Annotated in this window: 53 protein-coding genes (1 of these 53 only partly in view); 25 read left to right on the top strand and 28 right to left on the bottom strand. The window is 68.2% G+C overall.

The features are described 5' to 3' along the window. On the top strand, positions 1–201 hold the 3' end of the coding sequence (locus tag ABY44_RS02175) for an Lrp/AsnC family transcriptional regulator (RefSeq protein ID WP_021159174.1). It extends 273 nt beyond the left edge of the window; only the last 201 of its 474 coding nucleotides appear in the window; the start codon falls outside the window, past its left edge; it ends in the stop codon at positions 199–201. A gap of 26 nt (positions 202–227) precedes the next feature. Here the strand turns inward: ABY44_RS02175 and ABY44_RS02170 are convergent, their stop codons facing one another. After that, on the bottom strand, positions 228–1,139 hold the full coding sequence (locus tag ABY44_RS02170) for an EamA family transporter (RefSeq protein WP_060170956.1): 912 nt from the start codon (positions 1,137–1,139) through the stop codon (positions 228–230). Between the two features lie 359 nt (positions 1,140–1,498). Here ABY44_RS02170 and ABY44_RS02165 point away from each other — a divergent pair, with 359 nt between their 5' ends. Further along, positions 1,499–3,172, top strand: coding sequence for a phospholipase C (locus ABY44_RS02165; RefSeq protein ID WP_060170958.1), 1,674 nt, complete (start codon positions 1,499–1,501; stop codon positions 3,170–3,172). Between the two features lie 103 nt (positions 3,173–3,275). Then, on the top strand, positions 3,276–4,694 hold the full coding sequence (locus tag ABY44_RS02160; RefSeq protein ID WP_060170960.1) for a cytochrome-c peroxidase: 1,419 nt from the start codon (positions 3,276–3,278) through the stop codon (positions 4,692–4,694). A 36-nt stretch (positions 4,695–4,730) separates the two neighbouring features. Here ABY44_RS02160 and ABY44_RS02155 read toward each other — a convergent pair whose 3' ends face one another. The 5 genes from ABY44_RS02155 to ABY44_RS02135 form a co-directional block, all read right to left on the bottom strand. Beyond that, complete coding sequence (locus ABY44_RS02155; RefSeq protein WP_060170961.1) at positions 4,731–5,462, bottom strand: class I SAM-dependent methyltransferase; 732 nt, start codon at positions 5,460–5,462, stop codon at positions 4,731–4,733. Between the two features lie 79 nt (positions 5,463–5,541). After that, a complete protein-coding gene (locus tag ABY44_RS02150) occupies positions 5,542–6,852 on the bottom strand; it encodes an NAD(P)/FAD-dependent oxidoreductase (protein ID WP_060170963.1) in 1,311 nt (436 codons plus the stop codon). Then, positions 6,849–7,604, bottom strand: a complete 756-nt coding sequence (locus tag ABY44_RS02145) for an amino acid ABC transporter ATP-binding protein (protein ID WP_059694906.1) — start codon at positions 7,602–7,604, stop codon at positions 6,849–6,851. The genes ABY44_RS02150 and ABY44_RS02145 overlap by 4 nt, the downstream gene beginning before the upstream one ends. After that, positions 7,601–8,257 carry an amino acid ABC transporter permease gene (locus tag ABY44_RS02140; RefSeq protein WP_006482843.1) on the bottom strand — a complete coding sequence of 219 codons (657 nt, stop codon included), beginning with the start codon at positions 8,255–8,257 and terminating at the stop codon, positions 7,601–7,603. The genes ABY44_RS02145 and ABY44_RS02140 overlap by 4 nt, the downstream gene beginning before the upstream one ends. Positions 8,258–8,345: 88 nt before the next feature. Next, a complete protein-coding gene (locus ABY44_RS02135) occupies positions 8,346–9,122 on the bottom strand; it encodes an ABC transporter substrate-binding protein (protein ID WP_027791537.1) in 777 nt (258 codons plus the stop codon). Positions 9,123–9,281: 159 nt separating this feature from the next. On the opposite strand from ABY44_RS02135, the gene ABY44_RS02130 reads away from it, so the two are divergent. Then, positions 9,282–10,073, top strand: a complete 792-nt coding sequence (locus ABY44_RS02130; RefSeq protein WP_060170966.1) for an IclR family transcriptional regulator — start codon at positions 9,282–9,284, stop codon at positions 10,071–10,073. 54 nt (positions 10,074–10,127) lie between these two features. Here the strand turns inward: ABY44_RS02130 and ABY44_RS02125 are convergent, their stop codons facing one another. After that, positions 10,128–10,580 carry a type VI secretion system amidase immunity protein Tai4 gene (locus ABY44_RS02125; RefSeq protein ID WP_060170968.1) on the bottom strand — a complete coding sequence of 151 codons (453 nt, stop codon included), beginning with the start codon at positions 10,578–10,580 and terminating at the stop codon, positions 10,128–10,130. Then, on the bottom strand, positions 10,577–11,077 hold the full coding sequence (locus ABY44_RS02120; RefSeq protein ID WP_080982028.1) for a type VI secretion system amidase effector protein Tae4: 501 nt from the start codon (positions 11,075–11,077) through the stop codon (positions 10,577–10,579). The genes ABY44_RS02125 and ABY44_RS02120 overlap by 4 nt, the downstream gene beginning before the upstream one ends. A gap of 289 nt (positions 11,078–11,366) precedes the next feature. Between ABY44_RS02120 and ABY44_RS02115 the strand changes: the two genes are divergently transcribed. The 4 genes from ABY44_RS02115 (at position 11,367) to ABY44_RS02100 (ending at position 15,485) form a co-directional block, all read left to right on the top strand. After that, complete coding sequence (locus tag ABY44_RS02115) at positions 11,367–12,077, top strand: GntR family transcriptional regulator (RefSeq protein ID WP_059694915.1); 711 nt, start codon at positions 11,367–11,369, stop codon at positions 12,075–12,077. A gap of 73 nt (positions 12,078–12,150) precedes the next feature. Continuing rightward, positions 12,151–12,966, top strand: coding sequence for an SDR family oxidoreductase (locus ABY44_RS02110; RefSeq protein ID WP_060170970.1), 816 nt, complete (start codon positions 12,151–12,153; stop codon positions 12,964–12,966). A 35-nt stretch (positions 12,967–13,001) separates the two neighbouring features. Further along, on the top strand, positions 13,002–13,934 hold the full coding sequence (locus ABY44_RS02105; RefSeq protein WP_021159186.1) for a 3-keto-5-aminohexanoate cleavage protein: 933 nt from the start codon (positions 13,002–13,004) through the stop codon (positions 13,932–13,934). Positions 13,935–14,156: 222 nt separating this feature from the next. Continuing rightward, a complete protein-coding gene (locus ABY44_RS02100; RefSeq protein WP_027791532.1) occupies positions 14,157–15,485 on the top strand; it encodes an MFS transporter in 1,329 nt (442 codons plus the stop codon). A 58-nt stretch (positions 15,486–15,543) separates the two neighbouring features. On the opposite strand, the gene ABY44_RS02095 is transcribed toward ABY44_RS02100, so the two are convergent. Further along, entirely contained in the window at positions 15,544–16,866 is a 1,323-nt protein-coding gene (locus tag ABY44_RS02095) for a TIGR00366 family protein (RefSeq protein WP_027791531.1), read from the bottom strand. 349 nt (positions 16,867–17,215) lie between these two features. Next, positions 17,216–18,550: a chloride channel protein gene (locus ABY44_RS02090; protein ID WP_060170972.1), complete on the bottom strand. Its 1,335-nt coding sequence runs from the start codon at positions 18,548–18,550 to the stop codon at positions 17,216–17,218. A gap of 654 nt (positions 18,551–19,204) precedes the next feature. On the opposite strand from ABY44_RS02090, the gene ABY44_RS02085 reads away from it, so the two are divergent. Together ABY44_RS02085 and ABY44_RS02080 are read left to right on the top strand one after the other, a co-directional pair. Next, a complete protein-coding gene (locus ABY44_RS02085; protein ID WP_027791527.1) occupies positions 19,205–20,347 on the top strand; it encodes a porin in 1,143 nt (380 codons plus the stop codon). A gap of 214 nt (positions 20,348–20,561) precedes the next feature. Further along, positions 20,562–20,864 (top strand): DUF4148 domain-containing protein, encoded by a 303-nt coding sequence (locus tag ABY44_RS02080; RefSeq protein ID WP_059694929.1) that lies wholly within the window; start codon positions 20,562–20,564, stop codon positions 20,862–20,864. 142 nt (positions 20,865–21,006) lie between these two features. On the opposite strand, the gene ABY44_RS02075 is transcribed toward ABY44_RS02080, so the two are convergent. Next, entirely contained in the window at positions 21,007–21,954 is a 948-nt protein-coding gene (locus ABY44_RS02075) for a LysR family transcriptional regulator (protein ID WP_027791525.1), read from the bottom strand. Positions 21,955–22,155: 201 nt separating this feature from the next. On the opposite strand from ABY44_RS02075, the gene ABY44_RS02070 reads away from it, so the two are divergent. Continuing rightward, the gene (locus tag ABY44_RS02070) at positions 22,156–24,339 is read left to right on the top strand and encodes an FUSC family protein (RefSeq protein ID WP_060170974.1); all 2,184 of its coding nucleotides are present in this window, start codon (positions 22,156–22,158) and stop codon (positions 24,337–24,339) included. Positions 24,340–24,512: 173 nt separating this feature from the next. Then, positions 24,513–24,725, top strand: coding sequence for a hypothetical protein (locus tag ABY44_RS02065; protein ID WP_059694933.1), 213 nt, complete (start codon positions 24,513–24,515; stop codon positions 24,723–24,725). Positions 24,726–24,869: 144 nt separating this feature from the next. Here the strand turns inward: ABY44_RS02065 and ABY44_RS02060 are convergent, their stop codons facing one another. Next, positions 24,870–25,979, bottom strand: coding sequence for a P1 family peptidase (locus tag ABY44_RS02060; RefSeq protein ID WP_060170976.1), 1,110 nt, complete (start codon positions 25,977–25,979; stop codon positions 24,870–24,872). A gap of 64 nt (positions 25,980–26,043) precedes the next feature. After that, a complete protein-coding gene (locus tag ABY44_RS02055) occupies positions 26,044–27,450 on the bottom strand; it encodes an APC family permease (protein ID WP_027791521.1) in 1,407 nt (468 codons plus the stop codon). Positions 27,451–27,574: 124 nt separating this feature from the next. Here ABY44_RS02055 and ABY44_RS02050 point away from each other — a divergent pair, with 124 nt between their 5' ends. Continuing rightward, positions 27,575–28,375, top strand: a complete 801-nt coding sequence (locus ABY44_RS02050; protein ID WP_027791520.1) for a helix-turn-helix transcriptional regulator — start codon at positions 27,575–27,577, stop codon at positions 28,373–28,375. A gap of 103 nt (positions 28,376–28,478) precedes the next feature. Here the strand turns inward: ABY44_RS02050 and ABY44_RS02045 are convergent, their stop codons facing one another. From ABY44_RS02045 to ABY44_RS02035, 3 genes are all read right to left on the bottom strand, one after another. Beyond that, entirely contained in the window at positions 28,479–28,661 is a 183-nt protein-coding gene (locus tag ABY44_RS02045; protein ID WP_060170978.1) for a hypothetical protein, read from the bottom strand. 13 nt (positions 28,662–28,674) lie between these two features. Then, on the bottom strand, positions 28,675–28,980 hold the full coding sequence (locus ABY44_RS02040) for a Panthothenate synthetase (RefSeq protein ID WP_021159202.1): 306 nt from the start codon (positions 28,978–28,980) through the stop codon (positions 28,675–28,677). 188 nt (positions 28,981–29,168) lie between these two features. Next, positions 29,169–30,608, bottom strand: a complete 1,440-nt coding sequence (locus ABY44_RS02035; RefSeq protein WP_060171251.1) for a cytochrome P450 — start codon at positions 30,606–30,608, stop codon at positions 29,169–29,171. 87 nt (positions 30,609–30,695) lie between these two features. On the opposite strand from ABY44_RS02035, the gene ABY44_RS02030 reads away from it, so the two are divergent. Both ABY44_RS02030 and ABY44_RS02025 read left to right on the top strand, forming a co-directional pair. Beyond that, positions 30,696–31,631 (top strand): helix-turn-helix transcriptional regulator, encoded by a 936-nt coding sequence (locus ABY44_RS02030; protein ID WP_060170980.1) that lies wholly within the window; start codon positions 30,696–30,698, stop codon positions 31,629–31,631. A 133-nt stretch (positions 31,632–31,764) separates the two neighbouring features. Then, on the top strand, positions 31,765–32,595 hold the full coding sequence (locus tag ABY44_RS02025) for a GntR family transcriptional regulator (protein ID WP_060170982.1): 831 nt from the start codon (positions 31,765–31,767) through the stop codon (positions 32,593–32,595). Between the two features lie 21 nt (positions 32,596–32,616). Here ABY44_RS02025 and ABY44_RS02020 read toward each other — a convergent pair whose 3' ends face one another. Next, positions 32,617–33,861: a serine hydrolase domain-containing protein gene (locus tag ABY44_RS02020; RefSeq protein ID WP_060170984.1), complete on the bottom strand. Its 1,245-nt coding sequence runs from the start codon at positions 33,859–33,861 to the stop codon at positions 32,617–32,619. 311 nt (positions 33,862–34,172) lie between these two features. Between ABY44_RS02020 and ABY44_RS02015 the strand changes: the two genes are divergently transcribed. The 4 genes from ABY44_RS02015 (at position 34,173) to ABY44_RS02000 (ending at position 37,929) form a co-directional block, all read left to right on the top strand. Beyond that, positions 34,173–35,057, top strand: coding sequence for a LysR substrate-binding domain-containing protein (locus ABY44_RS02015; RefSeq protein ID WP_060170986.1), 885 nt, complete (start codon positions 34,173–34,175; stop codon positions 35,055–35,057). Between the two features lie 191 nt (positions 35,058–35,248). Continuing rightward, the gene (locus ABY44_RS02010) at positions 35,249–36,181 is read left to right on the top strand and encodes an AEC family transporter (protein ID WP_059694949.1); all 933 of its coding nucleotides are present in this window, start codon (positions 35,249–35,251) and stop codon (positions 36,179–36,181) included. A 126-nt stretch (positions 36,182–36,307) separates the two neighbouring features. Next, the gene (locus ABY44_RS02005; protein ID WP_027791514.1) at positions 36,308–37,243 is read left to right on the top strand and encodes a DMT family transporter; all 936 of its coding nucleotides are present in this window, start codon (positions 36,308–36,310) and stop codon (positions 37,241–37,243) included. Positions 37,244–37,554: 311 nt separating this feature from the next. After that, complete coding sequence (locus tag ABY44_RS02000; protein ID WP_021159211.1) at positions 37,555–37,929, top strand: COG4315 family predicted lipoprotein; 375 nt, start codon at positions 37,555–37,557, stop codon at positions 37,927–37,929. A gap of 146 nt (positions 37,930–38,075) precedes the next feature. Here the strand turns inward: ABY44_RS02000 and ABY44_RS01995 are convergent, their stop codons facing one another. Both ABY44_RS01995 and ABY44_RS01990 read right to left on the bottom strand, forming a co-directional pair. Continuing rightward, a complete protein-coding gene (locus ABY44_RS01995) occupies positions 38,076–39,593 on the bottom strand; it encodes a CoA-acylating methylmalonate-semialdehyde dehydrogenase (protein WP_060170989.1) in 1,518 nt (505 codons plus the stop codon). Positions 39,594–39,642: 49 nt separating this feature from the next. Further along, entirely contained in the window at positions 39,643–41,001 is a 1,359-nt protein-coding gene (locus ABY44_RS01990; protein WP_027791512.1) for an aspartate aminotransferase family protein, read from the bottom strand. 105 nt (positions 41,002–41,106) lie between these two features. On the opposite strand from ABY44_RS01990, the gene ABY44_RS01985 reads away from it, so the two are divergent. After that, complete coding sequence (locus ABY44_RS01985) at positions 41,107–42,060, top strand: LysR family transcriptional regulator (RefSeq protein WP_021159214.1); 954 nt, start codon at positions 41,107–41,109, stop codon at positions 42,058–42,060. 112 nt (positions 42,061–42,172) lie between these two features. On the opposite strand, the gene ABY44_RS01980 is transcribed toward ABY44_RS01985, so the two are convergent. The 3 genes from ABY44_RS01980 to ABY44_RS01970 are packed head-to-tail and all read right to left on the bottom strand — an operon-like array spanning position 42,173 to position 44,269. Next, positions 42,173–43,429: an MFS transporter gene (locus ABY44_RS01980; RefSeq protein ID WP_021159215.1), complete on the bottom strand. Its 1,257-nt coding sequence runs from the start codon at positions 43,427–43,429 to the stop codon at positions 42,173–42,175. After that, a complete protein-coding gene (locus tag ABY44_RS01975) occupies positions 43,426–43,761 on the bottom strand; it encodes a hypothetical protein (protein ID WP_060170991.1) in 336 nt (111 codons plus the stop codon). The genes ABY44_RS01980 and ABY44_RS01975 overlap by 4 nt, the downstream gene beginning before the upstream one ends. A 37-nt stretch (positions 43,762–43,798) precedes the next feature. Then, positions 43,799–44,269, bottom strand: a complete 471-nt coding sequence (locus tag ABY44_RS01970) for a MarR family winged helix-turn-helix transcriptional regulator (protein ID WP_027791509.1) — start codon at positions 44,267–44,269, stop codon at positions 43,799–43,801. A 168-nt stretch (positions 44,270–44,437) separates the two neighbouring features. On the opposite strand from ABY44_RS01970, the gene ABY44_RS01965 reads away from it, so the two are divergent. Next, positions 44,438–44,929, top strand: coding sequence for a 2,4'-dihydroxyacetophenone dioxygenase family protein (locus ABY44_RS01965; RefSeq protein WP_060170993.1), 492 nt, complete (start codon positions 44,438–44,440; stop codon positions 44,927–44,929). Between the two features lie 102 nt (positions 44,930–45,031). Here the strand turns inward: ABY44_RS01965 and ABY44_RS01960 are convergent, their stop codons facing one another. Both ABY44_RS01960 and ABY44_RS01955 read right to left on the bottom strand, forming a co-directional pair. Beyond that, entirely contained in the window at positions 45,032–46,180 is a 1,149-nt protein-coding gene (locus ABY44_RS01960) for an epoxide hydrolase family protein (protein WP_060170996.1), read from the bottom strand. Positions 46,181–46,257: 77 nt separating this feature from the next. After that, a complete protein-coding gene (locus ABY44_RS01955) occupies positions 46,258–47,229 on the bottom strand; it encodes a GlxA family transcriptional regulator (protein WP_059694954.1) in 972 nt (323 codons plus the stop codon). Positions 47,230–47,365: 136 nt separating this feature from the next. Here ABY44_RS01955 and ABY44_RS01950 point away from each other — a divergent pair, with 136 nt between their 5' ends. Next, the gene (locus ABY44_RS01950) at positions 47,366–48,166 is read left to right on the top strand and encodes an SDR family NAD(P)-dependent oxidoreductase (RefSeq protein ID WP_027791505.1); all 801 of its coding nucleotides are present in this window, start codon (positions 47,366–47,368) and stop codon (positions 48,164–48,166) included. 294 nt (positions 48,167–48,460) lie between these two features. Here the strand turns inward: ABY44_RS01950 and ABY44_RS01945 are convergent, their stop codons facing one another. Then, positions 48,461–48,802, bottom strand: coding sequence for a hypothetical protein (locus ABY44_RS01945; RefSeq protein WP_404824981.1), 342 nt, complete (start codon positions 48,800–48,802; stop codon positions 48,461–48,463). 78 nt (positions 48,803–48,880) lie between these two features. On the opposite strand from ABY44_RS01945, the gene ABY44_RS01940 reads away from it, so the two are divergent. Then, positions 48,881–50,308 carry a sensor domain-containing diguanylate cyclase gene (locus tag ABY44_RS01940; RefSeq protein WP_414143077.1) on the top strand — a complete coding sequence of 476 codons (1,428 nt, stop codon included), beginning with the start codon at positions 48,881–48,883 and terminating at the stop codon, positions 50,306–50,308. Between the two features lie 137 nt (positions 50,309–50,445). Next, positions 50,446–50,742: a hypothetical protein gene (locus ABY44_RS01935; protein ID WP_060171001.1), complete on the top strand. Its 297-nt coding sequence runs from the start codon at positions 50,446–50,448 to the stop codon at positions 50,740–50,742. Between the two features lie 21 nt (positions 50,743–50,763). Here ABY44_RS01935 and ABY44_RS01930 read toward each other — a convergent pair whose 3' ends face one another. The 3 genes from ABY44_RS01930 to ABY44_RS01920 form a co-directional block, all read right to left on the bottom strand. Further along, on the bottom strand, positions 50,764–52,116 hold the full coding sequence (locus tag ABY44_RS01930; protein ID WP_060171004.1) for an MFS transporter: 1,353 nt from the start codon (positions 52,114–52,116) through the stop codon (positions 50,764–50,766). 87 nt (positions 52,117–52,203) lie between these two features. Continuing rightward, positions 52,204–53,553 carry an MFS transporter gene (locus ABY44_RS01925; RefSeq protein WP_059694963.1) on the bottom strand — a complete coding sequence of 450 codons (1,350 nt, stop codon included), beginning with the start codon at positions 53,551–53,553 and terminating at the stop codon, positions 52,204–52,206. A 180-nt stretch (positions 53,554–53,733) separates the two neighbouring features. Beyond that, the gene (locus tag ABY44_RS01920; RefSeq protein WP_059683417.1) at positions 53,734–54,693 is read right to left on the bottom strand and encodes an MBL fold metallo-hydrolase; all 960 of its coding nucleotides are present in this window, start codon (positions 54,691–54,693) and stop codon (positions 53,734–53,736) included. Between the two features lie 177 nt (positions 54,694–54,870). On the opposite strand from ABY44_RS01920, the gene ABY44_RS01915 reads away from it, so the two are divergent. After that, positions 54,871–55,611 (top strand): IclR family transcriptional regulator (locus ABY44_RS01915; RefSeq protein WP_431640792.1); only part of this gene is annotated, 741 nt, incomplete at its 3' end.

The raw sequence follows: 55,611 nt of genomic DNA, 5'->3' as shown, positions 1-55,611 counted from the left end.
TCGGATCTCGCGCAGATCCAGGAGTGTTTTTCAGTGACGGGCGATATCGACTACGTGCTGAAAGTCGTCGCGCGTGACCTGAAGGGGCTGTCCACGTTCCTGCTCGAAACGCTGATGCGCATTCCCGGCGTGAGCGGCGTGCATTCGAGCGTGTGCCTCGACGAGATCAAGTGCACGAGCGCGATGCCGGTGGAAGGCTGAAGCACCGGGCCGCACGCGCGGCCCGCTTACCTCACCGCCTCGAACGCACTGATCAGCAACGCCCCCGCCGCGATCACCAGGCAACCGGCCGCCCGGCGCGGCGTCAGCCGTTCGCCGAGATACACGCGTGCGATCAGCGCCGCGAACACCACGCTCGTTTCCCGCAGCGCCGATACCGGCCCCATCGGCGCGCGATCCATCGCCCAGATCACGATGCCGTACGCGAGCGCCGCGAACACGCCGCCGCACGCAGCCTTCGCCGTCTCGCCGACATCCTGCGTCAGCCGTAACGGCCCCGCCCGCAGCCGGTAGTACGCGGCCATCATCGCGCCCGTCAGCACGAACATCCACGCGGTATAGCCGACCGTGTTGCCGCTTTCCCGCACGCCGATTCCGTCGACCACGCTGTAGGCCGCGATCGATACGCCGGTCGCGAACGCGGTCGGCAGGACCTGCATCATCCGGTGCTTCGCGTCGCGCCCGCGCTCCAGGCCGATCGCCAGGATGCCCGCGCAGATCAGCACGAGCCCGCATTGCGCGCCGGCATTCAGGTGCTCGCCCGCAAACACCGCCGCGCCGAGCGTGACGAGCAGCGGCGCGGTGCCGCGCGCGACCGGATACGCGACGGTCAGGTCGCCGTGCTCGTACGCACGCACCAGCAGCAGCGTATAGACGACGTGGATCACGGCCGATGCGACGACGCAGAGCCAGCTCGCGGGCGTGATCGGCGCGGCGGCCGGCAGGAACAGCAGCGCGAACAACCCGATCGCGATCTGCAGCACGGTGGCCGACCGCAACCGGTCGCCGCTGCTGCGCACGAGCGCATTCCATGACGCATGCAGGAACGCGGCACACAGAACGGCAAACAGAACGGGGATCGGCACGATGCGTACTCGCTGACGGTCGGCCACGCGAAATCGTCGCCGCAGGGCGTTCATCGTATGAATACGTCATCCGGTTGTCAAAAAACCTGCTCCGCGCAGCGTCCTGCGCCCCCCGGCGCCGCCACGCCGTTTCGCCTGTCCCGCCCGCCCCGTGCGGCATCCGCGGCAATCGCTCCACCCGCCGCGGAATGTGACGCGAAGGTGGCAGGCGGTCTGCCCCTTTCCGTTCTCTTTCGCCTTGCGTCCCGGCGTAATGAAATCGATACCGCAGCGCAATCGGCGCGAAACCACTCCGTCCCCATATCTTCATACGGGACTGTTTCAATGCGCGTGCTCTCTCACGAGCTCCGCGCCGAACCGACACGGCGACGGGGCCGCTCTCCACCATCGAAGACCTTACCTGGAGTTTCCCGATGTTCCGTCAAGCCTTGCTCGTCACCGCCTGCGCAGCCGCGGCGCTGGCGCTGTTCGCCTGCGGCGGCAGCGACGATCCCACGTCGACGCCTGCCGTGTCGTCACAGGATGCGCTGCAGACCGCCACGCCGATCAAGCATGTCGTCGTGATCTATGGCGAAAACATCTCGTTCGACCACTACTTCGGCACCTACCCGAACGCGACGAACCCGTCGGGCGAACCGGCGTTCACCGCTAAAGCCGGCACGCCGACGCCGAACGGGCTGACGGGCACGCTGCTCACCGCGAACCCGAACTTCACGAACACGGCCAACGGCACCGACGCGGCGAACCCGTTCCGCCTCGACCGCACGCAGGCCGCGACCGCCGACCAGAACCACGCGTACACGGCCGAACAGCAGGCCGAGGACAACGGCCTCGCCGACCTGTTCCCGAAATACACCGGCAAGGGCTCGTCCGGCGGCGCCGGCGCATTCGGCACGAAGGGCCAGGTGATGGGCTACTTCGACGGCAACACCGTAACCGCGCTGTGGAACTACGCGCAGCGCTTCGCGATGAGCGACAACACGTTCACGACGGTCTATGGGCCGTCGACGCCCGGCGCGCTGAACGTGGTGTCCGGCCAGACCAACGGGATGCAGATCGTCAAGACGTCGAAGCAGCCGTCGACGCTCGCGTCCAGCTCGTACTACATCAATGACGGCGCGGGCGGCCTCACGATGATCAACGACGTCGATCCGGGCTTCGACGTGTGCTCGAGCACGACCGACCAGGCGATGATGACGGGCAAGAACATCGGCGACCTGCTGAACGGCGCGAAGATCACGTGGGGCGGCTTCATGGGCGGCTTCAACCTGTCGACGACGAACGGCAACGGCACGACGGGCTGCGCGCGCAGCACGGTCGCGACCGCCGTGAACGCCGCGACGGCCGACTACATCCCGCACCACAACTGGTTCCAGTACTACGCGTCGACCGCGAACCCGCAGCACACGCGCCCGAGCTCGGTCGCGGCGATCGGCTCGAGCTTCCAGACCGACGGCAAGACCGCAGAACCCGCGAACCACCAGTACGACACGGACGACTTCTTCGCCGCCGTGAAGGCCGGCAACTTCCCGTCGGTCAGCTACCTGAAGGCCCCGGCCGCACAGGATGCGCACGCCGGCTATTCGGATCCGCTCGACGAGCAGGCGTTCGTGACGAAGGTCGTCAACTTCCTGCAGCAGCAGCCGGACTGGCAGAACACGGCCGTGATCGTCACCTATGACGACTCGGACGGCTGGTACGACCACGTGTACACGGCGCCGACCCACGCGTCGTCCGACCCGGTCGACCAGGTCAACGGCAACGGCAAGTGCGGCACGGGCGGCACCACCGGCGTGAACGGCGCGACCGTGAACGGCCGCTGCGGCCCGGGCGTGCGCATTCCGCTGATCGTGATCTCGCCGTACGCGAAGCAGAACTACGTCGACCACACGATGCTCGACCAGTCGTCCGTGGTGCGCTTCATCGAGGACAACTGGCTGGGCGGCCAGCGCATCGGCGGCGGTTCGTTCGATGCGACGGCGGGCGACCTGCGCGCGCTGTTCGACTTCTCGTCGAAGCCGAACACGACGCCGCTGTACCTCGACCCGACGCTCGGCACCGCATTGAGCGCGGCACCGGCGATCTGACCGGTATTGCATGACCGCATGGCCGGCGCTTCACGCGCCGGCCGTTTCCGTTTGTTCCGTTCAACGCGCCGCTTCGTGCGGCGCCCGATTCCCGACCGACAGCATGACAGCTCGCCCCGCGTTCCCGTCTCCCGACGCCTCCGGCACCGCCGCGCCGCGCGCCCCTTCCCGCCTTCTGCGCCGCGCGGCATTCGCGATCGGCGCCGCCGTGCTCGGCTACGGCGCGTTCGCGATCGCGTTTCCCGCGCAGGTACCGGCGGCGATCGGCACCGTCGTCGCCGACTGGACGGGTGCGAACCCGCATCCGGTCGTGCTGCAGCGGCCCGCCGCGCAGCCGCTGTCGGCAGTCGCGCAGCTCGGGCGCGCGCTGTTCGCCGACCCATCGCTGTCCGCGTCGGGCAAGCAGTCGTGCGCGTCGTGCCACAGCCCCGATCACGCGTACGGCCCGCCGAACGCGCTCGACGTGCAGCCGGGCGGCCTCGCGATGACGCAGCAGGGTTATCGCCCGCCGCCTTCGTTGATGTACCTGTACCGCCAGCCGAACTTCAGCATCGGCCCCGACGCCGGTGAAAACGACGCCGCTCCGAGCGTCGCGCAACAGGCCGCTTCGGCCGCCGGCGTGGTGAAGGCGCAGAAGGTGGCCGGCACGTCGGCCGCGCCGCAACTCGTGCCGCAGGGCGGGATGTTCTGGGATGGCCGCGCCGATACGCTGCAGCAGCAGGCGTTCGGCCCGCTGCTGAATCCGGTCGAGATGGCGAACGCGAGCGTCGACGACGTCGCGCGCAAGCTCGCGCAGTCGTCGCACCGCGCGCAGTTCGAGAAACTGTTCGGCGCGCGCGTGTTCGACAGCCCGCAGCTCGCGGTGTCGGAAGCGATGTTCGCGATCGCGCGCTACCAGGTGGAGGATCCGTCGTTCCACCCGTACAGCAGCAAGTACGATCGCTGGCTCGAAGGCCGCGCGCGTCTCTCGCAGGCCGAACTGCGGGGGCTACGCCTGTTCAACAACCCGGACAAGGCGAATTGCGCGGGCTGCCACCTGTCGAAGCCCGGCAAGGACGGATTGCCGCCGATGTTTACCGACTACCAGTACGAGGCGCTCGGTGTGCCGCGCAACCAGCAGCTCGCGCAGAACCGCAACCCGGCGTTCCACGATCTCGGCGTGTGCGGGCCGTTCCGCGACGACCTGAAGGACCAGACGCAGTATTGCGGGATGTTCCTCACGCCGACGCTGCGCAACTCGGCGACGCGCCATGTGTTCTTCCACAACGGCGTGTTCCACACGCTCGACCAGGTGATGGCGTTCTACAACGAGCGCAGCATCTCGCCGCAGAAGTTCTATTCGCGCGGCGCGGACGGCAAGGTCGACGAGTACGACGACATTCCGCCGAAATACCGCGCGAACGTCGACGTGACCGATGCGCCGTTCGATCGCAAGCCGGGCGACAAGCCTGCGATGACGGCGCAGGACATCAGGGATATCGAAGCGTTTCTGGGAACGTTGAACGACGCGCCGGCGCGCTGAGAGGCCGGCGGTCGGTTGCCGTGCGCGCCGTGTTCGTCAGCGGCGCGCACGGATGCACAGGAAGGCCGGCGCCAGCGACAGCTCCGCGTGGAGCCGCTCCGATACGGCCTTCATCTCGGGTAGCGGTGTCGGTTCGACGAAACGGTCGAGGCGCCAGCCGGCGTCGGCGAGCGCATTCAGGATGTCGGCGAGCGGCCGGCGCCAGGCCTCGACATAGGGTTTCGGTTCGCCGAAGCCCGACCAATGGAAGCCGAAACGGCTCGTATCGAAGTACGTGCCGTCCCCACGCGTGCGTTCGTCCATCCAGTCGCGCATCGGATGCGCCATCGAGAACACCAGCGTCGCGCCCGGCCGCGCGACGCGTCTGAATTCGCGCAGCGTCGGCGTCAGGTCGCGCACGTAGTCGAACGCGAGCGAGCACAGGATCTTGTCGAAAGCGTGATCGGGCAGCCAGTCGAGCGGCGCCCCGAGATCGCCTTCCGCGACGTCGACCGCGAGCCCCGCGCAACGCGCCTTCGCGAGCGCGACCATCTCGGGCGTGATGTCGAACGCGTGGACGGTCGCACCGTGGCGCGCGAGGTGCTCGCTGCAGATGCCGGGCCCGCAGCCGGCGTCGAGCACCGTCAGGCCGTCGACGTCGCCGAGCAGCGCCATCGTAGCCGGCCGCTCGTAAAGCGCGTTGTGTGCCTTGGTCGGCGCGATGTCCGCGTAGCGTTGCGCGAAGCTCGCGTAAACGCGGCGGGCGGACGGTTCGTTCGGGTCGGTCATGCGGCATCCGTCGGTGGAGACTGGGCAGGCCGATTCTGCCCGATCCGACGGCGGCCGGCGACCTGCCCTCGCGCCGGCGTCAGGACAGGCTGTCGAGCAACCGATACCACGCGACCCCGGCCGCGATATAGAAGCGCTGCAACCCGTGCAACGGGATCGGGCGGATCGGCGTGACCCGGAACGGCAGCGGCAGTTGCGCATCGCCCGACAGATGCGCGGCCAGGTGCTTGCCGAGCGTCGTCGCCATCGCGATGCCCCGGCCGTTGTAGCCGAGCGCGATCGTCACGCCCGGCGCGGGCTCGTGCACGTGCGGCAGGAAATCCGCGGTGATCGCGACGCGCCCCGCCCAGCGGTATTCGAACCGGACGCCCTTCAGTTGCGGATACAGCAGCGTCGTCGCGCGTTCGAGGTGGCGCCAGTCGCTCGGCGCGCGCGGGTCGGCGAACGGGCCGCGGCCGCCCATCAGCAGGCGCCCGGCCGCGTCACGGCGGAAGTACAGCAGCAGACGCCGCGCATCCGATGCAACCTCGCCGCCGACGAGGATGTCGCGGCCAAGCGCCGGCGCGAGCGGTTCCGTCGCGACGATGAAACTGTTCGCGGCGATCACCGACTGGCGCAAGCCGGGCCACAGCCCGTCCGTGTAGCCGTTGGTCGCGATCACGACGCGTTCGGCCGACAGCGTCGCGCCGCCGGACGTCGCGATCCGCCAGCGGCCGTCGGCGCGCGTCAGCCCGACGGCGCGGGTCGACCCATGCACGACCGCCCCGCTCGCCTGCGCGGCGCGCACGAGGCCGCGCGTATAACCGAGCGGCTGCACGCTGCCGGCGCGGCGATCGATCCAGCCGCCCGCATACGCCGGCGTGCCGAGCCGACGCGCGATTTCGTCGCGGCCAAGCACGTCGACCGGCGCGCCGCGCGCGGCCCATTGCTGCGCCCGACGTGCGACCGTGTCGAGCATCGCGGCGGTCGGCGCCGGCTGGATCCAGCCGGCGCGACGCGCATCGCAGTCGATTCCGTACCGCGCGATCAGGTCGAACACCGTGTCGGCCGCGCCGCCGACGATGCCGACAAGCTGTTCGCCGGCCTCGTCGCCGAACCGGCGTACCAGTTCGTCGGGGTCGTATTTCAGCCCGGGAATCACCTGCCCGCCGTTGCGGCCCGATGCGCCCCAGCCCGGCTGCGCGCCGTCGATCACGCGGACGTCGACACCGCGTTCGGCCAGATGAAGTGCGGTCGACAGGCCCGTGAAGCCCGCGCCGACGATCGCCACGTCGCACGACACGGACGCGTCGAGCGCGGGCGTATCGGGCGCCGGCGCGGCGGTTGCCGCCCACAGCGAATCCGGCCACTGCGCGTCGGGCCGTCCGGGTGCCGCGTTCGTTGCGCTCATGTTCGATCCGGGTGGTCGGCGCCGTCCGACGCCAGCAGGCGGCGCAGGAATTCCTGCGTGCGGGGATGGGTCGGCTGCGTGAGCACGTCGCGCGCCGGTCCGCTTTCGCAGATCGTGCCGTCGTGCAGGAAGCACACGCGATCGGCCACCTCGCGTGCGAATGCCATTTCGTGCGTGACGACCACCATGGTCATCCCGTCGCGGGCGAGCCCACGCATCACGCCGAGCACTTCGCCGACGAGCTCGGGGTCGAGCGCCGACGTCGGCTCGTCGAACAGGATCGCCTGCGGCGCCATCGCGAGCGCGCGTGCGATCGCGACGCGCTGCTGCTGGCCGCCCGACAGTTCCGACGGATACGCGTTCATCCGGTGCGAAAGCCCGACCTTGTCGAGCAGCGCACGCGCCTGCTCGCGTGCCTGCGCGGCCGGCATGCGCCGCACGTGCACGGGCCCTTCCATCACGTTCTCGAGCGCCGTGCGGTGCGCGAACAGGTTGAAGCGCTGGAACACCATGCCGACGCGCATCCGCAGTTCGTGGATCCGCTTCGAATGCGCGTCGACCTTCACGCCGTCGATCGTGATCGACCCTTCGTCGTAGGTCTCGAAGCCGTTGATACAGCGCAGCACGGTCGACTTGCCGGAACCGGACGGCCCGATCAGGCACACGACTTCACCCGCCTGCACGTCGAGGCTCACGCCCTTCAGCACCGCGTGCTGATGAAACCGTTTATGGATGGCATCGATCCGGATCATGCGCCTCTCCTCAGTGCGAGCCGCTTGCCGAGCCGGTTCACGCCGAACATCAGCGGCAGGCCGAGCGCGAGATACAGCAGCGCGACGAGCGTGTAGACGCTCATGTTCTGGAACGTCGACGACGCGATCAGCTGGCCGGCGCGCGTGATCTCGGCGACCGTGATCGTCGACGCGACCGACGAATCCTTCAGCAACATCACCAGCGTGTTGCCGTACGGCGGCAGCGCGATGCGGAACGCCTGCGGCAGCACCACGCGCCGCATGATCATCGGCCCGCGCATGCCGATCGCGTGCGCGGCCTCGATCTGGCCGCGGTCGATCGCCTCGATGCCCGCGCGGAAGTTCTCGGCCTGATACGCCGAATACGCGATGCCGAGACCGAGCACGCCAGCCTGGAATGCCGACAGTTGCACGCCGAGATCAGGCAGCACGAAGTACATGTAAAACAGCTGCACGATGATCGGCAGCCCGCGGATCACGTTGACGATCGTGCTGCCGGCCGTCGAGACGGCACGATTGCGCGACACCTTCAGCAGCGCAAGGATCAGCCCGAGCACCGAGCTGAGCACGAACGCGCATGCGGTGATCTCGATCGTGACCACCGCGCCCTTCAGCAGGATCGGCAGGAAATCGATCGCATTCTGGAAAAACATGAGGCCTCCTATGCGACGGCCGGACGGCCCGCCGCCGGGAATACCCGCGACGCGCGGGCGATGCCGGTCGGGAATCGAATGCCGACGCTCAGCTCATGTGCCACTTCTGCAGGATCTGCTGCAGCGTGCCGTCGCTCTTCATCTTGCGGATCGCGCCGTTGAGCTGTTCGAGTGTCGCAGTGTCACCCTTGCGCACGATGAAGCACACCTGCCCCTTCACGACGCTCTGGTATTCCGGCACGAGCCGCACCTGGCGATTGACGCCGTGCTCGATCTGGTACGCGACGATCGGCTGGTCGGCGAAGCCGGCCTTGATGCGCCCGAGCGCGACGTCGCGCATGATGTCGGCGATCGAATCGTAGGTCCGGACTTCCTTGAAGATGCCCTTCTTGTTGAGCGCATCGACGAACGCCGTGCCGACCTGCGCGCCGACCACCTGGTCCTTGAAATCGTCCATCGACGTATAGCGGCCCGGGTCGTCGGCCTTCACGATCAGGCCTTCGCCGAATGAGTAGACGGTGTCGGAGAAATCGACGACCTGCTGGCGCGCCGGCGTCTTCAGCATCGCGGCCGAGATGATGTCGATCTTCTGCGTGGTGAGCGACGGGATCAGCGCCGAGAACACGGTCTGCTGCACGTCGACGCGAAACCCGGCCGACTTCCCGGCTGCCGTGATCGCATCGACCATCATCCCCTGGATCGAATTGCTCTTGACGTCGAGAAACGTGAACGGCACGCCGGTGGCCGTCGCGCCGACCTTCAGCGTCGGCTCGGCCGCAACGGCACCCGCCGATGCCGTGGAGAGGGCGATACAGGTGGCGAAACCGGCGGCCAGTGCGCCGAACCGCTTGATGAACGGAACCATGGTGACTCCTTCTCGAATAATCCGGGCGCCGGCCGGTCGCTGATCGACACTGCGACGATGGCCCGATCTTAAAACGAATCAAAAACATCGCAAATAGATTTTTGCGTATCGATATTCGATACGCTATGATGCGATATCGAATCGATTCCGCTCCTCGCCATGGAAACGTCGCCCGACCAAGCAAACGATCTGCTGTTCAACCAGTCGCTGGAAAAAGGGCTGAACGTGCTGCGCGCGTTCAGCGCGAAACGGCGCACGATGACGCTGGCGGAAGTGGCCGACGCGGCGGGGATGACGAAAAGCTCCGCGCAGCGGATGGTCTATACGCTCGAGAAGCTCGGCTACATCCGCAAGCATCCGGTCACGCGGCGTTACCAGCTCACGCCGCACGTGATGCGGATCGGCTTCAACTATCTCGCCGCCGACACGTTGATCGACGTCGCGAATCCGTTCCTGTCCGAGCTCACGAACCTGACCGGCGAAACCACCAACCTCACCGAGCCGGACGAGGACGAAATGGTGTACGTCGCGCGTTTCGTGTCGACCAAGTTCGTGCCGATTCACATGCCGATCGGCAGCCGCATCCCGATGTACTGCACCGGTTCCGGGCGCGCATTCCTGAGCGCGTTGGCGCCGGAAGAAGCACGCGCGCGGCTCGACGACATGGTGCGCACGCCGCATACGCCGCGCACCGTCACGGCGCTCGACGAGCTCGTCGCATTGCTCGACAACGCGCGGCGCGAAGGCTATGCGACCAACCAGGAAGAACTGTTCATCGGCGACATGTCGATTGCCGCGCCCGTACTCGGCAGCCAGGGGCAGCCGGTCGCGGCCGTGCACGTGGTCGCGCCGACGAGCCGCTGGACGTTCGACGACGCGCGCCGCAAGCTCGCGCCGGCGGTGATCGACTGCGCGCGCGGGATCAGCAATTCGATCCGGACGCTTGAATAGCGTCGGCGAAATGGCACACCGCGTGCCGTTGCATTGCGCAACGGCGTTCGATCGCTACCGCGGCTTGGGCGAATGCTCGGTCCGGTAGGTACGGTTCGGGCGCGATACGAGTTGCTTCGCTGCAACGTCCAGTTCCTTGCCGTGATACAGATCGATGCATTTCAGGAAGTCGAACTTCACGTCCCCGACTTCCGATTCGACAACCGGATTCCGATAGTCTCGAGCCAGATACTTCGCGACCAGCGCGTGGATCACGTCCGGCGCACGTTCCATGTCGTAGTAGGTCCAGTCACGCAACGCGCTGGTGCTGCTGCCGATGTCCTTGCTCGCGCCGGGCGCCTGCTTGTATGCGGTAGCCAGACATTCCGCGAGCACCATGTCCTTGAAGTTCTGGAGATAAGTTCGTGAGCCTGCCTCAGGCGCCGCTTGTGCGGCGTCCTTCGCCACGACCATCGCCGGTTGAAACGCGATGCACACTAACGCGGCAGCGATCCGGACTCCCCTCATGACAGGCTCCAAAAATTTGCGCGATCGGTACGATACCGCGCGCCCGGTTCGTTGAAGTAACAATGGTCGTAACACGTCCGCCCATTGAACAGGGTGGCGTGGCCCTGTGCATCGCTCCACCCCGACACCTCGAACAGGATGACGCCCTGCCGACCCGCAAGCGGCCCTCCGTTCGACGGCGGGTATTTGACGCCCTCAGCCTTCCCCCAGCGTTGCTCGAGAAAACGAATCAAGTCCCGGACACGAAAAAAGTATTGCCGATTGTCTCTGCCCGATACCGTTTGCTCGGGGATTCTCGGTATCACCATACCGGCTTCACCCAGGATATAACTCATCCTCACCGCGCAAGTATTGCTCCATCGCTCTGTCGGATTCGGATTGTTGACGTTCCTCTCGACATATCCACCTATCACTTTCGCAACGCGCTCACCGGAATTTGCCGGGTCGTAGATTCGCTGAGATGCCGCCCATGCAACGGCAAATGATGGTCGTTTCACTTTGGCTCCTTGTTGTTGAAATGAATTCGACTCGAGGGCAAACGCATCGAAGACTCGCTACGGCTCATGTGCTCCGAGAACCTTCGAATCCATCGAATCAGGGCGTTATGATGCGCGATTTGAAAGTTTTTTGTAATAATTCCAGTTTGCCGGACGCCGATCCTTCTTCTGCTTCACCCCCTCGTTTTCCCCGATCCCGTTCGCCTTGACTCGGTTCCTCCGATCGTCAAAACTTCGCACATCGCAAGTGTGATCACAGATCGCGGATCAATCCCAGGAGACCCCCGCCTTGCCGCCTCGTATCGTCCCGCCCGCACTGAAAGCCATCGAACAGGAAACGATGGCCGACAAGGTCTACCAGCAACTGCGCGAAGCGCTGATGAGCGGCCGTTTCGCGCCCGGCCAGGCGCTGAGCCTGCGCAGCGTCGCCGAGGCAGTCGGCTCGTCGACGATGCCGGTGCGTGCCGCGCTCACGCGGTTGCGCGCCGAGCGCGCGCTGGTCGACGGCCCGAACCGGGCGCTCGTCGTTCCGCCGATGACGCTCGACATGCTCGACGAACTGCGCGACGTGCGGATCGCCCTCGAAGGCTGCATCGCCGAGCGCGCGTGCGAGCGGATGACCGACGCGCAGATCGCGGTCGTGCGCAAGACCTGCGAAACGATGCAGGCACACGTCGAGGCCGGCCGCTCGCGCGCCTACCTGCAAAGCAATTTCGCGTTCCACAGCGCGATCTACGCGCACGGCGCCAGCGAAAACACGCTCGCGATCGTCGAGAACCTGTGGATGCGCGTCGGCCCGTTCCTCAACATGGTCGCGCTCGACATTCCGCACATGCGGCGCTCGATGGATGCGCACCGTGCCATCGTCGATGCACTCGAGCGACGCGACGGCGCGGGCGTGCGGGCCGGCATCGCGCTCGACATCGGCGGCGCCGCGCACGATCTCGCCGAGACGCTGCGGGCCGAACAGACACCGCGGACCGTGAACGCGAAACCGTAGCCGCCGCCCGCCTCGACCCGCCGAATCGCGAGCGGCCGCAATCCGACTACACCAACGATGGAGACAACCCGGCATGACAGCTTCCGACCTGCTGAAACCCTATGACGGCCTGCGCGTCCTCGTGACGGGCGGCGCGTCGGGCATCGGTCTCGAAATCGCCGACGCGTTCGCCGAATGCGGCGCGCGCGTGCACGTGTGCGACGCCTCGCAAGCCGCGATCGCGGCGCTCGCCGACCGGCCGCCGCGCGCCGCGGCCGGCGCGATCAGCGCGATCAGCGCGACGCTGGCCGATGTATCCGACCCGGCCGCCGTCGAGCGCGTGTTCGCCGACGTGTCGACCGGGCTCGGCGGCCTCGACGTGCTGGTCAACAACGCGGGTATCGCCGGCCCGACCGGCGGCATCGACGAAATCGACCCCGTGCAGTGGGAACAAACCGTCGCGATCAACCTGAACGCGCAATTCCAGTTCGCGCGCCGCGCGGTGCCGCTGCTGCGCGAGTCGAAACACGGCGGCGCGATCATTGCACTGTCGTCGGTCGCCGGCCGGCTCGGCTATGCGTTCCGCACGCCGTATGCGGCCACCAAATGGGCGGTGGTCGGCCTCGTGAAGAGCCTCGCGATCGAACTCGGGCCGCTCGGCATCCGCGTGAACGCGATCCAGCCCGGCATCGTGCGCGGCCCGCGGATGCGCCGCGTGATCGAGGCGCGCGCGCAGCAGCTCGGCATCGGCTACGACGACATGGAGAAGCGCTATCTCGAGAAGATCTCGCTGCGGCGCATGACCGATCCGGCCGAGATCGCCGCGACCGCGCTGTTCCTGTGCTCGCCGGGCGGGCATGGCATCACCGGCCAGGCGATCTCCGTCTGCGGCAACGTCGAAGTGCTCTGACGCGTCCTGCATCGTTCATCGAAAGGAATCCATCCGTGGCAAACGCTCGCAAAGTCATCATCACCTGTGCGCCGACCGGCGCGATCCATACGCCGTCGATGTCGCCGTACCTGCCTGTCACGCCGCACGAAATCGAAACGGCCGCGGTCGCGGCCGCACGGGCCGGCGCGGCGATCCTGCACCTGCACGCACGCAACCCGTCCGACGGCAAACCGACACAGGATCCAGCCGTGTTCGCCGAATTCCTGCCGCGCATCAAGGCGCAGACCGACGCGGTGATCAACCTCACGTCGGGCGGCAGCCCGCACATGACGGTCGACGAACGGCTGCAGCCCGCGCTGCATTTCCAGCCCGAGGTCGCGTCGTTGAACATGGGCTCGATGAACTTCGGGCTGTACCCGATGCTCGAGCGCTTCCGCGAGCTGAAGCATCCGTGGGAGCGCGAACATCTCGAGAAAAGCCGCGATCTCGTGTTCAAGAATACGTTCGCGGACATCGAGACGATCCTCACGCGCTGCGGCGCGAACGGCACGCGGTTCGAATTCGAGTGCTACGACATCTCGCATCTGTACAACCTCGCGCACTTCGTCGATCGCGGGCTCGCGAAACCGCCGTTCTTCGTGCAAAGCGTGTTCGGCCTGCTCGGCGGGATCGGCGCGCACCCGGAAGACCTGATGCACATGCGCCGGACGGCCGACCGCCTGTTCGGCAGCGATTACGTGTGGTCGATCCTCGGCGCGGGCCGCAACCAGATTCCGCTCGCGACGATCGGCGCCGCGCAAGGCGCGAACGTGCGCGTCGGGCTCGAGGATTCCCTGTGGATCGCGCCCGGCAAGCTCGCGGAATCGAGCGCCGCGCAAGTCCTGAAAATGCGTCAGGTGCTCGAGGGCCTGTCGCTCGAGATCGCAACGCCGGCCGAGGCGCGCGCGATGCTCGCGCTCAAGGGCGGCGACGCCGTGAATTTCTGATCGCCGGGTCGCCCCCCGACACCCGCATCCGCAAGCGCAGTGACAAGGCGCCGGCCCGAACCGGCCGGCGCCAGGACGCCCTTCATCGCCCCGCTCCGTTCGAGCGCCGCCGGCGCGGCTCCGTCGACTGCCCATCCGCTGCCTGCCGCGCAGCGGCATTTGCCGAACGCGGCGCGCCGTGCTTGCCGTGCGCGCCGGTTCGCCCTTACCGGAGTCGTCCGCATGTCCACTCATCACGCTCAGGCCCTGTCGTCCACCGCGACCGACGCGAATGCGTCGCTGAACCGGCTGCTGTTCCGCAAACTCATGCCGCTGCTGATCGCCGCGTATGTGATCAGCTTTCTCGACCGCACCAACATCGCGTTCGCCAAACATTCGATGGGCGTCGATCTCGGCATCTCATCGGCCGCGTACGGGCTCGGCGCGGGGCTGTTCTTTCTCACCTACGCGCTCTTCGAGATCCCGAGCAACCTGATCATGCATCGCGTCGGCGCGCGCTTCTGGATCACGCGGATCATGATCACGTGGGGCGCGCTGTCGATCGCGATGGCGTTCGTCCGCGGCGAGACATCGTTCTACGTGATGCGCCTGCTGCTCGGCGTGGCCGAAGCCGGCCTGTTTCCCGGCGTGATGCTGTATCTGACGTACTGGTTCGGCCGGGAGGAGCGTGCGCGCGCCACCGGCTATTTCCTGCTCGGCGTGTGCATTGCGAATATCGTCGGCGGGCCGCTGGCCGGTGCGCTGATCGAACTCGACGGCACGCTCGGTTTCCACGGCTGGCAATGGTTGTTCGTCGTCGAAGGCATTCCGGCGATCCTGCTCGCGTTCGTCGTGTGGACACGCTTGCCGGACCGTCCGAGCGCCGCGCCGTGGCTCGCCCCGGAAACCGGCCGCGCGCTCGAGCGCAAGCTGGCCGCCGAACAGGATGCGGGCGTCGCCGCGCACGGCGGCCACGCGTTCGGCGCCGCATTGCGCGACCCGCAGATCTGGCTCGCGATCTTCGTGTACTTCTGCCACCAGTTGACCATCTACACGGTGATCTTCTTCCTGCCGGGGATCATCGGCGCGTCGGGACGTCTGTCGCCGGTCGCGGTCGGGTTGCTGACGTCGCTGCCCTGGCTCGCCGCCGCGCTCGGGGCCGGGACGCTGCCGCGCTTCGCACGCGAGTCGCGTCATTCGCGGCGGATGCTGTGCGCAGGGCTCGCAATCATGGCGGCCGGGATGGTCGGCGCCGCGCATGCGTCACCGTTGGCGGGCCTGCTTTGCGTGTGCGTGTCCGCGTCGATGTTCTTCGTCGTGCAGTCGATCGTGTTCACGTTTCCGGCGTCGCGGCTCGCCGGCAGTGCGCTGGCCGGCGGGCTCGGGCTCGTGAATACGTGCGGGTTGCTCGGCGGCTTCGTCGGGCCCACCGTCGTCGGCGCGATCGAACAGGCGACCGGCAATGCAAAGAACGGGCTGACGCTGCTGGCGGCCGCGCTCGTGGTCGCGGCATTCGCGAGCCTCGCGTTGCGTCACGGGCACGAGCGCGCCGACGTGCGGTCGCGCGGCTGAAAGGCAGGCTGGAACCAGACCGGCGTGAGACGGGCTCCGCCCCGCCCGCCTCACGCCGTCAGAACAGATACATCCCCGCGACGAATACGACGCCCGAGAACAGCAGCGTCGTCACGCAGTACCCCATGATGTCGCGCACCCCGAGCCCGGCAATCGCCAGCGCGGGCAGCGCCCAGAACGGCTGCGCCATGTTGGTCCAGGCCTCGCCGTACGCGATCGCCATCGCCGCCTTGCCGAGATCGGCACCGAGCGCCTGAGCCGCCGGCATCACGAACGGGCCCTGCACGACCCAGTGGCCGCCGCCCGACGGCACCGCGAAATTGATCACGGCCGAACTCAGGAACGCAAGCAGCGGGAACGTATGCACGTTCGCGATATCGACGAACCACTTCGTGATCACGCCCGCGAGCCCCGAATGATCCATCAACGCCTGGATGCCCGCGTAGAACGGGAACTGGATCATGATCCCCGACGCGCCGCGCGCCGCACCGGCCACCGCCCGCGCATAGGCCATCGGCGTACGGTGCAGCAGGATGCCGGCCGCGAGGAACGCGAGGTTCACGGTGTCGATGTCGAGTGCGAAGCCCTTCTGCACGAACTTCAGCACGAGGAACGCCGCACACAGCGCCGCGACGAACACCGACAACGCACGGCTCTCCTCCATCCGCTCCGCGAACGTCGCGTCGGGCCCGAGCTGGCGCTCGACGCTCGGCGGTTCGGCCAGCAACGCCGGATCGACGCTGACCACGTCGCCCGGCTTCGGCATCATCAGGCGCGCGAGGAACGGCAGCATCACGATCAGGCCGATCGTGATGAACGCGTTGTAGCCGGTGAAGATCGTCTGCGACACGGGAATCAGCCCGATGGTCTTCTCCATCGGATTGCCCTTCGTGGCCGCGACGAGCGGGACCGAACCCGACAATCCGCCGTGCCAGCTCAGGAAGCCCATGTAGGCGGACGCGACGAGCAGCCGGTAATCGCTGCCGGCCACGCGACGCGCCACTTCGCGCGCGAGCATCGCGCCGAGCACGAGGCCGAAGCCCCAGTTGATCGCGCACGCGAGCGCGCCGACGAACGCGACGAGCATCACGCCCTGCCCCGGCGTGCGCGCGGTGCTCGCGAGCGCGACGAGCATGCGCTTCACGGGCGGCGAACTCGCGAGTGCGTGACCGGTGACGAGAATCATCACCATCTGCATCGAGAACGCGAGCAGGTTCCAGAAACCCGAACCCCACATCGTCGTGAGTTGGGCGGGCGTATTCGGTGTGAGGCCGAACGCGAGCGCGAACGTGACGATCGTCAGCAGGATCGCGAAAATCAACGGGTCGGGCAACACGCGGTGAACCACCTGCGTGAAAAAGCGGGAAATGCGCTGGATCAACTTGAGCTCCTCGTTTCCTGATAGGGACGTCCGCGCGTGTCGTTGTGGGTGGATGCGCGGAAACGCGCGGATTCTTGCATAGAACCGGCGGGCGCGCTTTGGAATGCGGGGGGCCGCGATCGCGCGGCGGTACCGACAGGGAAACAGGAACAAATGGCGGGACGAGCTTGAGCCGCTTCGCAGCCGCGATCAGTGCACCGCGTTCGTCACGCCGCCCAACGCCCGCGCTCCATCGCCTCTACCATCATGCCGAGTGTGAGCGACCGGCACGGATACAACTCGTCAATTTTCAGTGACCCGTTGGCGACAAAAGAGCAAACGTCGTTCGCTTCCTGGCTGCATGTGCGCATTAACGCGTCGCCACCGCACGCTCCTTGACCACCTCCATCGCCTTCGCCCGCCCCTCACTCCACCGCTGCGCCACCCGATACGCGACAAGCGACCCGGCCACGGCAAGCAGCATCGGCACGAGACTGTCGTGATCCGCGCGCGTGAACTCGAGCAGCAGCACGACCGCCGTGATCGGCATCTGCATCGACGCGGCGAGAAACGCGGTCGCGCCGACGAGCGCGCAAGCGCCGATCGACGCACCCGGCCACACGAGGCTCCACAGCCCGCCGAGCACGACGCCGAGCAGCACACCGTTCGCGAGGCCCGGTGTCAGCAGGCCACCTTCCGCGCCGGCCCGCAGGCTGCCGGCCTCGATCAGCACCTTCAGCACGAGCAGCGCGGCGGCGAGGCCGATCGTCAGCGTGCCGTCGAAACCCAGCGACGCCGGGCCCTTGCCGTTGCCGAGCAGTTGCGGAAACCGCATCGCGAGCATGCCGATCACCGCGAAGTTGATCAGCGCGAGCACGGGCAGCCGCCCGTCTTTCGGCGCGTTCGCCCGGGCGCGCGTCGTGAGCCGCACGAAGCCGTATGCGGCGAAGCCGAACAGCGGCCCGCAGACGATCGACCATGCCACCAGCGGCGTGCTCAGCACGAACGGCGGCACCGTGTACTGGTGTTCGTTGCCGAGGCCGATCCACGCGACGGCCGCCGCGATCGCCGACGTCGCGACCGCCACGACCAGCGCACGCAGTTCGAACGTGCCGAGCAGCACTTCGAGCACGAAGATCGCGCCGCCGAGCGGCACGTTATAGACGGCCGCGAGGCCCGCGCCCGCACCGCACGCGACCATCAGCCGGCAATCGTCGGGGGTGAGCCCCGCACGATGCGCAAGCTGCCCCGCCAGCAGCGATCCGATCTCGCGCGGGGCGACTTCGCGGCCGAGCGGCGAGCCGAGCGCGACGGTGACGATCTGCAGCAGCGCGTGAATCGTCGTGCTGACGACCGGCATCCGCGGATCGGCCGCGCGCACCGCGCGGCGGATGCTGACGAGCGGCCGCCCAAACCGGTACAGCGCCCACCAGCCGCCGCCGGCGACGATCCCGCAGACGATCAGCACCGCGAGCCGGCGCAGCGGATCGGCGCCGGTCACGCCGGTGAGGAAACTCTCGGTGCCGATCACGTGCGCGACGCTGTAGCCGAACGCGACGTGCTGGATCGCATGCAGCAGCAGCGCGAGCAGCATGCCGCCGAGGCCCGCGCCGACGCCGGTCAGGATCGTGACGACGGCCATGCGCGCGAACGGGCTGGCGGCCGGCGAAGGGGATGCGGGAGCGGACGGGAGATCGGGGCGCATGGGGTTCGCGAATGGGATCGAAAAAGACGGCGCGCCACTCGCGCCGTCGTCAGGACCGCATCGTAGGCCGGCGACAATCATGAGACAAACGTATTTTTCGAATCGACTCATGCATTCTATGAATACCCGAAGAGCGGCGGGTCAAGGCAGCCCGAAGTTCACCGTCCGCTTCAATCCGGATACCGGATACGTGATGCGTTCCGGTTCACGCCGCAGGATCGCCTTCCCGTTGCGGCGTATTCGTGAGAACGGCCGAGTGCTTCGAGTCGGCAGGTCGCGCGATCCGGTTGACGAGCCTGGAATGCGTGCACGCGCCCGCCTTTGAACGCGAGTGATGCCGGTCGCGGGCGCAGACGCAGACGCAGACGCAGGCGAGCCATTCTCCGCGCGCCAGTCGCACCGATCCACCGCCGTGCCGCGCCCCGCCCATGTTGCACCGACGCTACAGCACGCCCGCGACGGAGACATACCGCCCGCGTGCGACCGTGCAAAAACCACCACCGTCACGCGCGCACCGCGCGTCGTGTCAGTTTTGTGAACGACTCTTGCCTGATCCGGAAAGGTGCGCTCGCGGCCCCCGGCGGCCTTGCGCGCGGGTTGCGTTCCTATACTTGCGCCGAACTTTCGTTCCCCTTCCACACGCAGGAGCCTCACTTGAAAAAAACCCTCGTCGCCGGCGCATGCACCGCCACGCTGTTCGCCCCGCTCGCTCACGCACAGAGCTCGGTCACGCTGTACGGCCTGATCGATGCCGGCATCGTCTACACCAACAACGCCAACGGCGCGTCGCTGTGGCGCCTGAACAGCGGCACCGTCAACGGCAGCCGCGTCGGGTTTCGCGGCACCGAGGATCTCGGCGGCGGCCTGAAGGCGCTGTTCGTGCTCGAGAACGGCTTCAACGTGAACAACGGCGGGCTCGGGCAGGACGGCAAGCTGTTCGGCCGCCACGCGTACGTCGGCCTGAGCCAGAGCGGCTATGGCACGCTGACGCTCGGCCGCCAGTACGACACGATGGTCGATTTCGTCGCGCCGCTGTCCGCCACGGCCGGCGACCTCGGCGACACGAGCTTCGCGCACCCGTTCGACAACGACAACCTGAACCACTCGCTGCGCATCAACAACGCGGTCAAGTACACGAGCGAGACGTATGCGGGCTTCAAGGTCGGCGCGATGTACGCATTCTCGAACGCGACCAGCTTCGGCGCGAACCGCGCATACAGCGTCGCGGCGAGCTACACGAACGGCCCGCTGAAGCTGGCCGGCGCGTACCTGCAGATGAACGGCACGAAGGGCTCGACGAGCGCGAGCCCGGGCGCGACCGACGCGGCCGAAGCGAAGAGCCTGAACCAGGGCGGCTGGTCGATCGGCTCGGACCGCATGCGTTCGTACGGCGGCGGCATCAGCTACGGGTTCGGCCCGGCCACCGTCGGCTTCGTCTATACGCGCTCGCAGTACGACAACACGGGCTCGTTCGGCTCGACCGGCCAGGTCGCGTTCAACAACTACGACGTGAACGTGCGCTATGCGGTGACGCCGGCCGTCAGCCTCGGCGCGGCCTACGTGTATACGGACGCCAGCGTGTCGAACCCCGACAGCAGGCACGGCACCGATCCGAAGTGGCACCAGGTCGACCTGCAGGCCGTCTACAAGCTGTCGCGGCGCACGGACGTCTACGCGGAAGCGATGTATCAGCACGCATCGGGCCGCGGCTACCGGGCGTTCATCGACGGCTCGGGCGGCGCATCGAGCACCGCGAACCAGATCGTCGGCACGATCGGCATGCGCACGCGCTTCTGATCGACGCGATGCATCGCCGCCCGACGGTCACGCACCTGCGTTCGCATGCGGGTTCGTTCGCGGCGGGCGGCGCATCAATGTTGTTCCATCTGGAAGGCAGCCTGCCTGGAATCGGGGTTTTTACGCGCGCGGGCGCTGCGTAGACTGCCAGCGAAGGTCGGGGGCGCGCATCGCGCGTCGCCCCGGCCACCCACCCCGTACCCAGGAGAACCTCGTGAAATCGCTCGTCGTTACCGCCGCCGCTGCCGTCCTGCTCGCTGCACCGGCCCTGTCGTTCGCCCAGTCGGCAAAGTCGCCCGTCACGCGCGCGCAAGTGCTGCAGGAGCTGAGCGACCTCGAATCGGTCGGCTACAACCCGGCGCGCGGCGAATCCATCAACTATCCGGACGACATCCTGGCGGCACAGGAGCGGCTCCACGAAAAGCGCCTCGCGCAACAGAAGGCCGCGCACGCCGCATACGGCCCGGCCGGCGAGCCGGCAACGGAATCGGGCACGGCGGCAAAGCCCGCGCTGTAACGTCATGACGATGCGCCGCGCCCACGGAGACGATGTACCGTGGGCGCGGCGAGTCGCGTTGGCGTGGTTGGCGAAATTCGCTTGAAGAGAAGAAGCCGGCTGAAGAGAAGAAGCCGGCGATACGCCGATACGCGTCGGCCGCTCAGGCGGCCTGCGGTTCGCGGTCGATCGCGTTCAGCATCTCGACGTCGCGCGCGATCATCCCCGGCACCTGGGCACGCAGCATCTCGACCCACGTCCGCACCTTCGCATCGACGAAGCGGCGCGACGGATACAGCGCGTACACGTTCATCTTCTGCAGGATGTGCGCGGGCAGCACGCGCACGAGCGTGCCGTCGCGCAGCGCGTCGATCGCCGAGTAAAGCGGCAGCATGCCGATCCCGATGCCGTCGCGGATCGCGAGCGCGAGCGATTCGGCCGTATTGGTCTGCACCGGCCCCGCGACGTGGATCTGCTCGACGCCTTCGGGCCCTTCGAGCACCCATTCGTGCGTCGGGAACGCCGGCGTGCACAGCGTCAGGCACGCGTGCGCGGCGAGATCCTGCGGACGGGCCGGCGCGCCGTGGCGCTTCACGTAGTCGGGCGACGCGCACAGGATGCTGAAGGTCGAGCCGAGCAGGTGCGACACGAGTTCCGAATCGGGAAGCGACGACGCGGTCACGACGGCCATGTCGCTCGTCCCGTCGAACAGGTCAGGCATGCGCTGCGACAGCGACAGCTCGATCGACACGTCCGGAAACTGCGCGTGATAGCGCGTCAGTGCGGGCAATACATAGTGATGGCCGACGCTCGCGAAGCTGTGCATGCGCAGCACGCCGGCCGGCCGTTCGTGCGCGCAGCTCGCCTCTTCCTCCGCGCGGTCGACGTCGGCGAGGATCTGGCGGCAGCGCCGCAGATAGCTTTCGCCGGCCGACGTGAGCGCGAGACGGCGCGTCGAACGATTCATCAGACGAGTACGCAGGCGCGCCTCGAGCTCCGACACCGCGCGCGACATCGCGCCCGTCGTCGAATTCAGCGATTGCGCGGCGGCGGTGAAACTGCCCGTCTCGACGACACGCGAAAACACCCGCATGTTTTGTAGGGTATCCATTCCTGTGAGCAACCTGTAGCGGAGCCGCTATTTTCCTCTACTGGATGCGACAGATTGTTACTCCGGCTGCAACTATCGTTTCCCCGCAGCTGCGTTAATGCACGGGCGCCGCGCTCCTACAATCGGCGCCTCACCAGTCGAACGGACCCGTTCGGACGTGCCGTGGCACCGTGCCCGGCCCCGTACCGGCCCCCTCTTTTCATGAAGCCACAACCTGCGATCGAGCGACCTTCCATCGAACCGGCACGATGGAGGACATGGCTCGATCCACTCGGCGACGCGGCACGCGACTGGGCCGCGAGCGACGGGCTGATCTGGCTGCACCTCGCGAAAACCGTGTTCGCGGCGCTGCTCGCGATGGGCATCGCGATGCGCCTGGAGATGTCGCAGCCGCGCACCGCGATGACGACCGTGTTCGTGCTGATGCAGCCGCTGTCGGGAATGGTGTTCGCGAAGAGTTTCTACCGCGTGCTCGGCACGGCGGCCGGTCTCGTCGCCGCGCTCGCGCTCGGCGGGCTGTTCGCGCAGCAGCCCGAGCTGTACATGGCCGGCATCACGCTGTGGATCGGCAGCTGCATCGCACTCGCGGTGCGCAACCGCCACTTCCGCTGGTACGGCTTCGTACTCGCCGGCTATACGGCCGCGCTGATCGGCCTGCCGGCCGTGATGACACCGCAGACGCTGTTCCAGTCCGCGCTCACGCGTGCCGCGGAAGTCGCGCTCGGCATCGCCTGCTCGGGCGCGGTCAGCGCGCTGATCCTGCCGCTCAGCTCCGCGAAGGCGCTGATGCGCTCGCTGGGCACCCGCCATGCGACGTTCGCGGCGTTCACGGCCGGCGCACTCGCGGGCGACGTCGCCCGCGCCGATTTCGAGCGGCGCTTCGCGGATTTCGTCGACGACATCGTCGGCTTCGAGGCCAACCGCGCGTTCGCGTCGTTCGAAGATCCGCACATTCGCGCGCGCAGCCGCCGGCTCGCGCGGCTGAACAGCGAGTTCATGAACGCGTGCACGCGGCTGCATGCGCTGCACCAGCTCGTCAAGCGGCTGCGCGCGAACGGCTCGGACGCGGTGCTCGATGCGCTCGCGCCGCACGTCGATGCGCTCGCGCAGCGTTTCGCCGCGTTGCGCGACGAGCGGCAGCGCGGCATCGCGCCGGCAGCCGGTGCACTGGTCGATCTGCGCCGCTTCCACAGCGCGTTGCCGAAAGCCGCGCGCGCCTCGCGGCGAAACATCGAGGAACATGCGCCCGGCGGCTTGCTCGACTTCGATACCGCGATCGAGCTGCTGTACCGCTTCATCGGCGAATACCTCGGCTACGCCGACACCTATGCGTCGCTCGACCAGGACGACCATGCGTTCGAGCGCTCGGTCACGCATTACGCGGTGAAGACCAATACGTTCTTCGTCGGCTTCGCGTTCCTGCGCACGGTCGTCGCCGTCGGTGCGATGAGCGTGTTCTGGATCGCCTCCGAATGGCCAAGCGGCCCGCTTGCCGTGACCGCCACCGCGATCGCGTGCGCGCTCAGCTCGACGTCGCCGCGCGCGCCGAAATTCGTGGCGCAGATGAGCGTCGGCGCGACATTCGCGACCGCCATCGGCTACCTGTTCCTGTGCTACGTGTATCCGAACATCGAAGGCTTTCCGCTGCTGTGCGCGGCGCTCGCGCCGGTGCTCGGCGTCGGCGCGTTTCTCGCGATGCGGCCGGGATTGTCCGGTTACGGGATCGGCTTCGCGGTGTTCTTCTGCCTGCTCGCGGGGCCGGACAACGTGATCGCGTATACGCCCGAGGTGCTGATCAACAACGGCCTGGCCGTCGTCATCGCGATGCTCGTGTGCTCGCTCGTGTTCGCGGTCGTGTTCCCGACTCACATGCCGTGGCTCACGGGCCGCATCGCGCACGACCTGCGCCGCCAGGTCACGCTGGCGTGCGAAGGCGCGCCGGACGGCCTCGCGCAGCGCTTCCAGTCGAGTACCCACGACCTGATGGCGCAACTGCGCACGCTGCTCGTGCGGCGCACGCGGCAGCATCGCGACGCGCTGCGCTGGATGCTGTCGACGCTCGAAGTCGGCCACGCGGTGATCGACCTGCGCGACGAAATGAACGCGTTCCGCGCGTCGAAACCGCCGCAGACGCTGCGCTGGACCGGCTCGATCGACGCGGTGCTGCACGAACTGCCGCGCTTCTTCGACGATCCGACACCCGGCCATCACGCACGCACGCTGAAATCGGTGAATCTCGCGATCCGCGCCGCGCAGCACGCGCTGCAGGCGTGGTATGCGGTGCCCGACGAGCGGCACCGCATGCAGCGCATCGTCGGCTGCCTGCACTTCATGCGCAGCGCGCTGCTGGACAAGGACGCGCCGTTCAACCGGCATCGCCATTGATGCCATTGATGCCATCGATGCCATCGACGCCCTTGACGATCGGTGCGTGCGCAACGGGATCCTTGTTCCGGATGGAAATATGCTCTACAGGCGCGGTGATTAATCTTTAAGCAGTGCGAGCCTATAGTTTCCTCACTGCCAGCGAGACTGGCACTCACCCAGGAGAAACCGAAATGAAGCCGCTGCACCTCGCCCTCGTTGCCCTGTCGCTCACCGCTGCTGTCGCTCACGCACAGCCGGCACCGGCAGACGACGCACAGCAACAGGCGAACCGCGTCGAAGCCGTGAAGGCCGCCGGCCGCGTCGATCGTGCGCAATCGAAGCAGGACGACCCGAACGCCTGCGTCGGCCCCGTCAGCTTCTGCAACATCTACTTCGGCAGCTGAGCATGACGCCGCGTCGTCACGGCCAGGCCCGCACCGCCCGCATGACCTGCGCGGGCGAGCGGCGGCCCGGCCGATCGCGGCCCGGCCGATCGCCGCATCGCCGCTCCAACCCACGCCGCTTCGATTGAAGCGGCGCATGCCGTTTCAGGCGCCGCGCCCCGGCCGCCAGCCCACCTCGCGCAACGCATCCAGCAAGCGCGCCTGCCCCAGCCCTTCGACCCGCGCACCGCGCGACTCGACGTCGCCGCCCGCGACGAGCGCGTTCACGATCGCTTCCTCCACCGCTTCCGCCGCCGCGACGAACAGCGCGGAAATATGGTCGTTGTTGACCATCTTCACGCCGGTGGTCGGCGCACCCTTGCGGCCATAGTTCGCCGCCGGCAGGCCGTCGTTGCCCGTTGCGAACGCAAGGAAGATGTCGCCGCTCGAATCCTCGGTGCCGCCGCCGACCCGCGCGAGCCCGACACTGGCACGCTGCGCGAGCCGCGTGCATTGGTGGGGCAGCAACGGCGCGTCGGTCGCGATCGTCACGACGATCGAGCCCATCCCGGCCTCGCCTTGCGCGTCCGGCGCGCGGAACGGAGAAGGCACGTGCCGCAGCACTTCGCCGACCGGGTAGCCCGCCACGCGCAGCATCTCGCGCACGCCGTAGTTCGCCTGGACGAGCGCGCCGACGGTCCAGCCGCCCGCATCGGCCGCGAGCACACGCGACGCGGTGCCGATGCCGCCCTTGAGCTCGTGGCAGATCATGCCCGTGCCGCCGCCCACGCCGCCTTCGGCAACCGGCCCCGTCTGCGCGGCGGCCAGCGCGCGCTGCACGTGCGCGGCGCTCACGTGCTGCCCCCAGATGTCGTTCAGCAGGCCGTCGTAGGTTTCCATCACGACCGGCATGCACCAGTACACGCGGCCCGCCGCCGCTTCGCGCTCGTTCGCGACGAGTGCATCGCGCACCGCGCCGACGCTGTGCGTGTTCGTATAGGCGATCGGCGTGGTGAGCAGGCCGGCTTCGCGGATCCATTCGAGCCCCGTTGCATCGCCGTTGCCGTTCAGCACGTGCACGCCCGCGAAACAGGGCGAATCGTGCGCGGCGCCCGCGCGCGGCTCGATGACGGTGACGCCGGTGCGGATCGATGCGTCGCCGTTCTCCTCGTTCAGCGTGCAATGTCCGACCCGCACGCCCGGAACGTCCGTGATCGCGTTGAAGCGGCCCGGCGTGCCGAGTCCGATGCGGATGCCGAGATCCCTCGTGCGCATGATGCAATTCCTCCCGTCTTTCAATGGTTCGGTGTTTCGGTACGGCAAGGCTTCGATCCGTCGCTCAGAGCGCGCGGAACGCTTCGCTGTGGCGTGCCCAGACCGCGTACATCGCGAGCGCGGCAATCAGCAGGCCGGCGATGATGATGAGGTCGGTCGGTTTCGTGGCCGTGGCCAGCGTCGTGTAGAGCGTGTACGCGGCGCCCGCCACCGCGACGAGCGGCGTCACGGGCCACAACGGCATCCGGTAATGATGCTCGACGTCGCGGCGCACGAACCGGCTCGCGAGCGCGGCCAGCCCGACGACCAGGTAGATCAGCAGCAGCAGGTCGACCGTGAACGCGGTCAGCTCGTCGAGGCTCGACACGAACACGAGCCCCGCCGACGGCACCGCGAGCGCGAGGGTCGCGAGCCACGGCGATTCGAGACGCGGGTGGATTGTCGAGAAGGCACGGTTGCAGGTGCGCGACCAGAGCGCGTGCCGGCCGCTGCTGTACAGCAGCCGGCCCATCGTGATCACGATCGCGATGATCGCGTTGAACACCGACAGGAAGATCCCGCCGCTGACCACGCGCGACACCGCCGGGTTGCTCAGCGAACGCACGACATAGCCGATCGGGTCGGCACTCTTCGTCAGCTCGGTCAGCGAAGGCGCGCCGAGCACGATCGCGGTGAGCGGAATCAGTTCGACGACGAGGATCACGAGCAGCGAGTAGATCACTGCCTTCGCGACGTTGCGGTTGCCGCCGCGCAGGTCTTCCGCGAGATACGCGGCCGATCCGAAGCCGTTGTAGCAGAAGATCGCCGTGCCGATCGCCGGAACGATCGCGGCCAGCGTCGCGGGCACGAGCGCGTTGCCGCTCGCGACGACCGGCGCGACCAGCGCGTCGGCGCCGCGATGCGGAGAACCGAAGCCGAGGCCCGCGATCAGCATCAGCACGCCGATCTCGACCACCAGGAACGCGCCCGTGATCCACGCGTTCGTCTTGATGTTCAGCATGCCGAGCAGGTAGCTGAGCAGCACGATCGTCAACGCGACCGACTGGTTGCTGAAGTGCGTGCCGAGCGCACTGTTCAGGTAAGGCGCGGCGCCGCTCGCGAGCACGGCCGGGATGAACACGCTGACGGACAGCACCGTGATGAAGGTCAGGTAGCCGGGCAGCGTGCCGAACACGCGCTTGGCCATCACGTACTCGCCGCCCGCGCTGCGGTGCGCGGCGCTGAGTTCCGCGTAGCAGAGCGCGAACGCGAGCGCGAGCACGCCGCCGAGCAGGAACGACAGCACGGCGCCGCTGCCGGCCTGCTGGATCGCGAACGGCGCGATCACGAAGATCGAGCTCGCGGGCGTCACGCCCGATACGGTGATCATCACCGCGTCGCGCACGCTGAGCGTCTGCGACAGCGCGCGCGGCGCGTCCTCCGTTGCAGGCGCCGCTTGCAGCGTGCCCGTCGATTCCGACATCATCGCCATCTCGTTCTCCTGTGCTGCACTTTTTTGAACGCCCATACTCGGGCCCGACTGATTGCGTGGCAGTCTAGGAAGCCAATTTCAGGACCGCTATTCCCCCTTCGTGTTACGCCCTTCCGGTGGTGGTATGGATCGTCTCTTTTCCGAAATCGCGATGCACCAGGCGCTCGGCCGCGCAATCGATCACCTCGGCCAGCCGCGCTTCTGGCGCTTCCTGGTGCTGCTGCTCAATGAAATGGCGCCGTTCGACAACGCGCTCGCGACCGCGATCGGCCCCGACGGGGTGCCGCTCGTGCTCGAGGAATACGACACGGGCGGCACCGATGCCGCGTCGCCCGTGCCGCTCTACCTGAACGGCGTGTATCTGCTCGACCCGTTCCTGCAGGCCGCGCACGACGGGCTGGCCGACGGCTGTTACCGGCTCGAGGAAGTCGCACCCGACCTGTTCCGGCAGAGCGAGTATTTCCTCAGCTATTTCCGCGACGCGGTGGGCGACGACGAGATCCAGATCCTCGTGCGGCCGAGCGCCGACATGCTGCTGTCGCTGTCGCTGGGCGCGAGCACGCGTTTCGACGTCGAGCCGCTCGGCAAGCTGACGGCCGCGATGCCGTGGGTGCTCGCGGCGATCCGGCAGCACTGGCGGCTGGTGGGCGACGCCGCACGCGCGACGCCCGACGCCGATCTCGGCGCGCGGGTCGAGCAGGCACTCGCCCGCTTCGGCGCAGGCGTGCTGACCGATCGCGAGATGTCGATCGCGAGAATGGTGCTGCGCGGCAACTCGTCGAAGGCGATCGCCGAGCGGCTCGCGATTTCGCCGGAAACGGTGAAGGTGCACCGGCGGCACCTGTACGCGAAGCTCGGGATTTCATCGCAGCCCGAGCTGTTCTCGCGCTTCATCCAGGCGCTGGGGGAAGACGCGGCCGGATGACCTTCCCGATCCGGACGGATGGCAACCGGCGGTCTTCACGTTCCTGCCGGAACTCGACGCCACGGCCGGGAATGCCGACGGCACAGCATCCGACATGCGAGATTCAATGGAACGAACGGTTCTTATTCGTATGCGTTGCCGCGGCGGCGCTGAGCGGCCTGCTGTTGCTGTTGCGACCGAAGGACAGGCAGGCGGCGAACGTCGAGCCGCCGCCGGCTGCGCGATAGCCGGCACGCGAACGCCGCGCGATGCCGCTCACCCGGCTTTCGGGCAGCGGCATGCGCATGCGCGGCTCACCGCTACCGCCACTTCGCGCCGAGTTGCGCGAGCCCGGCGTTCCGGAGATCGTCCGGCAACATCACCACGCGGAACTCGCAGTCGGCATTCAACATCAGGAACCACGGCTCCGCGAGCGCGGGGATCTGCGACGGGTCATCCACGTTGACGATCGCGACCGCCCCGCGACCGCCGCCCTGCTCCGTGAAATACACGGCCTCCGGCTTGACCGCTTCGAGTATTCGCGAGATCACGTCGCCGACGCTGCCGTCCCGCACCAGCGTGTTGAACGGCTCGTGAGGGATTCGTATGTTGAGAAGCATGCGCATGACCATCCTCCTTGGGCGTCACCCGGCCTGGGCCCTTCAAGCATAGGTGCTGCGCGATGCCGCGCCAGTGGCGCCGAAAGCGGTTGGCGGCACGCCTTCACGTTCCGACGATTCGACGACACCGCATCGCGCGCACGGCATGCGCTCGCGCGATGCAGGCCCCGTCGAATCGGCCGCTCGTGCCTCCGTCATTCGGAGACCGTATCGGCCGCCAGCTCCGTCGGCGCGATCGCCAGATGCAACGCGTGCTGCGGTCGCAGCGTCACGTTCAGCACCGCGCACGGCGGCGCCATGCCGGGCGGCACCGACAGCACGTAGCGCTGCAGGACCATGGCGGCCACGACCGTCATCTCCGTCATCGCCAGATGCTGCCCGAGGCACACGCGCGGGCCCGTGCCGAACGGCATCCAGGCACCGCGAGGCAGCGTCGGCGCATCGTCGGCGAAGCGTTCGGGGCGGAACGTATCGGGCTCGGGGAACCATCGAGGATCGCGCTGCATCAGTTGCAGCGGCAGCATGAACAGCGTGCGCGCGGGAAACTGCCACGCGCCCAGCGCGATCGGCCGCGCTGCGCGACGGCTGATCAGGATCGGCGCGGACGGGTACAGGCGCAGCGTTTCGTCGAGCGTCTGCGACAGGTAACGCAATGACGCGCGCGTCTCGGCCGACGGCGCACGACCGCCCAGCACGCGGGACACCTCGTCGCGCGCGGAGGCTTGCACGGCCGGATTCGCGGCCATGCACCATGCCCACCAGGTCAGCGCCCCGGCGGTCGTCTCGTGGCCGGCCAGGAACGCCGTCACGCATTCGTCGTGCACGGCCCGCAGCGGCCATTTCCGCGCATCGGCTCGATGCAGCCGCAACAGGCGTGACAGCAGATCGTCGGGCCAGGTACGCTCGGGCCGGTCGAGGCGCGTATGCAGCTGCCGGTCGATCACCCCTTTCAGCACCGCCATCGCGCGTGCCGTGCGGCGCTTCCACGGCACCCAGCTCGGCGTGTTCACCGGCTGGTAAAACGCCGCGTTCGCCGCGGCGCTCACCACGCGCACCGCGTCCTCGGCCGCACGCGCATCGTCGCCGATCGTATCGGAGAACATCGTGCGCATGATCACGTCCATCGCCAGCGACGTCAGCGCGCTTTCGATCGGCCACTCCGGATCATGCGCGGGCCATTGCGCGAGGGCGTGACCGGCGGTCGCCGCGATCGCCGGAACGAACGCCTGAACCGGCTTCGGCATGAAGCCGGGCTGCAGCGCCTGCCGCTTGTCGCGCCACGCATCGCCCTCGGCGACCAGCACGCTTTGGCCGTGGACCTCCGCGAAGACGCGGATGGCGCGCTCCCAGCGCCCGAGCGCATCGTGGTGCGTGACCAGCAGCTCGCGCACGAGCGCCGGATCGGTCACGACCACGGCATGCTCGGGCCACACGCGCAAGTGCACGACATCGCCGTAGGTGCGCTGCCAGTCGCCAAGCGCGCCGATCAGGTCGCGCGACATCGTGCGCAGCAACCCCCAACCCGTCAGGCCGGCGGGCGGCCCCGGCGGCCATACGCCGGGCGGGTGAAGCACGGGCGCCGGCGCAGCAGTGCCCGCGTGGAATGGACATGGGGAAGAGGATCGTGTGTTCATGTGCCGGATTCTCCGCATCGGCGCGCCGGCGGTCTTGAACGCAAACGACATCGACACGCGTGGGCCCCGTCCCTATACTGCGGCGTCATGTTCTCCGGCCCGCCATCGATTCCGCCGTCATGTCCCGATCCGCTTGCCCGCGCCCCTCGCGTCGCGGGCGGCGGGCCGCTGCCGCATGCGCGGCTGCATCCCGCGCCTGCCGCGCTGCAGGGCGCGGTGGTCGCGATCGTTCTGTCCGACACGCGCGGCGTCGCGTCGAGCGACGCGCAACGGCTTTCGCATTTTCCGGCCACGCCGCTCGTCTGCGTGTCGTGGTACCGGGGTCTCGACGTGGGCTTCATCGAACCCGCCCCAGACGGCCCGCGATGGCGCCCCTTCGGCGCGGCGGCGACGCTGTCGGGCAGCCATTCGGCCCCCACCGTCGCGTGGTCGCCGACAGGCGGGCTGATCGGCATGATCTGTTTCACCGCCGACGCCGCTCGGACGTTGTTCGGCATCGCGCTGCCGGACGTCCACGACCGCGTGCTCGACGCACACGCGTGCCTCGGCCGCGACTGGCACCCGCTGCTCGATGCACTGCTCGGCGCGGATGGCGACGCGGACGTGCTGGCGGCGATCGATCGCCATCTCGCGCCTCGCTGGCAGGCGCTGCGGCCCGCGACGCCGCTGGCTTCGCTTCGCCATGCGGGGCGCAGCTGGGTCGAGCGTCTTGCGCTGCAGGCGCGCGAGTGGCGCGGCACGCACAGCCCGCGCCAGGTCGAACGGCGCATCAAGACCTACAGCGGCCGATCGCTGCGCGAATGGCAGGCGCTCGTCAGGACGGAAAGCGCGTTCTTCGCGGCGCGCGACCGGTTCGAAGCCGGCACCGCGTTCAACTGGGCGACGCTCGCGCTCGACGAAGGATTCGCCGACCAGGCGCACCTGAGCCGCGAGGTCAAGCGCATCACGGGATTCTCGCCGAGCGAATTCACGCAGCGCTTCATCGACGACGAATCGTTCTGGATGTACCGGCTGTGGGTGTGACGCACGGCGGCTTCACGGCCCCGGCCGCACGAATGGGCCATACATTCCAAGAGTAGAATGTTGGGCATTAACAGGCGCCATTGCCTGCCCCGCCCGGTCAACCCGCCACCCGCATCATTCCAGGAGCCCGTGATTGAACCCGTCGTCGCCCGCCGAACGCAAAGGGGTCGCCCTTTATGCGCGGATTGCCAGCCTGCTTCGCGGACGAATCCATCAAGGCGAATGGAAACGCGGCGACCAGTTGCCGCCGATTCCCGAGCTGTGCGCGTTCTATCAGGCGGGCACGATCACGGTGCGCCAGGCGCTGGCCGAACTGAGCGCCGAAGGGCTCGTGAGCAGTGCCCGCGGGCGCGGCACGTTCGTCACGGCCGATGTCGTCTCTCCCCCGGATAACCCGGCGCTGCGCGCCGCGATCAACGATCCGCTGCAACTCGCACCCGGCCAGACCCTGCGCGTGCTGCTGCGCGAAGCCGTGACCGCGCTGCCCGCCGCGTTGCAGACGGGCCAACCCATGCGCGCCGCCTACATGCGGATCCGCACGCTTCAGCTGTACGACGGCGCACCTTACGGCGTGATGGACAGCTACGTCGCGCGGGAAACCTACGACCGGTTTCCGAAGGGCAGCGACGCGCGGCGCAAGGTCGGTTATCTCGTCCGTCAATACAACCGTCTTCCGCTCGCGAAGGCCCGCCAGGAAATCACGGCCGCCTACGCGGACCAGGAGACGGCCGACCTGCTCGCGTCGGACGGTGCCGACTTCAGCATGGCCGACATGCTGATTCGCATGCGCCGCTGGTGGACCGACGGCGACGGCTGCATCGTCCATGCGGGGCTCTACCTGTATCGCGCCGACCGTTTCGTGCTCGACATCACGCACGATCTCGACGGCAACGACCGGAGCGCCGACTTGATCCCGTCACCGCGCGCCGGTACCCGGAAAGGCGCGCGCAAGCCGGCGGCCTGACCCGCCTGCCCCGACTGCCCTTCAAGCCGCCGCGTCGCCCTCGCCGTCGCACATCGCCCCGTAGACCCAATGCCGCAGATCGCGGCGAATCCGGTATGTCGTCGACGGCAGCAGTTGCGTCATGAACACCACGATCAGGTCCTCGGCCGGGTCGATCCAGAAAGCGGTGCTGGCGCCACCGCCCCAGAAGTAATCGCCGACGCTGCCTGGCTGCATCGTCGCGGCAAGGTCCTGCGTCACGGCGAAGCCGAGCCCGAACCCGAGCCCCGGATACACGGCCTCGCTGAACGTGGAGCGCGACATCCGGTCGAGCGTCCGGCCGCCCGGCAGATGGTTGATCGTCATCAGTTCGACGGTCTTCGGGCTCAGAATCCGGTGCCCGTCGATCGAACCGCGGTTCAGCAGCATCCGGCAGAAGCGCAGGTAATCGCCGGCCGTCGACACGAGCCCGCTGCCGCCCGAAGCCAGCGCCGGCGGCCGGCGAAACGCGCTGGATGCCGGGTCGTCCTGCAGCACGAGACCGCCATCCGGGCCCGGGCAATAACACGCGCACAGGCGCTCGGCCTGCGCGTCCGGCACGAAGAAACCAGTGTCGGGCATGCCGATGGGATCGAACAGCACCTGCTTCAGGTAGTCGGCAAACGGCTGCCCGGAGATCTTCTCGACGAGATAGCCGAGCACGTGCGTCGCGACCGAATAATTCCACGCTTCGCCCGGCGAGTAGTCGAGCGGCAGCCCGGCCAGATCCGCGATCATGCCGTCGAGACCGCCCGGGTTGCCCGGTTCGCCGATCGCGAGTTCGCGGTACGCGGCATCGACGTTCGTCCTGGCCTGGAAGAAATACGACAACCCCGCCGTGTGGCGCAGCAGATCCACCATCAGCATCTCGCGCGCGACCGGCCGGGTCTGGAACCCGCCGAGGCTCCGTGCGCCGGCCACGGCGACGCCCAGGTCCTTCCACGCCGGGATCACGCTCGACACGGGATCGTCGAGCGCCACCCGCCCCTGCTCGACCAGCGTCATGAACGCGACGCTCGTGATCGGCTTGGTCATCGAATAGATGCGGAAAATCGCGTCCTCGCGCATCGGCTTCGCGCGCTCGACGTCCATGGAACCGACGACGTTCACGTGCGCCAGCTCGCCACGGCGATGGATCATCGTCACCGCCCCCGGCAAGCGCCCGGACGCCACGTACCGTTCGTTCAGCTGCATGTCGAGCGCCTTCAGCCGCTGCGACGACAAACCCGGATATGCCACCTTGGTCATGCCCCTGCTCCTCTTTCCACTTCGGTCTCGACGCGCCGGAACCCGCGCCCGCCTCGCTTCAGGCAGTGCGCTTGCCCGATCCAAACATTCTAAAAATAGAACTATATCATTTTAAAGAATGTCCGAACCGGCGTGACGCGTCGGCAACATGCGGCGCTCGTCGTATGGGCCGGTTGCCCGATTCGGGACGCGCGGGCATGATGTCGCGAACCCTGGCGGCTGCCTTGCGAACCGTTCCCCCCGTCGCATCGCCAATGCGCCGACCGGGCTGCGTTTCGCACACGGCTGCCTCTTCCCACCTCAGCCCGCTTATGTCACTCCGCGCCTTCAGAACGCTGGTCGCCATCGCCCGATACCGGACTTTCGCGCGCGCCGGCGAAGCCATCGGCCTCACGCAATCGGCGGTGAGCCTGCAGATCAAGACGCTCGAAAGCGAATACAACGTGCAGTTGTTCGATCGCTCGCGCCGGCAGCCGGTGCTCACCGAGGCCGGCAACATCCTGCTCGCGCAGGCCGAGCAGGTGCTCGCGATGGTCGACCGGATTCCCGATGCGCTCAGCGACGAGAAGAAGCTCGTCGGCCGCCTGCGGATCGGCGCGATCCAGACCGCGCTGTCGGGCCCGCTGCCCGACGCGCTGCTCGCGCTGCGCGCCGCGCATCCGGGGCTGCGCGTGCACGTGTCGGCCGGCATGTCGGCCGAACTGGCGAACCGCGTCGCGGCCGGCGAACTCGATGCGGCAATCACGACACGCCCCGTGCGCCCGCATCCGGCGGAACTCACGTGGACCACGCTGTACGAGGATCGCTTCTGGCTGCTCGCGCCGCCGGACCAGGCGGAACGCGACGCGGGCACGCTGCTCGGCGCGCTGCCGTTCATCCGCTTCGATGCGCAGGCGTGGGCCGGCCGCATGATCGCCGCCGAACTGCGCCGCATCGGCGTGCGGGTGCGCGAGGAGATGGTGCTGGACAGCGCGGAAACGATCGCGCGCATGGTCGCGCGAGGGCTCGGCGCGGCGATCGTCGCACTCCCAGATTCGACGCTCGCGCGCCTGCCGCCCGTCACGCGCTTGCCGTTCGGTCAGCCGCAGATGGGGCGCGCGGTCGTCCTGCTCGAACACCAGTCGCGTCCGGCCGAACGTTTCGCACGTGCGCTGGCGGCCGAAGTCGCCGCGTCATCGATGAGAATTTCTCATTGAACACCCGATAATTAACCATTATTCCTGTTGTTTGCGCGTGTTAACTTGGCGGCATCGTCACTCTTTCGCTTGCGTGTCGCCATGTTGCCCGCCGGATGGATGCCCGCCTCGTTCCGCCGTTTTGCGTGCCAGCCGCTCACGGCAGCGCGTGTGGCCTGCACGGTCGCCCCGCCTCATGTGAAGGCGCCCCGATGATCGGCCCGATCCTGCTCGCGCTTGCGCCGGTCGCGCTGCTGGTCGCGTGCGGCCACGGCCTGCGGCGCACGGGCTTCATCGCCGACGCCTTCTGGCCGCAGGCCGAGCGGCTGTGCTACTACGTGCTGCTGCCCGCGCTGTTCGCGGACGGCCTCGCGAACGCGCGGCTGCAGTCACTGCCCGTATTACCGCTCGCGGCGGCGCTGGTCGGTTCGACCGCACTCGCCGCGGCGCTTCTCCTGCTGGTTCGCCCGTTCGTGCGGGTCGACGGCGCCGGCTTCACGTCGGTGTTCCAGGGTGCCGTGCGCTTCAACAACTATGTCGGCACCGCACTCGCGGCCGGGTTGTTCGGCGCAAAAGGCATCGCGCTCGCGGCCGTGTGCGTCGCGGCGATCGTCCCGACCGTCAACCTGATGTGCGTGCTCGTATTCGCGCGCTACGGCGACACGCGGCTCGGCGCGGCGGCCCTCGTGCGCCAGATCCTGTCGAATCCGCTCGTCGTCGCGTGCGCGCTCGGGATCGCGATGCAGGCCGGCGGCGTCACGTTCCCGGCGGCCGTCGAGCCGGCCGTGCGCGCGCTCGGCGTCGCGTCGATGCCGCTCGGCCTGCTGTGCGTGGGCGCGGCACTGAAATTCGATGCGGCGCGTGCGTGGCTGCAGCCGGTCTGCGTCGCATCGGCGTTCAAGTTCATGGCGATGCCGCTCATCACGCTCGCCGCCGGCCGCCTGTTCGGGCTCGGCGATGCGGCGCTGACGGTCGCGCTGCTGTTCCAGGCGCTGCCGACGTCGTCGGCGTCGTACATCATGGCGCGCCAGCTCGGCGGCGACGCGCCGCTGATGGCCGGCATCACCGCGTTCCAGACGATCGCGGCGGCGCTCGCGATGCCCGTCGTGCTGACCGCGCTCGCGTCGGCACCCGCGTTTCGCTGACGACGCAACGACCGCCCATTTCCCCCTGAATCCAGCCTGCACGCGGGCCATCGCGCGATTCGGCATAACCGGCCGCGCGCGCTCGTTCGCGCGTTGCCGCAGGCGCTCACCGAGAAACCCCGTCACATGAATGCTCCCGCCCCGCCCGCCGCCATCGCCGCCACCCGGCCGCACGCGGCCGTCTACGTGAAGCTCACGCTCGTCGCGCTGTTCTGGGGCGGGACGTTCATCGCGGGCCGGATCCTCGCCGCGACGATGTCCGCGACCTCGGCGGCCACCGGCCGCTTCGCGATCGCCGCGCTGATGCTGGTCGTGCTGACGTGGAAGATCGAAGGCGGGCTGCCGAAGCTGAGCGGCCGCCAGGTCGTGACGACCTTCGGCCTCGGCGCGACCGGCATCTTCCTGTACAACGTGTGTTTTTTCGCGGCGCTCGCGCGGATGCCGGCGGGTCGCACCGCGCTGTTCGTCGCGTTGAACCCGGTCGCCACCGCCGTGCTGCTGTCGATCGTCGTGCGCGGGGAACGCCTGTCGCTGTCGCGCTGGGCCGGCATCGCCGTCGCGCTGTTCGGCGCGCTGGTCGTGATCAGCCGCGGCGAATTGCTGCGGGTGCTGACCGATCTCGGCAACACGTTCGGTGCCGGCGAACGCTTCATGCTGTGCGCGGTGCTGAGCTGGGCCGCCTATACGGTGATCGGCCGGCGCGCGCTCGACGGGCTGTCGCCGCTGGCGGCCACGACGTATGCGGCGCTGTGGGGCCTCGCGCTGCTGGTCGTCGCGCACCTGTTCGGCTCGCCCGCCGGCAGCGGCACGCCGCTGACGTGGCAGGCCGTCGCGTCGATGCTCTATCTCGGCGCGATCGGCACGGTGGTCGCGTTCGTCTGGTATTCGCAGGGCATCCGCGAACTCGGGCCGGCCCGCGCGGCCGTGTTCACCAACCTGGTGCCCGTGTTCGGCGTGCTGCTGTCGGTCGCGCTGCTCGGCGAGCCGTTGTCGCCGTCGATGCTGGCGGGCGGTGCGCTCGTGATCGCGGGCGTCGCGCTGACCAATCGAGCGAAACGCTGATCCATGGACGTGCGCGACGCGCACTCGGGGACGGATGCCGAATACCGGAGCGGCGCGCGGCGGCGATCACGCCCCGGTTCCGCGACGCAGACGGGCGGCCGCTACCGATATGCCCCCCGATATGCCCCCGATGTTCTCGCAGCCCCGCCAAAAACCGCCTATCGTGAATGGAGCGCTCCGTTTGCCGCCATTCGACCCTGCGTCGCTCGCACCGGCGGCGACGGCCCCGCGCTCCGGCACCATTCACCGCGATCCGGCGCACGCTCGCCCGTGCACGATCGCGGCCGCCCACCGGATTTCAGGAGGCCCTCATGAAAGCCGCGCTGCTCGTCAGCTCCGCCCTGCTCGCCATTGCATCCGCATCGGCGTCGGCTCAAGGCTCGATCACGAAAGTCGAAAACGGTTCGCTCGTCGCCGCGAACGGGATGACCGTCTACACGTTCGACAAGGACAAGGCCAACGCCGGCACCAGCGCGTGCACGGGCCAGTGCGAATCCTTCTGGCCGCCCTACAAGGCCAGCGCGACCGACGTTCCGGTCGGGCCCTACACGATCGTCAAGCGCGACGACGGAAGCCCGCAATGGGCATACAAGGGCAAGCCGCTGTACTTCTTCTCGAAGGACATGAAACAGGGCGACCGCAACGGCGACAACTTCAAGGACATGTGGCACGTGGTCGCGCCGTAAGCGTCGTCCCGCCGTCTTCCGCGCCCGCCTCGAGGACGTAAAAAAGCCCGCCCGGATCGTCGATCCGGGCGGGCCTGCTGGCGATCGCGCCGGCCGCGTTGCATCGTCCGCCCGCAAGCGGGCGATTCATGCGGCCAGGAAGCGCATCAGCGGTTCGACGGGAAGCTGAACACCGTTCCTTCGCGCACGCCGGCCGACGGCCAGCGCTGCGTGATCGTCTTGCGCTTCGTGTAAAAGCGCACGGCATCCGGGCCGTACGCATGCAGGTCGCCGAACAGCGAACGCTTCCAGCCGCCGAACGAGTGGTAGGCAACCGGCACCGGCAGCGGCACGTTGATGCCGACCATGCCGATCTGGATGTTGTCGCTGAAGTAACGCGCGGCCTCGCCGTCGCGCGTGAACAGGCATGTGCCGTTGCCGTACTCGTGCGCGTCGATCAGCGCCATCGCGTCGTCGAGCGACTTCAGGCGAATCACGCCGAGCACGGGCCCGAAGATCTCGTGCTGGTAGATCGGCATGCCGGGCTTCACGTTGTCGAACAGGCACGGGCCGAGGTAGTAGCCGCCGTCGTGGCCGTCGACCTTCACGCCGCGGCCGTCGACGACGAGCGTCGCGCCCGCCGCCACGCCCGCGTCGACGAAGCCCGTCACCTTCTCGAAATGCTGCTGCGTGACGAGCGGGCCCATGTCGACGCCCGCGCCGTTGCCCGGGCCGACCTTCATCTTCTCGATCTCGGCCTTCAGGCCCGCGACGACCTTGTCGCCCGTCTCGTCACCGATCGCGACGACCAGCGGAATCGCCATGCAGCGTTCGCCGCACGACCCGTACGCGGCGCCCATCAGCGCGTTCACCGCGTTGCCGATGTCGGCGTCCGGCATCACGACCGCGAAGTTCTTCGCGCCGCCGAGCGCCTGCACGCGCTTGCCGTGCGCGCAGCCGGTCGAATAGATGTATTCGGCGATCGGCGTCGAGCCGACGAAGCTCACGGCCTTCACGCGCGGGTCGGTCAGCAGCGTGTCGACCGCTTCCTTGTCGCCGTTCACGACGTTCAGCACGCCCGGCGGCAGGCCCGCTTCGAGCGCGAGCTCGGCCATGCGCAGCGTCGACGACGGCGTGCGCTCGGACGGCTTCAGCACGAACGTGTTGCCGCACGCGACGGCCATCGGCCACATCCACAGCGGCACCATCACCGGGAAGTTGAACGGCGTGATGCCGGCCGCAACGCCGAGCGCCTGGAACTCGCTCCACGAATCGATCGCGGGGCCGACGTTCTTGCTGTGCTCGCCCTTCAGCAGCTCGGGCACGTAGGTCGCGTATTCGACGTTCTCGATCCCCCGCTGCAGTTCGCCCATCGCATCGGCGAGCACCTTGCCGTGCTCGGCCGTGATCAGCGCGCACAGCTCGTCGGCGTGTTCCTCGAGCAGCGTCTTGAAGCGGCTCATCACGCGGGCGCGCTTCAGCGGCGGCGTGTTGCGCCAGGCCGGGAACGCGGCCTGCGCGGACGCGATCGCGGCTTCGACGGTCAGCTTGTCGGCGAGCGCGACGCTCTTGTGCGATTCACCGGTCGCCGGGTCGAACACCGGCTGGACGCGGCTGCCGCCGTCGACGCGCTTGCCGTCGATCAGGTGGCCGACGGTGGAGGTCACATTGCTGTCGTGTTTCATCGTTGAGGCTCTTTCGTGAATGCGGTTGTCAATCGGTGCGCGCCGCGGCTCAGTCCACTTCGTTCAGTGCGTCGGACAGCGCGTTGACCAGGTTGTCGATCTCGCGCTTCTCCGAGATGAACGGGGGCGCCAGCTGGATCGTGTCGCCGCCGTAGCGCACGTAGAAGCCCTTCGCCCAGCAGCGCATCGCGATCTCGTACGGGCGCCGTGCCGGCTCGCCCGGCAGTGCCGCGATCGTCAGGCCGGCAGCCAGCCCGTAGTTGCGGATGTCCGCGATATGGCGCTGGCCCTTCAGCCCGTGCACGGCCGCCTCGAAATGCGGCGCGAGATCGCGCACGCGGGCCACCGCGTCTTCCTTCACCAGCAGGTCGAGCGCCGCGACGCCGGCCGCGCACGCGACCGGATGCGCCGAATACGTGTAGCCGTGCGGGAACTCGAGCATGTACTCGGGGCCGCCTGCTGCCATGAACGTGTCGTAGATTTCCTTCGTCGCGACCACGCCGCCGAGCGGCTGCGCGCCGTTCGTCACCTGCTTCGCGAAGTTCAGGATGTCCGGCACCACGCCGAATGCGTCGGCGCCCGTCATCGCGCCGGCACGGCCGAAGCCCGTGATGACTTCGTCGAAAATCAGCAGGATGTCGTGCGCGGTACAGATGTCGCGCAGGCGCTTCAAATAGCCCTTCGGCGGCACGACCACGCCCGCCGAACCGGAGAACGGCTCGACGATCACGGCCGCGATGTTCGACGCGTCGTGCAGCGCGATCAGGTCGAGCAGGCGGTCGGCCAGCTCGGCGCCGTGCTCGGGCATCCCGCGCGAGAACTTGTTTTCGGCGAGTTGCGTGTGCGGCAGGAAGTCGGCATCGAGGCCCTGGCCGAACAGCTTGCGGTTCGGCCCGATCCCGCCGACCGAGATACCGCCGAAGTTCACGCCGTGATAACCCTTCTCGCGGCCAATCAGGCGCGTCTTCGTGCCCTTGCCCTTCGCGCGCCAGTACGCGCGGGCCAGCTTCAGCGAGGTGTCGGCCGCTTCCGAGCCCGACCCCGTGAAGAACACGTAGTCGAGGCCGGCCGGCGTCAGTTCCTTGATCTTGTTGGCGAGCTCGAACGATTTCGGGTGGCCGAACTGGAACGCCGGCGCGTAGTCGAGCTGCGCGACCTGGCGGCTCACGGCTTCGACGATTTCCGTGCGGCCGTGGCCGAGGCCCGTGCACCAGAGGCCCGACAGGCCGTCGAAGATCTTGCGGCCTTCGGCGTCCGTGTAATACGCGCCCTTGCCCGACACGATCATGCGCGGGTCGGCCTTGAACTGGCGGTTGGCCGTGAACGGCATCCAGTGCGCGTCGAGCCACGCGGCGTCGGTGCGGATGGTCGTGTCGTCCTGCTGCGCGGCGGTGGTGATGTCGGTCATGTCGGTCGGCGCGGCGCGCCCCTCCTTCTTGTGATGATGTTGCGCATTGTCGGGAGGCCAATTAGTCTCTTCAATATCGCAATATCAATGTTCACTTGCGCAACTATGCAAGCAAAGAAACCGAAGAGCCGCGCGCTGCTCGGGCAGCTCAGCGACATGGATCTCCGCCTGCTGCGGGTCTTCAAGGGCGTCGTGCAGTGCGGCGGGATGGCGGCGGCCGAACTGGAACTGAATATCGGCATCTCGACGATCAGCCGGCACGTGAAGGACCTGGAAACGCGCGTCGGCCTCGTGCTGTGCCGGCGCGGCCGCGCGGGCTTCACGCTGACGCCCGAGGGACAGACCGTATACGAGGAGACGCTGCGGCTGCTCGCGTCGATGGAAGCGTTTAGAAGCAGGATAGACGGCATTCACGACCGGATGGGCGGCGAATTGCACGTCGCGGTGTTCGACAAGACGGCCACCAACGCGAACGCTCGCCTCGGCGACGCGATCCGCCAGTTCGCCGACGAAGCGCCCGACGTCGCGCTGAACCTGCATGTCGCGTCGATCAACGAGGTCGAGCGCGGGATCATCGACGGCAGCTACCAGGTCGGGATCATTCCCGCGCACCGCAATTCCGGCAGCCTCGTGTATTCGGAGCTGTTCGACGAACGGATGCTGCTGTACTGCGGCCGCCAGCATCCGCTTTACGACGCGCCGCACGGCAAGCTCACGTGGACGACGATCCGCAACCACGCATTTGCGGGGCTCGGCTTCCATTCGCCGAACATGGAGCTGAGCCACCGCGCGAAGCTCACGCGCAGCGCGACCGCGTCGGATCAGGAGTCGATCGCGACGCTGATCCTGTCCGGTCGTTATCTCGGCTTCCTGCCCGACCATTACGCGGAAAGTTTTGAAAACAAGGGGCTGATGCAGCCGATCGCGCCGCACCGGTTCAATTACCGGTGCCGGTTCGTGAGCCTGCTGCGGCGCTCGCCGCGGCCGTCGCGGGCCGCGCTGCTGTTCCAGTCGTGTCTGGAAGCCGCGCACGCGGCGACGGCACGGCCGGCGGCGTAGGCGAATCACGCAAAGGATCGGGCTCCCGGCCGCCCGTCGTGCGGCAGCGTGCCGGCAATGAAGGGACCGACAAGCGCGGCGGCGGCACCAGCGCCCCGCCCGGTCGCCCCGGTCACACGCCGTCGAACCGGTCGCGCGCGCGGTCGGCTTGCGCTTGCGCGCGGCTGCGCTTCACGAAATGCGTCGCGACGAGCGCCGCGCCAAAACCGGACATCGCGCCGACGCCGAGCGCCCAGCGCGGGCCGAGATGGTTCGCGACCCAGCCGGCCACCGGCGCGCCGATCGGCGTGCCGCCGAGCGCGACCGCGAGGCGCAGCGCCATCACGCGGCCGCGCATCGCCGGCTCGGTGGACAACTGCATCAGGCTGTTGGTCGAGTTCATGAAGGTGATCGCGGCGATCCCGGTCAGCACCAGCGCGGCGGCGAACAGCCAATAGCCCGGCGCCAGCGCGGCGAGCGTGCAGCCGAGCCCGAACAGCGCCGCGCCGAACCACAGATGCCGGAAGCGCGGCTGCTCGCGGCGCGCGGCGAGCAGCGCACCCGACACCGTGCCGACCGCCATCATCGACGACAGCACCCCGAACCCGCGCGCATCGACGTGGAACACGCTGGCCGCCATCGTCGAGATGAACAGCTGGAAATTGAGCCCGAACGTGCCGATCAGGAACAACATCACGAGGATCGCCTTCAGGTCGTCGCGCCGCCACACGTAGCGGAACCCGTCGAGCAGGCCGCCGCGCGAGCGGCCCGCCCGCAGGTTCGCGCGCAGTTCGTCCTCGCGGAGCAGCAACAACGACACCAGCACCGCGAAGAAGCTGAGCCCGTTGGCGACAAACGCCCAGCCCGTGCCGACCGACGCGATCATGAAACCCGCTGCCGCCGGGCCGATCATCCGCGCGGCGTTGAACGACGTCGAATTGAGCGCGACCGCGTTCGCGAGTTCGCGATCGCCGACCAGTTCCGCGACGAAGGTCTGCCGCACGGGCGCGTCGAACGCCGCCGCGCAGCCGAACAGGAACGCGAACACGTAGACATGCTCGAGCCGCGCGACACCCGTGACCGTCAGCGCGCCGAGCACCAGCGCCAGCACGCCCATCAGCGCCTGCGTCACCATCAGCAGCTTGCGCTGGTCGAAGCGGTCGGCCGCGTAGCCGGTCCACGGCAACAGCAGCAACTGCGGTCCGAACTGCAACGCCATCACCGTGCCGACGGCCGATGCGTCGTGATGCGTGAGCTGCGTGAGAACGAGCCAGTCCTGCGCGGTGCGCTGGACCCACGTACCGATGTTCGACACCAGCGAACCGATCGCCCACACACGATAGTTGAAACTGCGAAGCGAACGGAACACGCCCGCCGCCGGCACGCTCATGGCCGCTCCCGGTCGGGCTCGTTGCCACCGTGCAGCTCGCCGAAGTGCCACGCGAGAAACAGGCCGAGCGCGAGGATGCCGAGACCGAACGCCGCTGCATCGGCCGTGACCCGGAGGTCGAAATCGCCCACTCGGCACACCAGTACATAAGCCATCACGAGGTTCGCGACGCCCCACACGACATTCACGGTGGACGACGACAACCCGCGCCCGGGCGGATTCGCGAACGGGGTCTGGAACGGCTCGCCGCGCAACCCGCTGACGAGATGCGGCACGACGTTCGCGAGAAACGCGCCGCCGAAGAAATACGCGACGAGATGCGGGAGGTTCATGTTCGGGTTGTCCTTTCGGCAAGCGGGTCGATGCGGTTCAAGGGCGCGGCGTTTCCTGGAATTCGGCGAGCCGCTGCAGCAGCTTCACGGCGGACGCGAGCTCGGCCTGCTCGGCCGCCGACAGTTGCGCGTGCAGCGCGCGGAACAGCCAGTCATCCTTGGCCGCGCGGTTCGCCTGCAGCACCTTGCGAAAACCGGGCGTGACCGCGATCAGCGTCTGCCGGCCGTCGGACGGATCGGGCTCGCCGCTGACGGCGCCCAGCGCCTCGAGCGTCGCGACCGTCACGCGCATCGACTGCGGGCGCACGCTTTCGGCGCGCGCCAGGGCCGATACGGTCGCGGGGCCGTCGCGGTCGAGCCGCAACAGCACCGACTTCTGCGATGACGTGAGGTCGTTCGGGTGGATCTGCTCCCGCATTCGCCGCATCAGCTTGCCGACCGAGATGCGGAGTTCGCCGGCGAGACCGGCCAGTGGGAGCGCGTCGGAGGGAGGTAATGGCGGGTTCATGAATTCAAGATAGCAGGTATACAGTCAAACTGTACAGTTTAGCTGCATATTTCACCTTGTAAGGATCGTCCCTTCGCGTGCGCTCGAGCCGATGCGAAACATCGCGTTCGGCAGCGCAAACCGGCTCTGCGATAATGCGGGCTCCCCATTTCCGCTCCGCTTCCCGCCATGACGCAGCCGTCCGCTCCGCTCTCCACCGACCTGCCGCCGATCTCGTGTCTGCCCCGCGACGCGCTGCCGTGGCTGCCGATGAGCGCCGACCTGCCCGGGCTCGCGATCAAGTACCTGCACATCAACGCGGCCGAGGACACGCTCACCGCGCTGCTGAAGATGCCGGCCGGCGGCACGCTGCCGCGCCATCGCCACGACGGCGAAGTATTCGTCCATACGCTGCAGGGTGCGTGGCGCTACCTCGAATACGACTGGATTGCGCACGCCGGCTCGACGGTGCTCGAACCGGCCGGCTCGGTGCATACGCCGGAAACGCTCGGCGCGCCGGGCGAGGACGTGATCACGCTGAACGTGATGCGCGGCGATCTGGTGCTGCTCGACGACGAAGGCCGCGAAACCGCGCGCGAGAACTGCCGCGTCGCGCTGCTGCGCCAGCGCAAGCATGCGCGCACCGCGCCGGACGACGCCGCGCCGTTCGTCACGCGATAAGACTGGCGGCATCGCCGCGTCGCGATCCGTGCGGCGCGGGCTCGCGCTGATGTGCGGATGGCAGCCGGCGCCCTTCGCCAACGTCCCCGGCCTGCCCGCGCGTTACCGAAACCGCCGGAAAAACCGCCGGACATCGTCGGCCAGCAGATCCGGCTCCTCCATCGCGGCAAAATGGCCGCCGCTCGGCATGTCGGTCCACTGCACGACGTCGAACACCCGTTCGAGCCAGCTGCGCGGCGGGCGGCCGATTTCCTTCGGAAAACGCGCAAACCCGACGGGCACGGCCACGCGCTGCCCGGCCGCGAAGCGCATGGGCTGCAGCCGGTTTTCCCAATACATCTGCATCGACGAACCGATGCAGCCGGTGAACCAGTACAACGAGATGCCGGTCAGCAGCGTGTCGTGCGAAAACCGCCGCGCCAGGTCGCCGTCGCAATCGCTCCACGCGCGGAATTTCTCGGCGATCCACGCGGCCAGCCCGGCCGGCGAATCGTTGAGCGCGACGGCGAGCGTCTGCGGCTTCGTCATGTGGACGTGCGCGTATCCGCCTTCCAGCGCGGCCCACTCGCCGCGCTGCGTCACGAACGCCCGTTCCTCTTCGGTCAGCGGCAAGGCCGCGTCGGTCGGCGGCTCGTAGCTGCCGGGCAGGAAGTTCAGATGGATGCCGTCCACCACGTCGGCATGCCGCGCGCCGAGCGCAATCGACACGCCTGCGCCGAGATCGCCGCCTTGCGCGCCGAAGCGTCGGTATCCGAGACCGGACATCAGTGCCGCCCAGCGGTCGGCGACCTGAAACGCCGACATGCCGGGTGCCGCGGGCGCCGGCGAGAACAGGAAGCCGGGCAGCGACGGCACGACGACGTCGAACGCATCGTCCGGATCGCCGCCGAACGCCGCCGGGTCGCAGAGGCGATCGATCAGCGCGTCGAATTCGAAGACGGAGCCGGGCCAGCCGTGCGTGATGACGAGCGGATAAGGCTTCGGCCCGACGCCGCGTCGATGGATGAAATGCACGCGCTGCCCGCCTGCGTCTGCGACGAACTGCGGCAGCCGGTTCAGCGCACGCTCCGCCGCACGCCAGTCGAAGCGTTCGGCCCAGTACGCGGTCAGTTCGCGCAACCAGGCGCCGTCGACGCCCTGCTGCCACGGCTCCGCGGGTGTCAGCGTCGGTGCGCGCGTGGCGCGCAGGCGCCGGCGCAGGTCATCGAGCGCGTAATCGGGAATCGCAATGTCGAACGGGGCGGTGTGCATCGGGTCTCCTCGCGAAGCGGGTCGACGAGATTCTGCGCGATTTTCCCGGCGCGCGCAGAGCGGCTCGGGCACACGCGTCAGCCCGCCTCCCGCCCATCCGACCGCTCATCCGCCCGCGCGTCGCGCCGCACCGCCTGCGGCGGCACGCCGAACCCGCGCACGAACGCCTCGCGCATGTGCCGCCGGTCGCGAAAGCCGTTTTCCTTCGCAATCACGTCGAGCGAATGGCGGCTTTGCTCGATCATCAGCCGCGCGGACTCCAGCCGCAGCCGCTCGATCGCCTTCGCGGGCGACTGCCCCGTCTCGAGCGTGAACACGCGGCTGAACTGGCGCGGGCTCAGGTGCACCGCTTCGGCGAGATCCTCGACGGTCAGCGCGCGGCCGAGATGCTGCCGCGCGTAGTTCAGCGCGTTCTGGATCCGGTCGGATTTCGGCGCGAGATCCAGCATTTCCGAATGCTGCGACTGGCCGCCGGCCCGCCGCTGGTGCATCACGAGCTTGTGCGCGACCGACCGTGCGACATCCGCGCCCAGGTCCTTTTCCACCATCGCGAGCGCGAGGTCGAGGCCGGCCGTCATCCCGGCCGACGTCCAGATCGGGCCGTCGACGATGTAGATCCGGTCTTCCTCGACGCGAATCTCCGGGTAGTCCCGCTGCAGGTCGCGACCGAACGCCCAGTGCGTCGTCGCGCGGCGCTGCGCGAGCAGCCCGGCCTCGGCCAGCACGAACGCGCCCGTGCAGATGCCGGCGATCCGCCGCGCGCGCGCGTTGGCGCGGCGCAGGAACGCGAGGACGCCGGGCGGCGCCGGCGACGCGACCGGATCGTTGACGCCCGCGACGATCCACGTATCGACGGCAAGCTGCCCGCGCAGCGCGTGCGTGGCGACCGGCAACCCGAGCGACGAGCGCACGTCGCCACCGTCGACCGAATAGTTGCCCATCACGTAGAACGGCTCGCTCATGCCCATGTTCGCGTACTCGAACACCGACTGCGCGGCGAGCGCCATGATCTGGAAGCCGTCGCTGATCAGAAAGCCGATGCGGTGCATGTGCGTTCTCCCTTCCCCGGCCAGTGAGTTGGCCCGATGTCCTGAATCATACCCATCTACGTCATTTGTGTCACAGCGATTCACGGCCAGAATGGCTTCACGCCATCCGGCCAATCCCATCGAAACGGAGCACATCATGACGCAAGCACATCGCGGTACCGCCCTCATTACCGGCGCCTCGTCGGGCATCGGCGCCGTCTACGCGGACCGCCTCGCGCGCCGCGGTTACGACCTGATCCTGGTCGCCCGCAACCGCGACCGGCTGGCCGCCCTCGCCGAGCGCATCACGAACGACACGCAGCGCAGCGTCGAGATCGTCGACGCCGACCTCAACGACCGCGCGGCCCTCGCCGCCGTCGAGGCGAAGCTGAAGCAGGATGCGAGCATCACGCTGCTCGTGAACAATGCGGGCGTCGGCACGCACGCGCCGCTGCTCGACAGCGACGTCGACGCGATGACCCGGATGATCGACCTGAACGTGACGTCGCTCACGCGCCTCACCTACGCGGCGGTGCCCGGCTTCGTCGCCCGCGGCCGCGGTGCGGTGATCAATATTTCGTCGATCGTCGCGATCTCGCCGGAGACGCTGAACGGCGTGTACGGCGGCACGAAGGCGTTCGTGCTCGCGTTCAGCCAGTCGCTGCATCACGAACTCGCCGACAAGGGCGTGCAGGTGCAGGCCGTGCTGCCCGGCGCGACCGCCACCGATTTCTGGCAGACGGGCGGCCTGCCGCTCGAGCATCTGCCGAAGGAAATCGTGATGTCGGCGTCCGACCTCGTCGACGCGGCGCTGATCGGCTTCGAGCGCGGCGAACTCGTGACGATCCCGTCGCTGCATGCGGGTGACGAATGGGCCGCCTACGAGGCCGCGCGCCGCACGATGGCCCCGCACCTGTCGGCCGATACGCCCGCGCCGCGCTACGCGACGGCACGCTGACCGTCCGACGTCCCGCAGGTCGAAGGCAGCAAGCGCGTCGCCCTCCAGGGGCGCGCCGCGGAACCCGGTGACATGCAGCGCATCGCCGACGATCATCCCGGGTTCCGCGGCACGTTTCCCGGCACGTGCCGATCGGTGGATTCGTCTGCCGAAACACGCGCCGGATTCTTTCCCGATCGGCGCAAATGGCGCATACCGACAGACGATTCCGGTTCGCTTGCCACACATTCCGCGCAACAGTAAGCTCTGCGATTGCAGTCCCCAAGCGGCCTCGTCCGACCGGCATTCGTCCGATCACGAGGGCAATCGTCCGTTGCAAACTCGACCATGCGGGTCCGTATGTTCATCACCGAGACCGGCGACGCGCCGGCCTCCGCGCGCGGTTCGGCCGACCTTCAGCCCGCGCTCCCGCCCGTGCCGGAACTGGCCACCGTCTGTCGTGTCGCGCGGGCGCATTTCGGTGCCGCCGGCGCGTTCATTGCGCACGCGGATGCCGATGCGCCACGCGTGCTCGCCGTCGACGGCGCGCTGCCCGATCCCCTTTTCGCCGATGGCTTGCCACCCCGGGTCGAGCCGGATCCGGCCGCCGATGCGCGGCTCGTGCCGGACGACACGAACGCGAATGCGAACGGGCAACGCGACGGCGTCCCGCCTCACGCGCCGCGGATCGTCGCGGCCTGCGAACTGGCCGCGCCCGATGGCGCGACACTGGGCATGCTGTGCGTCGTCGACGATGCGCAACGCTCGCTCGACGCCACGCAACGCACGCTGCTCCGCGACCTCGCCACGCTGGCGGCAAGCGCGCTTTGCCGCGCGATCGAAGCCGCCGCGTTGCGCGAACGGCTCGACATCGTCGAGGAACACAGCACGCTGACCACGCTCGCGCTCACCGAAAGCGGCACCGGTGTGTGGGATCGCAACGTGGAAACCGGCGAAATCCATTACTCGCCGGCCTGGAAGGCGTTGCTCGGCTACGCGCCGCACGAGCTCGGCACCCGGATCGAGGATGCGTACGAACGGCTGCATCCGGACGACGTCGACGACGTAAAAGCCGCGATGCTCGCGCACTTCGAGCGCCGCACCGACCGCTACGCGGTCGAGCACCGCATCCGTTGCAAGGACGGCACCTACAAATGGATCTGCAGCCGCGGCAAGGTGATCACCCGCGACGCCTACGGCCGCGCGCTCAGGATGGTCGGCACGACCACCGACATCACCGCGCTGCGCGAGCTCGCCACGCGGTTGCGCGACTCGGCCGCGCTCGTCACGGATCTCACCGACCAGGTTCCCGGGCTCGTGTTCCAGCTGCGGCAAACGGCCGACGGGCACCGCTTCTTTACCTACGCGAGCGCGGGTGTCAGCGACATCTATGAACTGACGCCCGAGCAGGTCGCCCACAGTGCGGAGGCGGTCGAGACGCGGATTCATCCGGCCGACCTGGTCGCCTATCGGCTGTCGCTGCACGACTCGTCGGTGCGGCTGACCCCGTGGCGCCTCGAATATCGCGTGCTGCTGCCCGGCCAGGGCCTGCGCTGGCGCGAAGGCGATGCACGCCCGCAGCGCACGGCCGACGGCGGCACCGTGTGGCACGGCTTCATCACCGACGCGACCGACCGCAAGCACATCGAGGCCGAGCTGCACCGGATGGCCACGACCGATCACCTGACGCAACTGTCGAACCGCCACGCGTTCATGCGGCAAAGCGAAGCCGCGCTGCGCAACGTGCGCACGACCGGCCAGGCCGCCGCGGTGCTGATGCTCGATCTCGATCACTTCAAGGCGCTGAACGACCGCTGGGGCCACCCGGTCGGCGATCGCGCGCTCCGGCATTTCGCGCGGCTGCTGCTCGCGGAAACCGGGCCCGACGGGATCGTCGGCCGGGTCGGCGGCGAGGAATTCGCGGTCGTGCTGCCGAAGGCGGATCTCGACGCCGCGCTGGCATTCGCGCAGCGCGTGCAGCAACGCGCGACAGAGGCGCGGCTGATGCACGAGGACCAGCAGGTCACGCTGACCGTCAGCATCGGCATCGACGCGATGCGGGCGTCGGACTTCGGCGCGTACCAGCCGCTGTCACGCGCCGACAAGGCGCTTTATCTCGCGAAGGAGCGCGGCCGCAACCGGATCGAGGTGTATCGGGCGTAGCCGGGGCGACGGCGCAACGTCGCGCCGGGCGACATCCGCGCCGCGTCCGCCGCCCGGTTTCCCCGCCCCCGTCGCGCGATCGGTTCGAAACCGATCGTGTAGACTTGCGCCCCTTGCTCTCCTCACCACGACTTGCCATGGACAATGCCAAACGAACCGCGCGAATCGCGACAGGTCTGCTCGTCGTCGCGCTCGTCGAGTTGCTGGCGCTTCTGATCGGCTACGTGTTCGCCAGTTCGATGGACGATCCGTACGCCGGCGTTCGCGTGCTGATTACCGCGCTGTTCTGGGCGGCGGGCCTCTCGGCCATCGGCGTCATCGCGGCGATCGCCTGCCTGTCGATCGACCTGCGGGCGCGCGGCGGCGTGATCTACGGGGCGCTGGTGCTGCACGGCCTGCTCGTCCTGCCCGGGCTGTTTCTGTCCTTCCACTGAATCGCACCGCAGCCGCCGGCGTCACGCCGCCTCCGCACGCGGCACCGCCCGCACCCCCAGCAGCATCGCGACCGCGCACGCGGCCAACAGCGCGGCGATCATCAGCATCGCCGGATCCATGCTGCCGGTTCGCGTGCGGATCAGCCCGACGAGCCAGGGGGTGATCATGCCGCTCGACACGCCGATGCTGCTGATCAGCGCGATCCCGCCGGCCGCGCCCGCGCCGGAGAAATACGCGGACGGCACGGCCCAGAACACCGGATGCGCGGCGAAGATCAGCATCGCCGCGACCGACAGCAGCGCCATCATCGCGACGATGCTCGGCAGGTGCAGCGTCAGCAGCGCAAGCGCCACCGCGCCGCCGAACGCGCATGCCGCGAAGTGCCGGCGCCGCTCGCGCTTGCGGTCGGAACGCCGCGCGATCGCGATCAGGCCGGCCGCGCCGATCGCATTCGGCACGACCGACAGCAGGCTGATCTGCACGACGTCGTGGATGCCGAATTCGCGGATCATCAGCGGCATCCAGAACAGCAGCATCAGGAGCGCGGTGGTCAGCGAGAAATAGATGAACGCGAACAGGTACGTGCGCGGTTCGGCCAGCACCTGCCGCAGCGAATGCGGCGCCGGTGCATCGGCAGCATCGGCAGCACCGGCGCGGTCGGCGGCCAGGTCGGCCGCAAGCCTCTGGCGATCGGCGTCGGACAGCCAGCGCGCCTGCTCGGGGCGATCGCACAGCCAGAACCACGCGATCACGCCGAGCAGGATCGCGGGCGCGCCCTCGATCGCGAACATCCATTGCCAGCCGTGCAGCCCGAGCACGCCCGACATCCCGCGCATCAGCCAGCCCGACAGCAGCCCGCCGACCATCCCCGCCACCGCGACGCCCGCGTAGAAGATCGACAGCACCGACGCACGCCGCCGCGCCGGATACCAGTACGTCAGGTAGAACACCACGCCCGGAAAGAACCCGGCCTCGAACAGCCCGAGCAGGAAGCGCAGCACGTAGAAATGCTTCGCGCTGTCGACGGTGATCATCGCGACCGACACCGCGCCCCACAGGCACATGATCCGCGCGAACGTGCGGCGCGCACCGAAGCGGCGCAGCAAGGCGTTGCTCGGCACCTCGAACAGCACGTAGCCGACGAAGAACAGCACGGCGCCGAGGCTGTACATCGCGTCGGTCAGGCCGAGATCCTGCCGCATCTGCAACTGCGCGAAGCCGATGTTGCTGCGATCGAGGATCGACACGATGTAGCAGATGAACAGGAACGGCACGATCCGCATGCCGATGCGCCGGTACAGCGCGTCGTCGTCCGGTGCAGCGGCGCCGGACGCGACGGCACGCGCGGCATCGACTTGAAGAGGGGCTGACATCGATCGTCTCCTCGATGGATTCGGGTGCGGGGCGAACATGGGGCGCCGGTCGCCGCCGCCCGCGCGCGGCGACCGGCCGTTGCGCGTTCAGTCGCGCGGCGCGGCTTCGCCCTTCACGCCGAGCATCAGCGCGACGCCGCTCGCCACCAGCAACGCGGCCAGCAGATACACGGCGAGATCCATGCTGCCGGTGCGCGTGCGGATCATCCCGATCACCCACGGGCTGACGATGCCGCTCGTGATCCCGATGCTGCTGATCAGCGCGATCCCGGCCGCGGCCGCATTGCCCGACAGGTAGCGGGTCGGCACGGCCCAGAAGATCGGCAGCGCGGCGAAGATCAGCGTCGCCGCGATCGACAGGCACGCGAGCATCGCCGCGAAGCTGTGCAGGTGCAGCGTCAGCGCCGCGAGCGCGATCCCGCCGCCGATCGTGCAGCACGCGAAGTGCTTGCGGCGCTCGCCGGTCCGGTCCGAACGGCGCGCGATCAGGACCAGCCCCACCGCGCCGACCGCGTTCGGCACGACCGTGTACAGGCTCACGGCCACGACGTCGGTCACGCCGAAATCGCGGATCATCAGCGGCATCCAGAAGTTGAGCGTCAGCGACGCGCAGGTCAGCGAGAAATAGATGAACGCGAACAGGTACACGCGTGGATTGGCGAGCGCGGCCACGAGGCTGCGCCCGTCGTGCGCGTGGCCGTGGCCGCGGCTGTCGGCGCACAGCGCGGCGACCCGCGCCTTTTCATCGGCCGTGAGCCACGCGGCATCCTGCGGCCGGTCGACCAGGAACGTGAACGCGGCGAACGCGAGCAGGATCGCCGGCGCGCCTTCGATCGCGAACATCCACTGCCAGCCGTGCAGGCCGAGCACGCCGCCCATGTCGCGCATGATCCAGCCCGACATCAGGCCGCCGAGCACGCCGGCCACCGCGACGCCCGCGAAGAACACCGAGATCGCGGCTGCGCGCCGGTTCGCGGGGAACCAGTAAGTGAGGTACAGCACGATGCCGGGAAAGAAGCCGGCTTCGAACACGCCGAGCAGGAACCGCAGCACATAGAAATGCGACGGCTGCGACACGAACATCATCCCGGTCGACGCGATGCCCCACAGCAGCATGATCCGCGTGAAGGTGCGGCGCGCGCCGAAACGCGCGAGCAGCATGTTGCTCGGCACTTCGCAGAACACGTAGCCGACGTAGAACACCGCGGCGCCGAGGCCGTACATCGCGTCGCTGAAGCCGAGGTCGTGCTTCATCTGCAACTGCGCAAAGCCGATGTTGATGCGGTCGAGGAACGATACGACGTAGCAGAGGAACAGGAACGGCACGATCCGCCATGCGATCTTGCGGAACAGCAGCGCGTCGTCCGTGGCGGCGGATGCGGAAGCCGAAGCGCTCGCGTGCGCGAGCGTCGCTTCGGCATGAAGCGATTGGGGCATGTCTCTCTCCAAACAGGCTGCGCGATTCGGGCGCGCAGCCGTCTCCCAGGGCGTACGTGCGCCCTGCTTTCTAGTGAGCTCGGATCACGGCGGACAGCAAGACGGCGGAACGCCGCGGCCGGTCGCTGCTTCAGAAAAAAGGCGGAGCGCCCTGTCGGACACCCCGCCTGTGCAAGCCGCTCAGTCCTGCAGCGCGGCCCACATTTCCTTGTCGCGCTGCGCGGTCCAGATGCGCGGATGCGTGATGCCGCTCGCTTCGTCGAACGCACGCGACACGTCGAACGGCAGGCAGTGCTCGTAGATGAACACGTGGCCGAACTTCGGGTCCATCGCTTCGCGCGTGAGCGCCATCGACGCCTTCAGGTCGAGCTTCTGCTCGACGGCCTTGCGGCCCTGCGCGAGCAGCGTCGTGACGAAATCCTTCGTGTAGTCGAGGCCCTTGTTCACTTCGGCCGGGTTCAGCAGCGCGGGGCCACGGCCCGGCACCAGCTTCTCGGCGTTCAGCGCGCGCAGCGCCTCGAGCGTGGCCGGCCACTGTTCGAGCTGGGCATCGCCGCAATAGCACGCGGCGTCGTATTCGACGAGGTCGCCCGAGAACAGCACTTTCTGCGACGGGATCCAGACGATCGTGTCGCCCTTCGTGTGGCCCGAGCCGACGTGCATGATCTTCACCTCGAGCTTGCCGAGGAACAGCGTGATCTCGCGTTCGAACACGAGCGTCGGCCAGGTCAGGCCCGGCACCGTCTCGACACCGGCGAACAGGCGCGGGAAGCGCTCGATCTCCGACTTCATGTCGGCCTCGCCGCGCTCGACGATCATCTCGTACGTGCCACGGCTCGCGATCACATGCTGCGCGCCTTCGTCGAAATACGCGGACGCGCCGAGCACGCGCACCGCGTGGTAGTGCGACAGCACGACGTGCTTGATCGGCTTGTCGGTCACGCTGCGGATCTTCGCGATCAGGTCCTGCGCCATCGCGGGCGTCGCGGTCGTGTCGACGATCAGCACGCTGTCGTCGCCGATGATCACGCCCGAGTTCGGATCGCCTTCGGCGGTGTACGCGTACGCGTTCTCGGACAGCTTCGTCCAGGTGACTTTCTTCTCTTCCAGATCGGCTTGGGAGGCGAATGCTTTGGCCATGTTGCGTTCCGTGGCTGCGAGCCATGTGTTGAGGGGAGTGAGCGGATCATCTTCCCGCACCGAATATTTGTCAATGACAAAGTCGCTTGCTATTGTCTAATACGGGTAAACCTGCGGGCTGGCGCGATAAATGGCGTCGGATACCATGCGGGGTTTCGTCAACGGAAGAATCATCGCGTGCAGAACCACGAAGTCAGCGCAGACGATGCGCCGCCCAAGGCGCAGCGCGGGATCCAGAGTGTCGAGGTCGGCGGCCGGCTGCTCGACGCGCTCGCGCGCCGGCGCAAGCCGCTCGGACTGTCCGAGCTGGCCGCGGCGGCCGACCTGTCGACCGCGCAGGCGCACACCTATCTCGTCAGCCTGACCCGGCTCGCGCTCGTGAAGCGCGACGCGCTCACCGGCAACTACGAGCCGGGCCCGTTGTCGCTGCGGCTCGGGCTGATGTCGATCGAGCGCCAGCCGGCCTATCGCGCGACGCTGCCGCACGCGGCACGGCTCGCGGAAGCGGTCGGCCTGAGCGTCGCGCTGTCGGTGCCGGGCGCACTCGGGCCGACGATCGTGCGCATCGAGCACGGCGGCTATCCGCTGCACGTGAACCTGCATGTCGGATCGGTGATGTCGCTCGACACGACGGCCACCGGCCGTGTGTTCCGCGCGTTCGGCGACCCCGCGCAACTCCGCGCGATGGCCGCCAGCCAGGCCGGCGCGGCCGACACGCTTGCGGGCGGCGAGCAGCCCGTGCCGGACACCGGCGTGCCGCAGGCCGAGCTCGACGCGATCCGCGTACGCGGGATCGAGCGCGGCGTCGACCTGCCGAGCCCCGGCGTCAGTGCGATGTGCGTGCCGGTGTTCGACGCGGCGGGCGCGCTGCAGCTCGCATTGACGGTCATAGGTTCGACAGGCTCGATCGACGTCGCG

This window comes from Burkholderia sp. ZZQ-2 (assembly GCF_050768715.1).
GTDB lineage: Bacteria > Pseudomonadota > Gammaproteobacteria > Burkholderiales > Burkholderiaceae > Burkholderia > Burkholderia cepacia.
Note: the sequence above shows the minus strand (reverse complement) of the source record. Positions and strands in the feature narration are given on the sequence as shown.

What these genes read in the sequence shown, in the direction of transcription:
- ABY44_RS02170 (WP_060170956.1), bottom strand. Translation starts at nt 1,139, where the DNA reads ATGAACGCCCTGCGGCGACGATTTCGCGTGGCCGACCGTCAGCGAGTA.
- ABY44_RS02165 (WP_060170958.1), top strand. Translation starts at nt 1,499, where the DNA reads ATGTTCCGTCAAGCCTTGCTCGTCACCGCCTGCGCAGCCGCGGCGCTG.
- ABY44_RS02160 (WP_060170960.1), top strand. Translation starts at nt 3,276, where the DNA reads ATGACAGCTCGCCCCGCGTTCCCGTCTCCCGACGCCTCCGGCACCGCC.
- ABY44_RS02155 (WP_060170961.1), bottom strand. Translation starts at nt 5,462, where the DNA reads ATGACCGACCCGAACGAACCGTCCGCCCGCCGCGTTTACGCGAGCTTC.
- ABY44_RS02150 (WP_060170963.1), bottom strand. Translation starts at nt 6,852, where the DNA reads ATGAGCGCAACGAACGCGGCACCCGGACGGCCCGACGCGCAGTGGCCG.
- ABY44_RS02145 (WP_059694906.1), bottom strand. Translation starts at nt 7,604, where the DNA reads ATGATCCGGATCGATGCCATCCATAAACGGTTTCATCAGCACGCGGTG.
- ABY44_RS02140 (WP_006482843.1), bottom strand. Translation starts at nt 8,257, where the DNA reads ATGTTTTTCCAGAATGCGATCGATTTCCTGCCGATCCTGCTGAAGGGC.
- ABY44_RS02135 (WP_027791537.1), bottom strand. Translation starts at nt 9,122, where the DNA reads ATGGTTCCGTTCATCAAGCGGTTCGGCGCACTGGCCGCCGGTTTCGCC.
- ABY44_RS02130 (WP_060170966.1), top strand. Translation starts at nt 9,282, where the DNA reads ATGGAAACGTCGCCCGACCAAGCAAACGATCTGCTGTTCAACCAGTCG.
- ABY44_RS02125 (WP_060170968.1), bottom strand. Translation starts at nt 10,580, where the DNA reads ATGAGGGGAGTCCGGATCGCTGCCGCGTTAGTGTGCATCGCGTTTCAA.
- ABY44_RS02110 (WP_060170970.1), top strand. Translation starts at nt 12,151, where the DNA reads ATGACAGCTTCCGACCTGCTGAAACCCTATGACGGCCTGCGCGTCCTC.
- ABY44_RS02100 (WP_027791532.1), top strand. Translation starts at nt 14,157, where the DNA reads ATGTCCACTCATCACGCTCAGGCCCTGTCGTCCACCGCGACCGACGCG.
- ABY44_RS02090 (WP_060170972.1), bottom strand. Translation starts at nt 18,550, where the DNA reads ATGCGCCCCGATCTCCCGTCCGCTCCCGCATCCCCTTCGCCGGCCGCC.
- ABY44_RS02075 (WP_027791525.1), bottom strand. Translation starts at nt 21,954, where the DNA reads ATGGATACCCTACAAAACATGCGGGTGTTTTCGCGTGTCGTCGAGACG.
- ABY44_RS02070 (WP_060170974.1), top strand. Translation starts at nt 22,156, where the DNA reads ATGAAGCCACAACCTGCGATCGAGCGACCTTCCATCGAACCGGCACGA.
- ABY44_RS02065 (WP_059694933.1), top strand. Translation starts at nt 24,513, where the DNA reads ATGAAGCCGCTGCACCTCGCCCTCGTTGCCCTGTCGCTCACCGCTGCT.
- ABY44_RS02060 (WP_060170976.1), bottom strand. Translation starts at nt 25,979, where the DNA reads ATGCGCACGAGGGATCTCGGCATCCGCATCGGACTCGGCACGCCGGGC.
- ABY44_RS02055 (WP_027791521.1), bottom strand. Translation starts at nt 27,450, where the DNA reads ATGGCGATGATGTCGGAATCGACGGGCACGCTGCAAGCGGCGCCTGCA.
- ABY44_RS02050 (WP_027791520.1), top strand. Translation starts at nt 27,575, where the DNA reads ATGGATCGTCTCTTTTCCGAAATCGCGATGCACCAGGCGCTCGGCCGC.
- ABY44_RS02045 (WP_060170978.1), bottom strand. Translation starts at nt 28,661, where the DNA reads ATGCGCATGCCGCTGCCCGAAAGCCGGGTGAGCGGCATCGCGCGGCGT.
- ABY44_RS02040 (WP_021159202.1), bottom strand. Translation starts at nt 28,980, where the DNA reads ATGCGCATGCTTCTCAACATACGAATCCCTCACGAGCCGTTCAACACG.
- ABY44_RS02035 (WP_060171251.1), bottom strand. Translation starts at nt 30,608, where the DNA reads ATGAACACACGATCCTCTTCCCCATGTCCATTCCACGCGGGCACTGCT.
- ABY44_RS02030 (WP_060170980.1), top strand. Translation starts at nt 30,696, where the DNA reads ATGTTCTCCGGCCCGCCATCGATTCCGCCGTCATGTCCCGATCCGCTT.
- ABY44_RS02020 (WP_060170984.1), bottom strand. Translation starts at nt 33,861, where the DNA reads ATGACCAAGGTGGCATATCCGGGTTTGTCGTCGCAGCGGCTGAAGGCG.
- ABY44_RS02015 (WP_060170986.1), top strand. Translation starts at nt 34,173, where the DNA reads ATGTCACTCCGCGCCTTCAGAACGCTGGTCGCCATCGCCCGATACCGG.
- ABY44_RS02010 (WP_059694949.1), top strand. Translation starts at nt 35,249, where the DNA reads ATGATCGGCCCGATCCTGCTCGCGCTTGCGCCGGTCGCGCTGCTGGTC.
- ABY44_RS02005 (WP_027791514.1), top strand. Translation starts at nt 36,308, where the DNA reads ATGAATGCTCCCGCCCCGCCCGCCGCCATCGCCGCCACCCGGCCGCAC.
- ABY44_RS02000 (WP_021159211.1), top strand. Translation starts at nt 37,555, where the DNA reads ATGAAAGCCGCGCTGCTCGTCAGCTCCGCCCTGCTCGCCATTGCATCC.
- ABY44_RS01995 (WP_060170989.1), bottom strand. Translation starts at nt 39,593, where the DNA reads ATGAAACACGACAGCAATGTGACCTCCACCGTCGGCCACCTGATCGAC.
- ABY44_RS01990 (WP_027791512.1), bottom strand. Translation starts at nt 41,001, where the DNA reads ATGACCGACATCACCACCGCCGCGCAGCAGGACGACACGACCATCCGC.
- ABY44_RS01985 (WP_021159214.1), top strand. Translation starts at nt 41,107, where the DNA reads ATGCAAGCAAAGAAACCGAAGAGCCGCGCGCTGCTCGGGCAGCTCAGC.
- ABY44_RS01980 (WP_021159215.1), bottom strand. Translation starts at nt 43,429, where the DNA reads ATGAGCGTGCCGGCGGCGGGCGTGTTCCGTTCGCTTCGCAGTTTCAAC.
- ABY44_RS01975 (WP_060170991.1), bottom strand. Translation starts at nt 43,761, where the DNA reads ATGAACCTCCCGCATCTCGTCGCGTATTTCTTCGGCGGCGCGTTTCTC.
- ABY44_RS01970 (WP_027791509.1), bottom strand. Translation starts at nt 44,269, where the DNA reads ATGAACCCGCCATTACCTCCCTCCGACGCGCTCCCACTGGCCGGTCTC.
- ABY44_RS01965 (WP_060170993.1), top strand. Translation starts at nt 44,438, where the DNA reads ATGACGCAGCCGTCCGCTCCGCTCTCCACCGACCTGCCGCCGATCTCG.
- ABY44_RS01960 (WP_060170996.1), bottom strand. Translation starts at nt 46,180, where the DNA reads ATGCACACCGCCCCGTTCGACATTGCGATTCCCGATTACGCGCTCGAT.
- ABY44_RS01955 (WP_059694954.1), bottom strand. Translation starts at nt 47,229, where the DNA reads ATGCACCGCATCGGCTTTCTGATCAGCGACGGCTTCCAGATCATGGCG.
- ABY44_RS01950 (WP_027791505.1), top strand. Translation starts at nt 47,366, where the DNA reads ATGACGCAAGCACATCGCGGTACCGCCCTCATTACCGGCGCCTCGTCG.
- ABY44_RS01940 (WP_414143077.1), top strand. Translation starts at nt 48,881, where the DNA reads ATGCTGTGCGTCGTCGACGATGCGCAACGCTCGCTCGACGCCACGCAA.
- ABY44_RS01935 (WP_060171001.1), top strand. Translation starts at nt 50,446, where the DNA reads ATGGACAATGCCAAACGAACCGCGCGAATCGCGACAGGTCTGCTCGTC.
- ABY44_RS01930 (WP_060171004.1), bottom strand. Translation starts at nt 52,116, where the DNA reads ATGTCAGCCCCTCTTCAAGTCGATGCCGCGCGTGCCGTCGCGTCCGGC.
- ABY44_RS01925 (WP_059694963.1), bottom strand. Translation starts at nt 53,553, where the DNA reads ATGCCCCAATCGCTTCATGCCGAAGCGACGCTCGCGCACGCGAGCGCT.
- ABY44_RS01920 (WP_059683417.1), bottom strand. Translation starts at nt 54,693, where the DNA reads ATGGCCAAAGCATTCGCCTCCCAAGCCGATCTGGAAGAGAAGAAAGTC.